Here is a 55,720-nt window from a genome sequence, read left to right as displayed (position 1 = left end):
CAGACCGGCCACCGAGCCGTCCGCCGCGAGGACCGGGAAGGTGGAGTGCCGGTAGTGGCCGAAGGGCCCCTCGGCCAGGAAGTCCGCGAGCGTCGCCGTGGCCGGCACGGTGACCGGGTCCCGTGTCATGACGCGGGCGACGGGCACACCGCCGAGGACGCCCCGGACCTCGGCCTGCCGGGCCTCCGCGGTGGCCGCGGCGATCAGGAACCAGCCGATCAGCGCCGCCCACAGGCCGGACAGGTCGCCCCGGAACAGGACGGCCGCGAAGCCGGTCACCACCATGAACCAGCCCAGCGCCCGGCCCGCCGCCGAGGCGCCCCGCGTGGCCCGCAGCCGGTCGCCGGTGCGGTGCCACAGGTACGCCCGCAACAGCCGGCCGCCGTCCAGGGGGGCCGCGGGGATCGCGTTGAAGACGGCCAGCAGCACGTTGATCGCGGCCAGCCAGGCGACGGCCTCCACCACCAGCCCCGACACGTGCAGCGCGTCCAGGCCCGCGGCCACGCCAGCCAGCACGCCGCCCGCGACCAGGCTGGTCAGCGGACCCACGCCCGCGATGCGCAGCTCGGCGGCCGGGGTCGGCGCCTCGCCCTGCAGGCGGGCCGCGCCCCCCAGCATCCACAGGGTGATGCCCTCCACCTGCACGCCGTTGCGGCGGGCGACCGCCGCATGTGCCAGCTCGTGCGCCAGCAGCGAGCCGAGGAAGACGACCGCCGTCAGCAGGGCCAGCGCCCAGTACACCGCCGGCGGGTGGCCGGGGTGGGCGGCGGGGAGGCGGCCGCGAGCCAGCGCGACGGTCACCAGGACGACGATGACCAGGACGCTCCAGTGCAGTCCGACCCGCACACCGGCGATCCGGCCGAGGGACACCGTCTCGTTCATCGACCTCGCCTCACCCGTTCCCTCTCAGCACCCCTCGCCACCTCACCTGGTGTCCCCGGCCTCGACCCCGTCCAGGGCGGCCCGGCCGGCCTCCAGACGGGCCACCGGCACCCGGAACGGCGAGCAGGAGACGTAGTCCAGGCCGGCGTCGTGGAAGAAGTGGATGGACTCCGGATCGCCGCCGTGCTCGCCGCAGACCCCGGTCTCCAGACCCGGCCGGGCGGCCCGGCCCTCCGCGACGGCGAGGCGGACCAGCCGGCCCACGCCCGCGCGGTCGAGCGTCTCGAACGGCGAGGCGGCGAAGACGCCCTTGTCGAGGTAGGCCGAGAAGAACGCCGCCTCGACGTCGTCCCGGGAGAAGCCCCAGGTGGTCTGGGTGAGGTCGTTGGTGCCGAAGGAGAAGAACTCCGCCTCCTCGGCGATCGGGCCCGCCGTCAGCGCGGCCCGCGGCAGCTCGATCATCGTGCCGATCGGGCAGCGCACGTCGACCCCGGACTCCTCGCCGACCTCGGCCAGCACCCGGCTCACCTCCGCGCGGGCGAGCCGCAGCTCCTCGACGGCGCCGACGAGCGGCACCATGATCTCCGCGCGCGGGGCGCCGCCCGCCCGGGTCCGCTCCACCACCGCCTCGGCGATCGCCCGGACCTGCATCGCGACCAGCCCCGGCACCACGAGCCCGAGCCGTACGCCGCGCAGGCCGAGCATCGGGTTCTCCTCGTGCATCCGGTTCACCGCGTCGAGCAGCTCCACGTCGTGCGCGTCCGGCCGGCCGCCCGTGGCCTCGGCGGTCGCGATCCGCACGGCCAGCGCCATGCGGTCGGGCAGGAACTCGTGCAGCGGGGGGTCCAGCAGCCGGATCGTGACCGGCAGGCCGTCCATCGCCTCGAGGATGCCCGTGAAGTCCCGCCGCTGCAGCGGCAGGAGCGCGGCCAGCGCCCGTTCCCGGTCGGCGTCCGTGCGCGCCAGGATCATCTCCTCGACGAGCTTGCGCCGCTCCCCGAGGAACATGTGCTCGGTGCGGCACAGCCCGATGCCCTGCGCCCCGAAGCGCCGCGCCCGCGCCGCGTCCTCGGGGTTGTCCGCGTTGGCGCGCACCTCCAGCCGCCGCACGTGGTCGGCGTGCTCCAGGGCGCGCGCCACCGCGGAGACCGCGCTGCCCGCCTGCTCACCGGTCTCCAGGTAGCGCACGGTCGCCGAGGGCACCGTCGCGACCGCGCCCGCGTAGACCTCACCGGTGGACCCGTCCACCGAGAGGACGGCGCCCTCCTCGACGACGGTGCCGTCCCGGGTGGTGAAGCGGCGCGCCTCCGGGTGGACGGTGATGTCCTGCGCCCCGCACACGCAGACCTTGCCCATGCCGCGGGCGACGACGGCCGCGTGGCTGGTCTTGCCGCCCCGCCCGGTCAGCACCGCCTGGGCGGCGACCATGCCGGGCAGGTCGTCGGGCGTGGTCTCCTCCCGCACGAGCACGACCCGCTCGCCGGCCGCGGCCCGCCGCACCGCCTCCGCGGAGTCGAAGACGGCCGCTCCCACCGCGGCGCCCGGCGAGGCCGGGATGCCGTGGGTGAGGGGCGCGCCGGTGGCGCCGGTGTCGAAGCGCGGGAACATCAGCCGCGCCAGCCCGTCGCCGCCGACCCGGGCCAGTGCCTCGTCGGCGCTGATCAGCCCCTCCTCGACCAGTTCGGCGGCGATGGCGAAGGCGGCCTCCGCGGTGCGCTTGCCCACGCGGGTCTGCAGCATCCACAGGGTGCCGCGCTCGATGGTGAACTCGATGTCGCACAGGTCCCGGTAGTGGCGCTCCAGGGTCTGCGCGTGATCGCGCAGCCGCCGGTACGAGCGCGGGTCGAGCCGCTCCAGCTCGGCGAGCGGTACGGCGTTCCGCACGCCCGCGACGACGTCCTCGCCCTGCGCGTTCGCCAGGTAGTCGCCGTACAGGCCGGGCCGCCCGGTGGCCGGGTCCCGGGTGAAGGCGACCCCGCTGCCGGAGTCCGCGCCGAGGTTGCCGAACACCATGCGCTGCACGGTGACCGCGGTGCCCAGGTCGTCCGGGATGTGCTCGCGCCGCCGGTACAGCCGGGCCCGCTCGGCGTTCCACGACCCGAACACCGCGAGGACCGCCTGCTGCAGCTGCTGGGCGGGGGACTGCGGGAAGTCGCGGCCCGTCTCGTCGCGGATCAGCCGCTTGTACGTCTCCACCAGCCAGGCCAGGTCGCCCGCGTCCAGATGCACGTCGTCGGGGGCCTCGCGGGCCTCCTTGAGCAGGGTCATGGCCTCCTCGAACAGGGCCGGGTCGACCCCCATGACCGTGCTGCCGTACATCTGGACGAGCCGGCGGTAGGAGTCCCAGGCGAACCGCTCGCTGCCGGACACCTTGGCCAGGCCGAGCACGGAGTCGTCGTTGAGGCCGATGTCGAGGACGGTCTCCATCATGCCGGGCATGGAGAACCGCGCCCCCGAACGGACGGAGACCAGCAGCGGATCGTCCGCCTGGCCGAGCAGCCGGCCGGCGCTCGCCTCCAGGGCCGACAGGTGCCGCGAGACCTCCGCCGACAGGCCCGCCGGCTCCTCGCCGGTGGCCAGGAAGGCACGGCAGGCCTCGGTGCTGACGATGAACCCCGGCGGCACCGGAAGGCCCATCCGGGTCATCTCGGCCAGGTTCGCACCCTTGCCGCCGAGCAGGCCGGCCAGGTCACGGCCGCCCTCATGGAAGTCGTACACGTAACGGCTCATCACGCCTCTTTTCGGCTCCGTGGTGCGGTACCGGTGACCTTCCAAGCGTCCGCCGGGGCGGGCCCGGCCGGGAGGTGCGCTCGGCCCCCGGCGGTGGGCCGACCGGCCCCCAAGGGGCGGGCGGGCGGACCGCCCGGGCCCGGGGACGGGCCACTCGGCCCATGGCAGCGGGCGCGGGCGCTGCCGCACGCTGAAGGAGTGCGGCACGGCATCCGAGCCCCTGAGCCTCCGGGAGGACGCCATGAACGGCACACCGACCGTGAACGACGTGATGACCCGCACCGTCGTCGCCCTGCGCACAGGCGCGGCGTTCAAGGACATCGTGCGGACCCTGCGGGACTGGCACGTCAGCGCCCTGCCCGTGCTGGACGGCGAGGGGCATGTCGTCGGCGTCGTCTCCGAGGCCGACCTGCTGCCCAAGGAGGAGTACCCCGAGGGCGACGTGGGCCACGGCGCGCAGGTGCGGCACCTCGCCGACGTCCGCAAGGCGGAGGCGGTGACCGCGGCGGGACTGATGACCGCCCCCGCCGTCACCGTGGCGCCCGAGGCCACCCTCGCCCACGCCGCGCGGCTCATGGCCCGCAGCGGGGTCAAGCGGCTGCCGGTCGTGGACCGGTCCGGTGCCCTGGAGGGCATCGTCAGCCGCTCCGACCTGCTGAAGGTCTTCCTGCGCGACGACGAGGACATCGCCGAGGAGGTACGGCGCGAGGTCGTCGTACGGCTCTTCGGCACCTGTTCGCCCCCGGTGGGCGTCGAGGTGCGCGACGGAGTCGTCACCCTCACCGGCCCCCTGGACGACCCGACGCTCGTCCCGCTCGCCACCCTGCTGGCACGCGCCGTGCCGGGCGTCGTGGACGTCCGCTGCGCCCTGACCGGGCACCGTCCGCACCCGCGGCGGACGGCGGTGGCGGGAGGAGGCGGCGAACGATGACACGCACACCTCTCACCCTCTCCGCGCCGACCCGGCTCTGGCGCTGGCGGCGCAACCCGCTCAGGCGTCGCAGCGACGTCGTGGAGGCCTGGATCGTGCTCGCGACCTGGATCCTCGTCCTGCTCGGCGGACTCCTCGCCGGTGCGGCGGCGGCCCAGGCCACGGACGCGTCTTTCGCCGCGCGGCGGGCCCAGGTGCACTCCGTCTCCGCCGTCCTCACCGACGACGCGGCGCAGACCCCGCCCGCCGCCTCCGGACTCGAGAACGGCCGGGTGTGGGCCGCCGTCCGCTGGACGGACCGGCACGGCGTGTCCCGCACGGGCCAGGCGAAGGTGTTCGCCGGCGCCCCGGCCGGAACCCGGGTCACCGTGTGGACGGACCGTACCGGCCGGCTGGTGTCCGCCCCGGTCCGGGGCGCCGAGGCGACCCTGCAGACGGTCCTGACCGGCGCCCTCGTCGCCCCGCCGGCCGCCGCGGCGGTATGGGCCGCGGGCTGGGCGGTGCGCACCCGGCTGATGCGGCGGCGCCTGGCCGAGTGGGACGAGGAGTGGAAGCAGGTCGGGCCCGAATGGCGGAACTACAGCGGGGGCAGGGGCTGAGCCCCCTCTGCGACACGTCACCGCGGGCGGTCGGCCGCGATGTGTCGCACTGAGCCCTCTCACCGCTGCCGGCCGGCCGAGCCGAGCCGCCCGTGCACGCCACCGAACCTTCGCCGGCCGCTGCGGCGGTGTGGGCCGCGGGCCGGCGGTGTGTCGCCTTCGGTTTCTGCGGCGGCGTCTGGCCGGTGGCGGTACTACAGCGGGGGCAGGGGCTGAGCCCCCTCACCGGCCGTCCGCCGTCACCGTGGGCGGTCGGCCGCAAGGCGTCAGCACCCCACGACCGCCAGGCCGCGACAGCGGGGGCTGCACCTCACCGCTGCCGGCCCAAGCCACCTGGCCTTCGCCGGTCGCTGCACGGCGCATTCGCTCCTGCGGCGGCGCCTGGCGGAAGGGGAGCGGGCGGAGCCACAGCGGAGGGCAGGGGGTGAGCCCCCCTCACCGCGGGCCGGCCGCCGGGACGAGTCGGCAGTCCACGGCCACCACGCCCTCGACGCCGCGCGTCATCCGGGTGGCCAGTGGGATCCGGTCGGCCTCGCGGACCGTTCCGGTCAGGGTCGCGACGCCGTCGGTGACGACGATGTGCACGGGCTCGACCGGTGCCGGGAAGAGGACGTCGACGACGTCGCGCCGGATCTCGTCGGCGAGGTCGTTGTCGGGGCGCAGGAACACCTTGAGCAGGTCACCCCGGCTGACCACTCCCTCGAGCACCCCTTCGGCGTCCACCACGGGCAGCCGCTTGACGTGCCGCACCGCCATGATCCGGGCCGCCTCGGCGACCGTGGCGTCGCCGTGCACGGTGACTGCCGGGGTGCTCATCAGCTCCTCCGCGGTCAGCGCCCCCGCCTTGGCCAGGTCGGGCAGTCTGCGCAGCTGGGTGAGCCGGTCCGGGTCGCTGTCCCGGAACTCCTCCTTGGGCAGCAGGTCGGCCTCGGAGACCAGCCCGATCACCCGCCCGTCGCCCTCCAGGACGGGTACGGCGCCGACCCGCGCCTGCTCCATGCGCTCGACGATGTCCTTGAACAGCGTGCCGCGGCCCACCCCGACGACGGCGCGCGTCATCACGTCGCTCACCCGCGTCATGTCAGGCCCCCGCTGCCGTAGGGCGCGTAGAGGTCGAGCAGCCGGATCCGGGAGGCGTGCAGCCGCTCGGCGACCACCTGCCCGACCCAGACCGCGATCGCCCGGCCGAACCCGGCGTCGGCTGCGCACAGCGCCAGCACCGGTTCGGCGTCGAACTCCCAGGCCCGCACCGGGCTCGTGGCCTCGGCGCCCAGGTGCCACACGTGCGGCGGGTAGTGCCAGGACCAGCCGACCAGCGCGCCCTGGCCGAGCGTCTCGATGACGGCGGGACGGCGGCCGGGCACGTGCAGGTCGAGGGAGACGGTCCCGGTGCGCACGACCCAGAAGCGGTCGGCGCGCCGGCCCTCCTCGAACAGGCGGGCCCCGGCGTCGTAGGAGACCTCGCGGGCGAAGCGCATCAGCTGCTCGCGGTGCGCGGGCGCGAGGGCCGTTGTCATGGTGATGGCGGAGGTCATCGCACCGCTTCCTTCCTGGGTCCCTGACCCCAGGGTGCGCGCGTCACCGCCTCCCGGCACCACGGGCCACGGCACACCACGCGAAGGACGGCACGCGAACGGCGGGAAGGCCCACCCGCTTCTCGCGGATCCGGATTGCGCGGTGCGCGGCTGCCGGCCGCTTCTCCGCGTCTCCAACGGGTCCTTCCCGCCACCACCAGGACACCACACCGGCCGCCGGGCCGCCAGGGCCGTTCGGCCCCGGCACGCCGCGCACGCCGCGCACGCCGCGCACGCCGCGCACGGCGGTCACGCGCGAACAGCGGTCACGGCGCGAGGGAGAAGTAGTTCTCCTCCTCCTGGGTGAAGTGCAGGCGCAGCACGGTGTTCAGCCCGTACAGGCAGGAGCGCAGGTCGTCGAGCTGTTCGGGGGACAGGCCGCCGCCGGCGTGGGCCAGTTCCAGGTGGGTGGTGATGCGGCGGGAGAGGCGCTCGATCTCGGTGTGGGCGCGGCTCATGGTGGCGGTGGCCTCCGGGCCGCCGAGCGTGGGGGCCAGCGCCGGGTACAGCTCGTGCTCCTCGGCGTGCTCGTGCGGCAGCAGCCGCTCGTCGAGCAGCCGGTGCGTCTCCTCCACCGCCGCCAGGGACTCGGGGCCGGGGGCGCCGGAGAGGCGGTCGGCGGCGTCGCGGACGGCTTCGAGGACGTCCTGGAGGTCGTCGTGCTCGGCGGCGAACCGGTGGATGAGCGCTTCGGCGGTGGGGGACAGGGCCGGTCGCGCCGTCCGGTCGACCCGCAGCGCGCGCAGGGCGTTGAGGATGACTGCGACGTCGATGCCCTCCTGGAGCAGGGCACCGACCGCGGGCGGCAGCAGCCCGGCGGCGGCCGCGGCCATGGCGGCCAGCGACATCAGCATGCCGCCGAGGGCGCTCTGGACGGCGATGCGCCGGGCGCGCTGGGCGATGGTGACCGCGTCGGCGAGGCGGTCGACCCGGTCGGTGGTCAGCACGATGTCGGCGGCCTCGGAGGAGGCGGTGGAGCCGCGGGCGCCCATGGCGACGCCGATGTCGGCGGCGGCCAGGGCCGGCGCGTCGTTCACGCCGTCGCCGACCATCACGGTGACCGCGCGCTCGCGTTCGGCGCGTACGGCGGCCACCTTGTCGGCGGGGGTGAGTTCGGCGCGCACGTCGTCCAGGCCGAGGACGGCGGCGACCTCGTGGGCGGGCGCGGACCGGTCGCCGGTGAGCATCAGCAGCCGTTCGATGCCCGCCGCCCGCAGGTGGCGCAGCGTGCGCGGGGCGTCGGACCGCAGCGGGTCGCGCAGCAGCAGCGCCCCGGCCAGCCGCCCGTCCACGGTGAGCCAGGCGACGGCCGCCCCGTCGAGGAGCGCCCGGTTCTCCACCGCCTTGGCCCAGCCCGGCCGGTCCTCGCCGAGGTCGACGCGGCCGATGTGGACGCGGTGCCCCTCCACGGTCCCGTAGGCACCCCGCCCGGGCTCCTCGACGACGTCCGAGGGGACCGACAGGGCGACCTTCCGTTCCCGGGCGATGTCGACGATGGCCCGGGCCAGGACGTGCGGCGAGTACTGGTCGAGCGAGGCCGCGAGCCGCACCACGTCCGTCGGGGTGAAACCCGGGCCGGCGGTGACGTCCAGGACGCGGGGCCGGCCGCGCGTGAGCGTCCCGGTCTTGTCCAGCAGGAGGGTGCGGGCGCGGCCGAGGTTCTCCAGCGCGCCGCCGTCGCGCACGACGACGCCGAGGCGCGAGGCGCGCGAGAGGCCGGAGACGATGGCGACCGGGGCGGCCAGCAGCAGCGGGCAGGGCGTGGCGACCACCAGCACGGCGACCGCCCGTACGGCCGAGCCGCTCAGCAGCCACGCCAGTGCGGCCACCGCGACGGACAGCGGCAGGAACCAGGCCGCGTACCGGTCGGCCAGCCGCACGACGGGCGCGGACTCGGCCCCGGCCTGCTGGGCGAGGCGCACGATCCCGGCGTAGGTGCTGTCGCGTTCGGTGGCGGTGGCGCGCAGTTCGAACGCGCCCGCGGCGTTGACGACACCGCTGCGCACCGTCTCGTCCCGGGTCCGTTCGACCTGGAGGGGCTCCCCGGTGAGCACGGACTCGTCGAGGACCGCCGCGGCGCTCTCCACCCGCCCGTCGACCGGCACCACCTCGCCGGGACCGACGACGAGCAGGTCGCCCACGGCGACCTCGGCCAGCGGCACCGTGGCGACCTCGGTGCCGGTGCGGCGGCGCGCCGAGCGGGGCGCGTGCTCCAGCAGGGCCCGCAGGTCGTGGGAGGCCCGCCGCTGGGCGGCCGCCTCCAGCGTGCGGCCGGTGGCCAGCATGAGCGCGATCAGCGCGCCCGCGAGGTACTCCTGGACGGCCAGGGTGCCGCCCAGCGCGAGGACGGCGATGAGGTCGACGCCCGCGTGCCCGTGCCGCAGGGCGCTCAGCACCCATCCGACGGCGGGGATCACGGCGGACAGCGTGCCCAGGGCCCAGAACAGATCGGCGAGTTCACGCGTGCCGGTCAGCCAGGCGACGCCGCCGGCGACCAGGGCCGCCGCGGTGACCGCCAGCAGGACGGGTTCGAGCCGTGGGGACACGACCGCCGTGGCCAGGCGGCGCAGCCGTGCGGGGCGGGTGGGGCGGTGGTCGTTCATGGCTTACCTCCCCGTCCATCACAGCGCACCCCCGGGTGCCGGCGGCAGGGTCGTCCGGCCCTGCTTGGGGGACCTCCTCCGCACGCCGTCCCCGGGCCGGGCTCGAAGGGCCACGACCGGTGACCGTCGGCCCGGGCGGGCGGCGGCCGGCGGGGGGACCATGACGGTGACGGCACCCGGAGCGCGCACCGAGGGAAGTGACGGCGATGTACTGGTACCACGGTCCCGGCGCATGGGGCTGGCTCGCCATGGCGATCGGCATGCTCGTCTTCTGGGCGGTGATCATCGTCGTGGGCGTGCTGCTCTTCCGGGCCCTGTCCCGGCCCGGCAGCTCCACCCCGACGGCGGCCCCCGGCCCGCCCCCCGCCGAGCAGCTGCTCGGCGAACGCTTCGCGCGCGGCGAGATCGACGAGGACGAGTACCGCCGCCGCCTGACCGTCCTGCGCGACCACACCGGCGGGGGGAAGACCTGACGGCGGTGTGGCCGCGCGCCGCCGCTCAGGGCGTGTGGACGCTGGGCCGGGGCGGTGCGGCCATGCCGTCGCCGAGGAAGAAGCTCGGCAAGAGGTGTCACGTGGTTGGGCATCCGGCCCGGGGGAACTCGGTGACGACTGTCGGAATCCAGTCCCCCGGAGGCGCATGTGGCGGTACGGCATCGCTTGATCAAGGCCGATCCCGCGTCGGTGTGGGAGGTCCTGGCGGACGGCAACCGGTACGCCGAGTGGGTGGTGGGAACCGGCGACTCCCGGCCGAAGCAGGGCCGGTGGCCGCAGGTCGGTTCCTCGATCGCCTACGAGATCCGGCTCGGACCGTTCCGGGTCGGCAACGAGACGGTCGTACGGCGCTGCCAGGAGGGGTCCGTGCTGGAACTGGAGATCCACGCGGGATTCCTCGGCACCGCCCGCTTCTTCATCGAGTTGCGGGAGTGGGGCGAGGACTGCCTGGTCATCGTCGACGAGCACCCGCTGGTCGGAGCCGGTGCCGTCCTGCACAACGTCGGTGTGGAGGCGCTCATCCAGGTGCGCCACCGCGCGATGCTCGCCCGGCTCGCCCGGTGCTGCGAGGACGGTGCGCGCGGGCGCCGGGAGCGGGCCGCGCGCCGGTCCCCGGCCGCCGGAGGAACCGCGCATGCCTGACGCCGTGGTGATCGGGGCCGGACCCAACGGGCTGGTGGCCGCGAACGTCCTGGCGGACGCCGGATGGAGCGTGCAGGTCCTCGAGGAGCAGCCCGAGCCGGGCGGCGCGGTCCGCCACGACCGCGGCGTGGACCCCGACTTCGTCAACGACCTCTTCAGCTCCTTCTTCCCGCTGGCCGCCGCGTCCCCCGTGATGTCCGCGCTCCGTCTGGAGGAGTACGGACTGCGCTGGAGCCACGCCCCGCACGTCCTGGCCCATCCGCTGACCGACGGCCGGTGCGCCGTGCTGGACCGGCGGATCGACGCCACCGCCGCCTCCCTGGAGGCGTTCGCACCCGGCGACGGGGCGGGCTGGCGGCGTCTGTACGACCTCTGGCAGACCCTGCACCCCGACGTGATGAACGCCCTGTTCACCCCGTTCCCGCCGGTACGGGCCTCGGCCCGGCTGCTGCGGACCGTGCGCGCGGCCGGCGGCCTGCGCACCGTGCGATCCCTGCTCCTGCCGGTGCGCCGGCTGGGGGAGGAGGAGTTCCGCGGCGAGGGCGGCCGGCTGCTCCTGGCCGGCAACGCCCTGCACGCCGACCTCGCCCCCGAGTCCGCGGGCAGCGGCGGCTTCGGCTGGCTGCTGTGCATGCTGGGACAGATGTACGGATTCCCGGTCCCGGTCGGCGGATCCGGTGCGCTGACCGCGTCGCTGGTCAGGCGGCTGCGCCTGCGCGGCGGAGAGCTCCGCTGCGGTGCGCCGGTCCGCTCCGTCATCGTCCGCGAGGGCCGCGCCGTAGGGGTGCGCACCGCCGACGGCGACACGGTGGCCGCCCGGAAGGCGGTACTCGCCGACGTGGCCGTGCCCGCCCTCTACCAGGAACTCGTCGGCCCCGAGCACCTGCCCGCACAGCTGCAGGAGGACCTGCGGCGCTTCCAGTGGGACTTCGCCACCTTCAAGGTGGACTGGGCGCTCGACGGCCCGGTGCCCTGGCGGACCGAGGGGGCGGCCCGGGCCGGGACCGTCCACCTCGCCGACGGCCTCGACGAACTCACGCGCTTCGGCGCCCAGATCGCCCTGCGCCAGGTGCCCGACCGGCCCTTCGCGCTGTTCGGCCAGATGACCACTTCGGACGCCTCCCGTTCCCCCGCCGGCACCGAGTCGGCCTGGGCGTACACCCACGTCCCGCACGACATCCGGGGGGACGCCGGCGACGAGGGCATCACCGGTGACTGGGGCCCGGCGGACCAGGAACGCATGGCGGACCGGCTGGAACGGCAGGTGGAGCGCTTCGCCCCGGGCTTCCGCTCCCGCATCCGGGCCCGCCGCGTCCTCGCGCCGCCGACCCTCGAGACCCTCGACGCCAACCTCCGCGACGGCGCCATCAACGGCGGCACCACCGCCCTCCACCAGCAGCTGGTCTTCCGCCCCGTGCCCGGTACCGGGCGGCCGGAGACCCCGGTCCGGGGCCTCTACCTCGCCTCCTCCGGAGCCCATCCCGGTGGCGCCGTGCACGGTGCCCCCGGTGCCAACGCGGCCCGGGCCGCCCTGCGCACGCACCGGGTGCCCGGCTTCGCCGCCGCCCAGCGCCTCCTCACCCGCCGGGACCGCACCGGCCGCGTCCGCTGATCGCCTGTCCGGCCGAACGTGCATCCGGTCGGCCCGTGTACGGGGAAGAGGTCGTAGACCGCCTCGGCATCAGCCCTCCGGACAGCAGCCCCGAGTCACCACCACCCAGGGAGCACCATGCACGACGACGAGGACGGGCCCGACCGCCGGCACCGGCGCCCCGAGGGCGTGACGGACAGGACCGTCGAGGCCCTGGGAGCCCTGTCGAAGGCACTGGAGACCACCGAGCGCGCCCGCGGCCACCTCTACAGCTTCCACCAGCTCACCGGCGGGGCGGACCTGGAACTGGACCGGGCGGTCCGGCTGCTGCGCGAGGCCGGGCATCCCGAGTGGGCCGACGAGGTGGAGGCGGAGATCCTGGGCCGCAACGTCATCCCCGGCCACTGGACGTTCCAGATCGTCGAGGCCTACAACGACACGTACTACCGGCCGTTCCAGCAGCTGGAGCGCAGCGCGGTGAGCGAACTCGCCGAGGGCCGGGACCACTTGTACGAGGCGGAGATGAAGGAGTCCCGCCGCACCGCCGGCCACCCCCACCACACGGCGCGGCCCCCGGCCCCGGAGGCCTGAGCCGCACCACCCACCCCCCACGAAAGGCGAAGCCCGTGCGAAACAGCCCCCTGAAGGGCCGGACCGTCGTGGTGACGGGGGCGGCACGCGGCCTGGGTGCCGCGCTCGCGGTCGAAGTCGCCCGCCGGGGCGCCCGGCCCGCGCTCGTCGGGCACGAGAAGCACCTGCTGGAGGAGCTGGCCGCACGCCTGCCGACGCCGGCCCTCGCCGTCGAGGCGGACGTGACCGACCTGGCGGCCCTGCAGCGGGCCGCGCTCACGGTACGGCACCGCCTCGGGCGGCCGTCCGTCGTGATCGCGAACGCCGGGATCGCGGAGGGCGGCCGGTTCACGGCCACGGACCCGGCCGACTGGCGCCGGGTGATCGACGTCAACCTCGTCGGCAGCGCCCACACCGCACGGGCGTTCCTCCCCGACCTCGAGGCCACCGCCGGCTACCACCTCCAGATCGCCTCCCTGGCGTCGCTCGGCGCCGCCCCCCTGATGAGCGCCTACTGCGCCTCCAAGGCGGGCGTCGAGGCCTTCGCCCACGCGCTGCGCGCGGAGGTGGCCGCCCGCGGCGTCGCCGTGGGGATCGCCTACCTGAACTGGACCGACACGGACATGATCCGCGACGCCGACCGGTACGCCGTGCTGCGCGAGCTGCGCGGTCACATGCCCCCGCCCGCCCGGAAGGTGTACGACGCCGAGAAGGTCGCCGCCCGCATCGTGGACGGCCTGGAGCGCCGCCGCACCGCCGTGTACGCGCCCGCCTGGCTGCGGCTCGTCCAGCCGGTGCGTGCCGTGCTGCCGCCGCTGGTGCTGCGCGTGGCACGCCGGCAGCTGCCCCGCCTGGAGGCCGAGGAGAACCTCGTACCGACCGGGCCGCTCGGCGCCGGCGGCGATGCCGACCGGGCGGCGAGGCGGCAGGCCCGCTGAGCCGCGCGGCCGATCAGCCGCGCCCGTCCCCCTCGTCGTCCCCGTTCACCAGGCGCATCCGCGCGTTGTGCCAGGCGATGGCCCGCCGGATCTCCGGCTCGTACAGGCCGGTCCGGCAGCCCAGCTCCTCCAGGGAGAGCACGGGCCGGCCCGCCGTGAGGGCGCAGGAGATCCTCGCGGCCCACAGCTCCTCCTGCAGGAACGGGCGGCGCCGGTAGGTCTCGCGGATGGTCTCGAAGTGGTCCTCGCAGCAGGTGGTGATCGGGCGCAGGCCGTCGAACCAGTGCCGCGTGGGGTGGGCGCACGAGGAGTCCGGGACGTACCCGGTCACCGCCTCGTCCTCGGGGAACGTCGCGGCACACAGATCGCACAGCGCCAGGCGCACGGGCTCGGCGGGCCGGCTCTTCTTCCTGCGCTTCCACATCCCGACTCCGAAGTGGTGGGAGGGTGTCACTGCGGGTTACCCCCGTTCCCCGGGCGCTACACCGCGGGCGCCGCCCGGGCCGGGGGGAGCGGTGGTCTCCCCGCCCGGCCGGTTCCGCTCCGGGAAGGGCTTTCCGTGGAACTCGACGGTGATCTTCTGGAAGCCCTTGAAGCTCTCGGCGACGGCGTACGACCAGTAGGCCCGGCGGTCGGCGTGGCTGAGGCGGACGTCGTCGGTGAACGGCGTGAGCAGGCTGCGTGGCCACAGCCGGCGGGCGCGCACGGAGGCCGTCTCCACCGTCAGGACGAAGACCAGAGCGCCCAGGTACAGCCAGGCCAGCAGTCCCAGCACGATGCCGAACATCCCGTACGTGGCCCCGGCGCCGTTGAGGAAGTGCCGGACGTAGTACGCGCCGCCCCACTGCAGCCCCTGCCACGCGCAGGCCCCGCCGACGGCCGGGCCCCACAGGCACCGCAAGCCGACGTCCGCGCGGGTGAGGAGGCGGACGGTCAGCACCAGCAGGGCGGCGTTCAGCAGGACGACCGCGAGGGCCGCGCCCACCCGGGGCCCGTCCCCGACCCGCAACCCCAGCGACTGGGCGGACGAGACGCCCACCGACAGTCCGGTCGTCGCGAGCAGGCCGAGGACCAGCAACCCGATGAAGACGAGCCCGCGCAGCCGGGAGAGCAGGGGGTTCGGCCGTGCGTGCCGTGGCACGGCCCAGATCTTGTTGAGCGCGTGCTGGACGGCCTGTGCCACGCCCAGACCGCCGTACAGGCTGCCGACCACACCGGCGGCCAGGGCGAGCCCGTTGCGATGGAAGGAGTGGATGTTCTCCCGCAACTGGTCGCCCAGCACGGGGAACTTCCCCAGCGCGGAGTTCAGCACCTGCTGCCGGAAGGCGGGGTCGTTCTGCAGCAGCCCCGCCAGCGTGGAGACCAGGAGCAGGAGCAGCGGGAAGAGGGACAGGAACCCGTAGTAGGCGATCAGGGCGGCGAGGTACATCCCCTGGTCGTCGGCGAACTTGTACACCACACCCAGCGGCATGCCGACCCAGTGGTGCCGTCGCTGGAAACCGTCGAGACGGTGCAGCACCTCCATGGCGCCTCCGAGGACCGTCCTGCGCCGGCGGCGTCCGCCGGGCATCAGGGCCGAGTACCCCGGACGACGCCGGTGAACCGGTCGAGGGCGGCGCGTCAGGCGAGGACGCGGGCGAGTTCTCCGACATCGTCCGCGGCGAGCGTGGGAGCGGTCAGGGAAGGCGGGTAGACGGCCGGGGCGGTGCCGCGCCGCGGCCAGGCGCCGCCCAGCCCCGCCCGGCGCGCTCCGTCGACGTCCCACGGATGGGTGGCGACCAGCATCGCCTCGGCGGGGCCGACCCCGGCCCGCTCGGCCGCGTACCGGTAGGCGTGCGGATGCGGCTTCCAGCGGCGCGGCCCGGTCACGTCCAGCAGCGCGGCGAAGCAGTCCCGCACGCCCGCCCGGGTCAGCAGCTCCTCGGTGTGCTCGGCACTGACGTTGTTCCTGCCGGCCCTCCTGGAGGGCTTCTGCGGCTACTCCCTGCCGGACGACCTGCTGTCCGGCACCGGCCTGCGCACCGCCCACTCGATCGTCCTGTCGATCCCCGTCGTCGGCACCTGTCTGAGCTTCTTCCTCTGGGGCGGCGCCTACCCCGGGACCGCGATCAACGGACGCCTGTACATCGTGCACGTGCTCTACGCCCCCGGCGCGCTCATCGCCCTGATCACCGTGCACCTGATCATGGTGATCTACCTGAAGCACACCCAGTGGGCCGCACCCGGGAAGACCAACCGCAACGTGGTCGGCCAGCCGATGTTCCCCTCGTTCGTCGCGAAGTCGGCCGGACTGTCGCTGGTGGTCGCCGGCGTCACCGCGATCACCCGGACCGGCGGCGCCGGGCTCGCCGTGCTCAGGCGTGCGGGCCGTTGACGCTCGCCGCGAGGGCCACCACGGAGATGATGAGCACGAGGACGGCGCAGACGACGGTCGCCGGCCAGCGCCCCTGCTCCTCCTCGCCGTCCGCCCGCTCGCCGGGCCCGGGATCGCCCGGCGGGCGCGGGGAGGCCACGTAGCGCCAGCCGCGGCACGCGGCGCACGGCCGGGCGGGGAACGGCACCCTGACGGTGCGGCTGCTCAGACCCGTGGTGGGGAAGACGGCCCGGATGCCCGGCGAGGTGGGGGTGAGGCCGTGGAGGTAGACGGCGTTGCGCCGCCGGTCCAGGATCGCCGAGCGGTCGTCCTCCGGGTTCGCCAGCGCCGTGACCACCTGGGCGGTGGCCAGGGCGACGAGCTGGATGTCGACCCGGGCGCCCCGGGCCGCCTGGCTGTCCGACCCGCCTTGCCGGAACGCCGCGGCGCACTCGTAGCAGGGGGTGCGCCGGCCGGGCAGCACCCAGAGGATCTCGCCCACCTCGGCGTCGCGGATCCGCGGGTCCACCCAGACCGCCGGGTACACCGCGGGCTTCCCCACCGCGAGCGCCACCCGGTTGACCTGCCGCTGGCACGCGACCGAGTCGGTGGCGGCCACCACCACGTCCACCCGGTCGGCCAGCGACCGCCGCGCGTTGGGGGACAGCGCCAGGAAGTCCGCGTGCAGGCCCTCGACGTCGCACGGAGGGAACTCGCGGCGGATCTTCTCGGCCAGCGCGGGAGCCTTGGGCCGTCCCAGGGCGGGAGCGCCGAGCGGGTGACGGACGAGGTTCTCCACCGCGAGCACGTCGGAGTCGACCAGGACGAGCGGGCTGAGCCCGACGCGCGCGAGTTCCTCGGCGAGGAAGCCGCCCACCGCTCCCGCTCCGACGATCAGGACCGCACCCGTGCGCCGGTGGTGGCGCGCCCAGACGCGGTCCTCGGGCTGCCGGTCCGGCCCGGCGTCCGGCTCGTTCAATCGAACGTCCAGCGAGCCACCCGTACCGGTCCCGGACGGCTCTCCGCGTCGCGGTCGACGTCCTCCGGCTTCAGCTCCCCGGTGTCACCGTCGAGGAACCACTCGCGCTCCGCCTCGCGCGTCTGCTCCTGTGTGAGTTCCGCGTCCTGCACGATCTCGGGTGCAACACCCATGAGACGCACTCCTCCCGGCCTCGGCCGACGGCGGGTCCCCGAGTGCTCGCGCACGTCGACCGCCTTCATCGGTCACGCAGGTGAGTAACCCCGTACGGAGCAAGGTATGCACCTTTTTGTCTATTTTTAGGGTTTTGTCCGGGTCGGCTCTTCCGGGCCGGACGAAGGTGCGCGGACTCGCCCGCTGAGCGCCCGCGCGGGCGTCCTCATCCGCCCCTCGCACCCGGCGTTCCGGCCTCCCCTCCGGCACCGGGTCGGCGTCCTCCTCCCGTTCGCGGCACCACTCAGCAGCGGCGAGCGGGACAGCACCATCACCGCGGCGGCGGCCGCCACCGCCACCAGGACGAACAGTCCGCCCCGCACGGTCTCCCCGAGGACCAGCGTCCCCCAGAGGACGGCGACCACCGGATCGGCCATGGTCAGACCCGGCTGGGTCACCAGCAACGGGCCGGCGTGCATCGTCGACTGCAACAGGAACATCGCGGAGGCGCCGGCGGCGACCATGGCCCACAGCTGCCAACGGGTGAACAGGGCGGCCAGACCGTGGGAGAAGACGGTCGTCATGCCTTTCATCAGGGCCGCGGTCAGCGCGAACGCGCACCCGGTCGTCACCCCCAGGACCGCTGCCCGGCGCGTGCCCGACACGCCCCGAGCCCACACCACGCCGGCCACGACCAACGCCACGTTGACGCCGCCGCCGATCAGCCAGTCCGTCCCCGGGACGGACGAGGCCCGCCCGCCGCTCGGCCCCAGTGCGGCGATCAGCCCGGCCACGCCCGCCGCCATGACCGCCGACGCCCCCCACTCCCGGCGGCCCAGCGGTTTGCCCAGCAGCCGGGCGGCGAGTACCAGCGCCGCCGGCAGCTCCAGGGTGAGCAGGGGCTGCACCACGGAGATCCGGCCGGTGCCCAGGGCGGTCGCCTGCAGCAGGAAGGCCGCGACGATCGACAGGAACCCGCCGAACCACACCGGCCGGTGCAGCAGGTGCCACACCAGCCGCAGACTCAGGTTGTCCCCGGCGGGCTCCTCCCGAGCGGCCTTGCGCTGCAACGCGGAAGCCAGGGCGTTGCACGCGGCCGCCGGCACGGCCAGGAACGCGCTAAGCATGACGCCGCCCGGCCGGGACAGCGGGGAACACCACCGGCCCGGGCGGGCCGGGAGACGGGGGAGAGGTCGAGAACGGCACCTTCCCTGAGTGGCCGATTCGCCGCCCGTCACACCGGCTGCGCGCACCCTGCCGGAAAATCACGGTCCGCGGCCGGCGCACAGGCATCGCCCGGCACGGGAGAGCCCCGTGCACCTGTGGTCGGAGCGGGCCGCGGGGCGCGGTAGAAATGAGGTATGGCGGAGATGGACATGCCGGTGGGGGACTCGGACGACGTGGACGCGGTCACACGAGCGGTGCTGACCGCATCCCGGTTGCTGGTGGCGGTTTCCGCCCGCTCGCTCGCCGGAGTCGAGGAGCGGGTCACCCTCCCGCAGTTCCGGATGCTGGTGGTGCTGGCGAGCCGTGGTGCCACCAAACTGGTCGACCTGGCCGAACTGCTGCGGGTCGCGCCCTCGACGGCCATGCGCATGGTCGACCGGCTCATCGCCGCCGGGCTCGCGGACCGGCAGTACAATCCCGAGAACCGCCGTGAGACCCTGCTGCAGCTCACCGAGGAAGGGCGGCGCACGGTCGAGACGGCGACGGCCCGGCGCCGCGCCGAGATCGCCGCGATAGTCCAGCGCATGCGGCCGACGCAGCGACTGGCGCTGGTCGAGGCGCTCGACGCGTTCAACGAGGCCGGCGGTGAGCCGCCCGCGGCCGAGGGGCACCCGCTCGGCTGGACACTGGACGCCGCGGCGGGACGGGAAGCGTGAGCAGGCCGGGGACGCCCGATCTTGCGGGGGCTGTTCGCCTTACGCAGACTATTCTCCGTTCCTGGCGTGCGGAGGTGGCAGGAACACGGACGTGACCAGGGGATACGTCCAGGGAAAAGGGCTGCTCGATGGCTCCCGCCGTCGACTCTGCCGTGGGGTTGACGGGCGCGCGGGAGGCGGGCGGATCGGATGGATGGGGACGGCGGAAGAGACGAGCGGCTGGTGGATGCGCCGGTCAAGGTCTCGGCTGCCTACGAGGGGAGCACGCTCGACATAGCGCGAGCGCGTGAGCTGGCGCGCGCCTTCCTGGAGCGGGTGCAGTCCCTGCACGGACTGCCGGTGTCCGAGCGGGCCATGGGCATGGTGCAGCTGGTGGTGAGCGAGCTGATGACCAACGCCTGCAAGTACGCGCCCGGGCCGTGCCTGCTCGACCTGGAACTGGTGGAGGGCCGCATAGAGGTCACCGTGTGGGACAGCGAGCCGGTGCTGCCGGTCGCCAGGGCCGCCGAGCCGGGCCGGGTCGGCCAGCACGGCCTGGAGATCGTCATGGCGGTGAGCCAGGGCTTCGAGGTGCATCGCGAGCCGGTCGGCAAACGCACGGTGGCCGCGGTGACCCTGGCCGACGACCCGGGAGGGGCTGTCGCCGGCCACCAGCCGTGACCAGGGCCCGGGCCGTGACCCGCCGCCCGGCTGTCCCAGAATGGCGGCGGGACACACCGTGGAAGGGGAGCCGAACGTGCGAGCACGCGACCTGGCAGTGGAGTACGAGACCGTGGGCCTCGACACGGGGGCGACGGAGGCGGCACGGCTGATGGCGGAACACCGGCTGCCCGCCCTGCTGGTCGTCGACGAGGCGGGCGCGCCCCGGGCGATCCTGCCGGCCTCGCAGATGATCAAGATCCTGGTGCCGTCGTACGTGATCGACGACCCCGCCCTCGCCGCCGTGATCGACGAGCGTCATGCCGACCGCCTGTGCCAGGCACTCGAGGGACGCACGGTCCGCGACTGCCTGTCCCCCTCCGTCCCCGCCCCGCCGGCCGCCGAACCGGACGCGACGGCGCTGGAGGTCGCGGCACTGATGGCCCAGTCCCGCAGCCCCCTGGTGGCGGTCGTGGCGGACGCCGGCGCAGAGAAGCGGCTGCTGGGCGTCGTCACCGCCTCCCACCTGCTGGAACGGCTGCTGACCGCCACCTCCTGAGGGGAGCGCGCGTCCCTCCGCACTGTCGCAGACACGCCAAGGCCGGGTAAGGTGCCGCCCGGTGTGCCGGGAAGTCTGGTCGGCGAGCAGGGGACAGCTCTCTCTTCCGATCGGGGTCGGCCATGCAGCTTCCAGCGGTCCTCGGCGCCAGGCGCCCCGTCCACGGCACGGCCCCGGCGGCGGGAGCCGGCGGATCGTGAGCGACTGGCACAGCTGGGCGGCGCTCGCCGTGTTCGTCGGCGCCTACGTCCTGATCATCAGCGAGAAGATCCACCGCGTCGCGGTCGCCCTGGGCGGCGCGGGCCTGATGCTGGCGATCGGGGCGACCGACGACGTCTCGGCGTTCTACTCCGAGGACTCCGGCATCGACTGGAACGTCATCTTCCTGCTCATGGGCATGATGATGATCGTCGGCGTGCTGAAGAGGACCGGCATGTTCGAGTACCTGGCGATCTGGTCGGTCAAGCGGGCGCGGGCCCAGCCGTTCCGGGTCATGGCCATGCTCGTGGTCATCACGGCGGTGGTCTCGTCACTGCTGGACAACGTCACCACGGTGCTGCTGATCGCGCCCGTCACCCTGCTGGTGTGCGAACGCCTCGGGCTGCCCTCGGCGCCCTACCTCGTCGCCGAGGTCATGGCCTCGAACATCGGCGGCACCGCGACCCTGGTCGGTGATCCGCCCAACATCATCATCGCCAGCCGCGCGGGCCTGAACTTCAACGACTTCGTCGTCCACCTCGCCCCGCTCGCCGCGCTCCTGGTGGCCGTCCTGCTCGTGCTCTGCCGGATCATGTTCCGCAGCACCTTCGTGTACGACGACGGCCGCGCCGCCGAGATCATGGCACTGGAGGAACGCGAGGCCATCAAGGACCCGCGGCTCATGGTGCAGGGGCTCGTCGTGCTGGCGCTGGTCATGGCCGGCTTCGTCCTGCACCCGGTGCTGCACTACGCGCCGAGCGTCGTCGCCCTCCTCGGCGCGGGGCTCCTCGTCGCGTCCACCAAGGTCGACACCGACGACGTCCTCGCCGAGGTGGAGTGGCCCACGCTCGCCTTCTTCGCCGGACTGTTCATCATGATCGGCGGCCTCATCGACACCGGTGTCGTCGGGCAGGTCTCCCACGGGCTGGCCGGTCTCATCGGCGGCAGCGAACTCGGCGGTGCCATGGCCCTGCTCGGCGGCTCCGCGGTGCTGTCGGGCATCGTCGACAACATCCCGTACGTCGCGACGATGGCCCCCATCACCTCCGACCTGGTGCACGACATGGGCGGAGGCGGCCACCACGTGCTGTGGTGGGCCCTCGCGCTCGGCGCCGACCTCGGCGGCAACGCCACCGCCATCGGCGCCTCCGCCAACGTCGTGGTCCTCGGCATCGCGGAACGCAACCGCCGTCCCATCTCCTTCTGGCAGTTCACCAAGTACGGCCTCGTCGTGACGGCCACGACCGTCGCCGTCTCCCTGGCCTACGTGTGGCTGCGCTACTTCGCGTGGGCCTGACGGCGCCGGGCCGGGCGGCACCGGAGCGGGTTCGCTCAGGACGCCGTGCCGGTCACCGAGGATCCGGACCTCGTCACGTGGTACGTCACGGTGGCTCCGCTCCAGAAGTGGAAGGTGAGCGTCGCCGGCGCGCCGTCGTGCAGTGCGCCGAGGAAGTCCGGGGTGAGGAGAAGGGCGTTGCCCGGATAGTCGGGGGAGAAGGCCGCGTTGAACTCCTGGTAAGGGGTCCAGCCGGTCTGGCCGGCGTTGCTGCCGTCGGCGTACGTCGCCTCCATGGTCGCCAGCAGGTCACCGCGGAACCGAGCGGGAATACTGAGACCGCCGGTGGTGCCCGTCGCGTTCGAGAGGACCGGGGTCTCGTACGTGGTCACGTAGATCTTCCAGGGCAGGCCTCGGGAGAACCGGGCCTCGACCGTCGCGTTCGTCCCGTAGGCGCGGTCGCCGGCCAGCCGGGTGAGGGCGGCGGCCGTGAGCGTGAGCTCGTTGCCGGAGACGGTGTAGTCCCGGCCGGCGGCGAGCCTGGTGCCGCCCTGCCACAGCCCCTTGAAGGAGGTGCCGTTCGGGTTCAGCGTCAGTGTCTTCGCCGTGATCGCACTCGACGCGGGCACGAAGACCCGGTCCGAGGAGGCGGTGCCCGAGCGGGTGGTCCAGCTCGACTTGATCTGCGCGATCAGGCCGGGGTCCCGCCACCGCAGCGTGTCGCGGTTCAGGAACGAGAAGGGATCCCACAGGGCCGTGGTCACTCCGGCGGTGCGGGCCTCGTGGCCGAGCTGCTCGAAGTACTTGAGCGCCTCGCCCCGTTCGACGCGGGAGGGGTGGGTGTGGTCGGGGTACTGCAGCAGGCCGTACTCGCCGAGGTAGACGGGGACGCCCTGGGTGACGAGGGTGTCGCGTATCCCGGTGAAGGTGTCGCTCATGTCCTTCTGCGCGGTGGCGTCGAATCGCGTGCCGCCCGCGACGTTCACGCTGAACGGGTACCAGCCGTAATAGTGCACGGTGGCCACGAGGTTGGGGTCGTCCAGCGACTTCATCCCGCCGACGAGGGCGTCCATGTACGTCTGGCCGGCGTTGCAGTGCAGCGTGGGCAGCATCAGCAGACGGGTCGCGTTGTTGCCGCCGGAGCCGCGCACGATGCCGTGGAACGCGGTGTCGAGCTCGTCGAGGTACCGGATGCCCTGCGCGTCGCCCGCGTCGTCGAACTGCGGTTCGTTGATGCTCTCGAAGAGCAGCGTCTGCGGGGAGTCCCTGAACTCCGCGGCGACCTGCTTCCAGATGGCGTCGAAGCGGGCCAGGACGTTGTCGTGGTCGGTGGGCATGGTCGAGATCCACTGCCACGAGTCGTGGTGGACGTTCACCACGACGTAGAGACCGTCGGACAGGGCCCAGTCCACCACCTGCTTGACGCGGTTCATGAACGTCGCGTCGATCGCGTACGGGGCGGTGGGGGACTGGTGGCCGGTCCAGGTGACGGGGATCCGGACGCTGTGGAAGCCCTGGGCCCTGATGGTGTCGAACAGGGCCTTGGTGACCGGCGGGTTGCCCCAGGAGGTCTCGTCGGGGATGGCGTCCAGGGTGTTGCCCAGGTTCCAGCTGGGCTGCATCGCCGCCACCGCGCTCGCGGGGCTGAGCGCCCGGGGCTTCGGCCCCGTGGACGTCGCGCCGTGGTTCGGTACGGCCAGGGCGGCGGTGCTGGTCAGCCCGATCGCGGCGACCATCGCCGGCAGCAGGCCGAGCACCCGGCCGGCACCGCGACCGCGGTGGCCGCCGGGGCGTTGCGTTCCCTTCATCTCTGACCTTTCTCTGGGGCCGGGCGGGAGTTCCGCCCGTGGGGGGTCGGTGAAGGCAGGTGGCCGAGGGAGACGGGGCCGGCTGCGGGCGGCGGCGTGGTGCCGGGCGGGTGGCGCCGGTTCAGGGAGCGAGCGGCTCGTAGTCGAACCAGTCGAAGTGGACCGTGCCGGACGCGGCGTACATGCCGATGACCCGGCCGGTGAACCCCCCGGCCACCTCGGTCGACAGGTAGCGGCCGTCGAGGGCGCCGAGCGCGGTGAACGTGCCGTCCGCCTCCTCGACGCCGAACGTGAGGGTGTCGGGGCCCGTGCGGGCGTCCCGCACCGGGGTGCCGGAGACGCGGACACCGAGGACCACGGGCCCGGCCGGCACGGGCCGGGACCCCACGACGGTGCGCAGCGGCCCGACGCGCCCGAGCACGCGCACCTCCCCCTGGGACACCTCGATCTCGTAGTGGTGCTCCTCGTCCAGCCGGACGGCGAGACCGCCGCGCCCTTCCGCCGGATCGATCCGGGTCCGCACCCGGCAGGCCAGGTGCTGCTGGCGGCGGCCGACGAACACGACGTTTGGTTCGTCCAGCCCGTCGCCCCGGGCACGGAGCGTCAGGCAGCCGGCCCGCTCCTCGGTGGTGCACAGCTCCTCGGGACGGTCGCGCACGGAGATCCAGTACGGTCGCAGTTCGCCGAGATCGAAGTCGTCCCGGCCGGCCTCGACGGGCCCCGGGACCAGCGGCCAGGGCGGCGCTGCCGGGTCCGGGGAGACCTCGCCGACGACGGGCCAGCCGTCCACCCAGGTCACCGGGGCGAGGAACGTCTCGCGGCCGAGGACGTGCCAGCCCGGCGTACCCCCGCGCGGCCGGACGCCCAGCAGCACCATCCACCACGAACCGTCGGGGCCCTGGACCAGGTCCGCGTGGCCGGTGTTCTGCACCGGGCGATCCGAACTGCGGTGCGTCAGCACCGGGTTGGCCGGGCACGGCTCGAACGGACCGTACGGCGCGGGCCCGCGGGCGATCGAGACGCCGTGACCGCGCTCGGTGCCGCCCTCGGCGATGAGCAGGTACCAGTGGTCGCCGATGCGGTACAGGTGGGGCGCCTCCGGGGCCAGGGCGCCGGGGGTGCCGGACCAGAGCTTCCGCGGCGGGCCGAACGTCTCCCCGGTGTACGGGTCGATGCGGACCTGCGAGATCCCGGCGACCGTGACCCAGCAGGTGCCGTCCTCGTCCCAGGCGAGGTCCGGGTCGATGCCCTCGACCCCGGGCAGATACACCGGGTCGGACCAGGGCCCCGCCGGATCGGTGGCGGTGAACAGCATGTTGCCCTCGCCGTCGGCCACGTTGGTGACGATCAGCCAGAAGCGGCCGTCGTGGTGGCGCAGCGTGGGCGCGTAGATGCCCCCGGACGACGGCGAGCCGGTGAGGCGGAGCTGCCCCGGCCGGTCGAGGGCGTTGCCGATCCGCGTCCAGTGCACCAGGTCGCGGCTGTGGAAGACGGGGATGCCGGGGAAGTACTCGAAGCTGGAGCAGACGAGGTAGTAGTCGTCGCCCACGCGGCAGACGCTGGGATCGGGGTGGAAGCCGGGAATCACGGGGTTGGTCACGGTGGCGTCCGCCGGCCGCTTGTCGGGCATGCCGTCGAGTCCTTTCGGTGCGGGACACAGCAGGGGACGAAGCGGGTGTCGAAGCGCTTCACCTGGCGGCGAACGTTAATGCCATGCGCAGGGTGGAACAAGGGGTGTGACGCCACGAAACTTTTCATCGCGCAAGGTCATTGGCGGCATCGTGAGCCGGATGGCTGAGTCGATGCGCTTCAACACCTGTTCGCCGCACCCCTGCTCAGGGGGCGCCGGAGGACGGCCTACTTCGTACCGACGGCCCGCAGCACGGAGAGCACGAGTGTGCGGGTCACCGCGACGATGTCGGAGACGGACACCTGCTCCCGGGCGCTGTGCGCCAGGCGTACGTCGCCGGGCCCGAACTGCAGCGTCGGTATCCCCGCGGCGGCGTACAGGCGCAGGTCGCTTCCATAGGGTGCGCCGTGCTCGCGCAGCGGCGCGCCGCCGATCGCGTCGGCGTGCGCGCGGCGGACCAGGGCGCCGAGGGGATGGCCGGCGGGCAGCCGCCCGCTCGCGAAGCGGCCGCCGGGCCAGCTCACCCTCGCCGGATGGTCGCGCAGCCACGCATCCTCCGCGCATGCCTCGGCCACGCACCTCTCGAAGTCGGCGACGGCGTCGGCCGGATCCTCACCGAGCCGGACGCCGAGCCTTCCCTCGGCGACGAGGTGGTCCGGCACGCTGCTCGCCCAGTCACCCGAGCGGAGAGTGCCGACGGAGAGCGCGTACGGGATCTCGTGGTCCGCCATCAACGGGTCGATCGCCTCGTTGCGCCGGGCTTCCAGCCGGGCCAGCGCCCGGTGGATCGGCAGGTACGCGTCGATGGCGCTGACCCCGGCGGTGCGCGTGCTGGCGTGGGTGGCCTGACCGGGGACCTCGACACGGAAGGTCAGCGCACCGGCGTTCGCGGTCACGAGCGAGCCGCCGGTCGGCTCGGTGATGACGCACGCGTCCCCGGTGTGACCGCGGTGCAGGGTCGCGAAGGCGCCGAGTCCGCCGTCCTCCTCGCTGACCACGAAGTGGGCGGCCACCCGCCCGCGCAGCCTGACTCCGCTCGCCCGGATCGCCGCCAGAGCGGTGAGGTTGGCGACCAGCCCTGCCTTCATGTCGCAGGCACCACGGCCGTGGACGAGGTCACCTGCCGTCCTCGGGGCGAAGGGGTCGCCCTCCCACTGACGGAGGTCGCCCGGCGGTACGACGTCGACGTGCCCCTGCAGGATCATGGTCGGTCCGTCACCGGTGTCCGGTGTCGTCGCGACCAGCCCCCACGCCTCGTCGCGCGGCGCCTCGGTCCCGGGAAAGCCGGGCAGCGCACGCAGCGCGGGCAGGTCGACGGACCACAGGTCGACGTCGAGACCGAGTCGCTCCGCATGCCGTGCCAGGTGGTGCTGCAGGTCGGACTCGGCGGCGCTGCCGGTCACGCTGGGTATGGCCAGCAGTTCCAGCAGCGTCCGGGCGACGGCGCCCTCGTCGACGGCCGCGAGGGCGGCTGCTTCTTCGGAACCGAGTGTCGCGGCCATGCGGTCGCTCCCGTCATCGCGGCCAAGGGGGATGGGTCGGGATGCTAGGGCCGGCCGTCGGCGCGGGCAATCATGCGGGCCGGCCTGCTCGGCAGACCGCGCGCACGCGCGGGGTTCCTCCGGGTCGGTTTCATACGCGGCTCCATCGCTGCCCGGCCCGGCCGTCGCAGGTCTGCAGGACCAGCGGGGTGCCGTCGGCGGTGCCTGCCCCGTCGGCGTCGAGGCACAGTCCGGCGTGGACGTTGCGGATCGTCCCGTCGGAGCCGGTGGTCCACTTCTGGTTGTCCTGGCCGTTGCAGGGCCAGGTGATGACACGGGTGCCGTTGGTGGTGCCCTGGTCGGAGGCGTCCAGGCACTTGTCGCCGTAGACGCGGATCTCGCCGCCGGCCCAGGTGGTCCACAGCTGGTTGGCGGCCGTGTGGCAGTCCCAGAGCAGTACGGTGGCCCCGGCGGCGGTGGAGGCGTTGTCCACGTCCGCGCAGCGGCCGGACGCGCCGCCCCGCAGACGCGAGGTGGTGGCGGTCAGCGGGGTGCCACCGGTCACCCGGAAGACGGCCACGCCGTGGGCGGGAACGCTCGCGGCGATCTGCCCGGACGTGCTCGACGTGCCGCCGGTCCACAGGTCCGTGAGGGTGAACGGCCCGCCGGACAGGCCGACTTGCGCGGCCGTCGTGGTGACCGTGGCGGCGGCGCCACCCCGGTTGAACAGGCCCACCGCGACCGAACCGTCCGCCAGGGTCTTGGCGAACACCTCGGTGGCGCCGTCATCGCGCACCCGGCGCCCCCCCGCGCCCAGCGCGTCCTGGTCGACCGCCAGCAGGCGGGGGTTGCGCAGGATCGCGCTCACGTCGGAGGACATGGTGCGGATGTCGTTGCCGGCCATGAGCGGGGCGCCCAGCAGGGCCCACAGGGCGAAGTGCGAGCGGGACTCGGTCAGTGTCAGGCCGGGACGGCCGACGACCAGCATGTCGGGGTCGTTCCAGTGTCCCGGGCCGTTCTGCGCGGCCAGGGGCGCGGTGACGTCCAGGACGTTGCCGACGCCCATGGGGTAGCTGTTGGTGTTGCCGTTCTGCCAGATGTCGAGCAGGTCCTCGGTCGTCCGCCACAGGTCGGCGACCTCGCCCCAGTTGTAGGTGGAGCCCGTGATGGCGTGCAGGCTGTTGGGGTTGATGCTGTAGACGATCGGCCGTCCGGTGGCGCGCAGGGCGTCGCGCATGAGCGTGAACCGGGCGACCTGCTCGTCACGGGTTCCGCTGGAGGAACACCAGTCGTACTTCAGGTAGTCGACACCCCAAGAGGCGAACGTGGCGGCGTCCTGGGTCTCGTGGCCCCTGCTGCCGGTGGACCCCGGGTAGCCTCCCGTGGCCTGGGCGCAGGTGCGCTCGCCCGGCACCTCGTAGATGCCGAACTTCAGGCCCTTGCCGTGGATGTAGTCCCCGAGTGCCTTCATCCCGCTCGGGAACTTGGCCGGATCGGCCCGCAGGTTGCCCGCCGCGTCCCGCTGCGGGTCGAACCAGCAGTCGTCGACCACGACGTACCGGTAACCGGCGTCCCGCATGCCCGAGGACACCATCGCGTCGGCGGCCTGCCGGACCTGGGCTTCGGTGACTCCGCACCCGAAACTGTTCCAGCTGTTCCAGCCCAGCGGCGGGGTGAGCGCCGGACTGCCGGGTGCGGCCGTGGCGGGGGAGGGGGAGGAAACCGCCACGGAGGCGGTGACCGTCAGCACGGAGGCCGCGAGGATGCGGAGCAGTCGTCTGCCTGACCGTCTGGGCACGTGGGCTCCTTCGATTCGGGACACGGGCGGAAGAGTGAGCGGAAGCGTGCTGCTGCGACCACGGACGGCGGACGCAGCCGCTGGGACGGCCCTCACCGTCCGAGTTCCCGCCACGTCAGCGCGCCCAGGGTGTCACTTGCCGTAGCCGGCCGAGGTGATGTTGGCCTGTACGGCGTTCTCGGTCGCGTCGGAGGGGTAGCCCGAGACGACGGCGCCCTCGTAGAACGTGCCCGCGCTGAGGTTGGTGTTGCCGTTGCAGCAGTCCCCGCCGCTGCCGAGGATGATCGCCCCCTGCTTCTTCATGGGGTCGTAACCGCCCGGCAGGGAGCCGTTGTACAGCGTGGCCAGGCTGCCGGACTGGGCGTCGGCGCCCTTCATCGCGAACCGCGTGGTCCCGTTGTTCTTCAGCGTCGCGGTGACGAACTTGCTGGTGAAGGCCCGCTGGTCGGGGTTCCAGGAACTGCTGCCACCGGGGAACAGCCCCCACTCCAGGTCCGCCTGGACCCAGGGACCGGAGCCCGCACAGCCGCCGAACCAGCACGACTTGCTGAAGTTGATCGCGTCCATGGCCCCCGGGCCGTCGGCCTTGCGGGTGGTCTCGCTGTTGCCGTAGTCGAAGCAGCAGCCGCTGTTGACGTGCGTCCCGCTGGTCACCATGTACATCCCCTCGGGTGCGCTGCCGGTGGGCACACCCGTCAGATGGCCGTCGCGCCAGTAGCTGTTGCCGGGGTCGATGTACAGGGAGTACGCCTTGCTGCCCGCGACGGTGAGCGACTCGCTCGTGGCCCTGGCCGCCGTGTCGGACCCGCCGACCCCGCCCGGGCCCTGGTAGCCGAGCTTGTTGCCGTGCCCGGACTGGTCGTAGACCCAGGTGACGACGCACGTGGTGCCGGCGCAGAACGCGTCCTGGGCCGCGGCGTTGGCCGCCCCGCCCGGGGCCACGACACCGATGTCCCTGGCCGCGTTGTCCGAGGACCGCCTGACCTGGTACAGCGCGCCGCTGTACGACGAGTAGAGGGCGCGCACCGTGCTGTGCGCCGCGACGCAGGGCGTGCCGCCCGAGGCGTACAGATCGCAGGGGCCGGCCCCGGCAGCCGACGCCGGCACCGGCCACGTCAGCGCGGCCAGCATCAGCATCAGCACCGCCGCCACGCCCGCGGCGGCGGCCCCCGCGGGGCGCAGCGGGGCGGACGGGTGGCGCGGTAAGAGGACGGACGAGAGTGTCATGGGTTCGCTCTCTTCGGTGAGTGGGGGGTGATCCGCTGCACTTCGGGCGAGGCGTGCACAGGTGCGGCACCGGTGGCACGGAGAACAGAGGGGAGTCTTGACTTCGACTCTTCGTTCGTTATTACGAACAATGCCCGGTGCTTCGGACGATTGGATACTAGGGACTTGCCGGCAGTCGTCAATACTTGCCGCGCGATTCAGGATCTCGAACGGCGAGCGGCCCCTGATGCGGCAGGCGAAGGGGTGACTCTGCGCGAAGTATTGACACGCCTGTGTGCCCCCACAACCATCAACGTCTGTCCGGTGAGCCGCTCATTGGTCGAAATGCCGAACGCAGTGAAGCTGTTGACATCTCCCTACTCATTCCACGAGGAGAGACCATGTCGTTGATCTCGAGCCGCTTACGGCGGGGGAGAACGCTCGCCGTACTCGCGTCGGGACTCGCCCTGACCGCAGCCCTGTTCGGGGGGCAGGCATCCGCCACCGGGGCAGGCGCGGTGTCCGCGGGACAGCACGCGGCGGCCGGGACGGCTGCCGCGGCGGCGTCCTCCCAGCCGTGTGACATCTACGCCGGCGGGGGAACGCCCTGCGTGGCGGCCCACAGCACCACCCGCGCGCTGTACGCCTCCTACGACGGCCCCCTCTACCAGGTGCGCCGTGCCTCGGACAACGCCACCCGGGACATCGGCGTGCTCAGCCCCGGGGGGTACGCCAACGCCGCGGCGCAGGACTCCTTCTGCGCCGGGACGACCTGCCTCATCACGGTGATCTACGACCAGTCCGGCCGGGGCAACCACCTCACCCAGGCACCGCCGGGAGGATTCTCCGGGCCGGCGGCGGGCGGCTACGACAACCTGGCCGACGCCACCGCCGCGCCGATCACCGTCGGCGGCCACAAGGCGTACGGCGTCTTCGTGGCGCCGGGCACCGGCTACCGCAACAACCACACCAACGGCATCGCGACGGGGGACCAGCCCGAAGGGATGTACGCGGTCCTCGACGGCACGCACTACAACGGCGGTTGCTGCTTCGACTACGGCAACGCCGAGACCAACAGCCGGGACAACGGCAACGGCACCATGGAGGCCATCTACTTCGGCAACATCAAGGTCTGGGGCTACGGCACCGGCAACGGCCCCTGGGTGATGGCGGATCTGGAGAACGGGCTGTTCTCCGGGGTCAACGCGGGCTACAACGCCAACGACCCCAGCGTCAGCCACCGGTTCCTCACGGCCATCGTCAAGGGCGAACCGAACCACTGGTCGATCCGGGCCGGTGACGCGCAGTCCGGCGGCCTGTCCACCTTCTACAACGGGCCGCGCCCGAACGTCGCGGGCTACAACCCGATGAAGAAGGAAGGCGCCATCATCCTCGGCATCGGCGGCGACAACAGCCACGGTTCCGCCGGCACCTTCTACGAGGGCGTCATGACATCCGGCTACCCGTCGGACGCCACCGAGAACGCCGTACAGGCCAACATCGACGCGGCCGGCTACACGACGTCGTCGTCGGGCCCCGGCGGACTCACCCCGGGCTCGAGGATCGCGCTGCGGGCGACCACCCCGTGCTGCACCGGCGACTACATCGTGCACGACGACGCCGACACCAACGTCGTCATCGCGCCGGTCACCACCTCCAGCAGCTCCACCACCAAGGGCGACGCCACCTGGACCGTGCGAGCGGGCCTGGCCGACTCCTCGTGCGTCTCCTTCGAATCCGCGAACAAGTCCGGTCAGTACCTGCGGCACTCGAACTTCCAGCTGCACCTGGGAGCCAACGACGGCACCTCGCAGTTCGCCCAGGACGCCACCTTCTGCCCGGAAGCCGGCCACAACGGCCAGGGCTACTCCTTCCGCTCGGTCAACTACCCGAGCGACTACCTGCGCCACTACAGCTACACGGTCTACATCGCCAGCCAGGGCGGATCCCACACGTGGGACAGCGCCACCTCCTGGAGCGACGACACCAGTTGGGCCGTGGGCCAGCCCTGGGCGTGAAGCCCCGCACCACCACACGCCGCACAGCGACGCCGCGCCGGCGGACCAGCCGGCGCGGCCGATCGCGCAGGCCCGCGGCGCCTCGTCGAGCCTGGCGCCCGGCAGGGGTGTGCGACGGCCGGCCGGTCCTCGGGGCGCGGGACGCGCGGCCGGTCGCGTCGGGTATGGGGTGCGGCAGGCGACAGCGGTCGTGCCCTGCGGTCAGAACCCCTCCGAAGGCCTGCTGCGCCGGGGGACGGCCCCGACCCTGTACCGCAGGGTCGCGGCCGAGAGCAGGACGAGTGCGCCGGTGGACATGGCCAGGAGCGCCCAGGTGAGGACCGGGCAGGCCGGGGCCCTGGTCGCGGCGATCAGGCGGATCGCGAAATTCGTGCTCGCGGCTACGGGGAAGCTGTAGACCCAGAGTCCGGGATGGAAGGACGGTTGGCGCAGTTCGGGCAGGAGGAAGGCGACGAGGAGGATCGTGAAGAGCAGGATGCCCGCGAAGCCGTAGCCGACCGGGCCGAAGACGCCCTTGTGGGCCGCGGTCCACGCGATGCCGCCGGTCGCCGGTGGAATGGTCAGGACCGTGAGCGCGGGCCGCGCGGGCCGGGGGAGGGGCCCCGCGGTGATGAGGCTGCCCAGGATGACGGTGCCGACCGTCAGCCAGTAGAGCAGCCCGATCGCGAACGCCGCGTCGGCCACGCCGGGCAGCCCGAGCGTCGATGCGGTGGCGCTCGCGATGAACGGGGCCCAGAAGGTCGCAGTCGTCACCGGTGCCTCGCAGGGCCTGGGCGCCGCCGTCGTCGACGCCTACCGCAAGGCCGGCTACGCGGTCGTCGCCACCTCGCGCACCATCGCCCCCTCCGACGACGCCGGCATCCTCACCGTCCAGGGCGACATCGCCGACCCCGCCACCGCCGAACGCGTCATCGCCGCCGCCCGGGAGCGGTTCGGCCGCGTCGACACCCTGGTCAACAACGCCGGAATCTTCGTCGCCAAGCCGTTCACCGAGTACACCCTCGACGACTACGCGGCTGTCGTCGGTGTGAACCTCAACGGCTTCTTCCGCATCACCCAGCTGGCCGTCGAGCAGATGCTCACCCAGGGCGCGGGGCACATCGTCAACATCACCACGAGCCTCGTCGACAACGCCGACGCCCGGGTCCCGTCCGTGCTGGCCTCGCTGACCAAGGGCGGCCTGCAGTCCGCCACCAAGTCCCTCGCCATCGAGTACGCCACCCGCGGCATCCGCGTCAACGCCGTCGCGCCGGGCACCATCAGGACGCCCATGCACCCGGAGGACACCCACGAGGCCCTCGCCGCCCTGCATCCGGTCGGCCGGCTGGGCGAGGCGAGCGACATCGCGGACGCGGTGATCTACCTCGAGAACGCTCCGTTCGTCACCGGCGAGATCCACCACGTCGACGGTGGCATGAGTGCGGGCCACTGAGACCTCCGCGCCGCGTCACGGGCGCAGACGGGTCCAGGTGCCGTGCGGCGCCGCCCGCAGCAGTGACGACAGGCCCGCTTCGTGGAAGGCCAGTTCCAGGTCGGCCAGCCCTTCCGAGAAGTGGGCCCAGTGGTCGTAGTGGGCCGGAACCACGATCTCCGCGCCCAGGACGGCCGCGGCGGCCGCGGCTCGTCGGCTGTCCAGGGACAGGGGGCGGCCCCCGAACTTCACCGGTACGCGTGCCGCCCCGGCGTGCAGCACGGCCGCCTCGATGTCCGGGACGCGACGGGAGATCTCGGCCACGGTCCGGATGGAGGCGTTGTCGCCGCTGACGTAGATCGTCGGAAGCCCTCGACCCGACAGCACGAATCCGGTGACCTCGCAGTTGACGTTGCCGTCCGCGTCGCGGTCGCCGTCCTCCGGGCCGTGGACGGCGGGGACCGCGAGGACGGTGAGGTCGCCCCCGCCGTCGCCGCGCGGCACGCGGTGGCCGGTCCAGGGGGCGAGGCCGATCGCGGGGGAGCCGAGCCGGGCCGCGGACAGCGGGCCGGTGACGATGGCCGGAGCGGCCTTGGCGAACGCGCTGCCGCGCTCGTCGAGGTTGTCCGGGTGTCCGTCGTGGCTCACCAGGACGAGGTCGACGGGGCCGAGAGCCCCTTCGGGGACCGCGGGGCCCGCAGTTTTCGTCAGGTATCCGTGGGGCCCGGCGTCGTCGAAGGTCGGGTCGCTGACGATACGCAGGCCGCCGACGTCGATGACGGCCGTGGGGCCGCCGAGGACGGTGATCGCGCATTCCTGCCGCGCAAGCTCGATGGTCGTCAAGGCTGCCTCCTCGACCGGTGGGAACCGTGTCCGTGTCCCGCCGGCTTCACCCGTGGGTATCCACTGACCGTGCCGTTTGCCGCGTTTTTCGTCACCTGCCAAAATGGTGACATGATGCATTCCTTCAAGTGTGGTGCCCCGGTGCTGGATTTCGTCGGCACCCTGCGCGCGCGGCGCAACGCGGTGCCCACCGAGATGCTCATCTCCCCGGAGAGCCTCGAGGCCTGGTTCCGCGAGTCGGGCCTCGTCGACGCGGACACGCCGTGCGGACCGTCGCACCTGCGGCAGGCGATCGCCCTTCGCGAGGCGGTCTACCGGCTCGTCGTGGCCACGCTGGCCGGTGACCACTACGACGCCGACGCCCTGGCGGTGGTCAACGACACGGCGCGGACGCCGTCCGCCGTACCGCAGCTCGTTCAGCGGGGGAACCGCCGGGTCGAGGCGACGCCGGAGCAGGCGTTGTCGTCGATCGCCCGGCAGGCCGTGCAGTTGCTCGGCGGCCCGGAGGCGGCCCTGCTGAAGGAATGCAGTCGGGGCGAGTGCACGCAGGTCTACCTCGACCGGTCGCACGGGAGCCGCCGGGAGTGGTGCGCCATGGACCCGTGCGGCAACAGGATCAAAGCGGCCGCCTACCGCGCGCGCAAGCGGACCGAGGCGCGGGCGGCGTCGCCGACGCGGCCGAGCCGGTAGCGGCGGGCCCTCGGCGCACCGCCTCAGACTCGAGCCGGCACCGTGGCACCGAGCAACGCCAGGCAATTGCCCCACAGGGTGCCCAGCGGCGAGGTGTTGTTGTAGAGCTTGGCGAACAGCACCTGGCCCTCGAGCTGGGCGACGACCGACTGGGCAGCCGCACGCGTGTCCGGCACGTTCACCTCGCCGCGCTCCTGGGCCTCGGCGATGACCTTGGCGACCATCTCGGCCTGGGCTTCGAAGATCTCCTGGAGCCGTTCGCGTATGGCCTCGGTCTGGTTGCTCATCTCCAGGGAGAGATTGCCGAACAGGCAGCCCGAAATCGCTCCGCAGCTCTCCTGACCGGCCCGCTGGCTGGCCTCCGTGGCCTCGAACAGCCGGCGCAGCCGCTCCAGCGGCTCGGCATCGCTGCCCAGGATCCGGTTCCACCCGCGCTGCTCCGCGGCCCAGTGCTCGTCGATCACCGCGAGGGCAAGGGCCTCCTTCGACTCGAAGAAGTAGTAGAAGCTGCCCTTCGGGACCCCCGCCGTCTTGCAGATCTCGGCCACGCCCAAAGCCGAGTAGCCGCGCTGTTCGATCAGAGAGTGCGCAGCGGTGAGGATCTTTTCCTTCGCATCACTTGTCCGGCCCATGGGGGGAGTATACGACCGATCGACTATATGTGGTAGGGGGGTCCGCCATCCGTCCCCTCGGCGACCGCGTCCCGTGCGAGGCCGAGCCTCCCAGCAGGAAGAAAGCCGGTCGTGGACGTCCAGGGGGCCCGGACGCACCCTGGGCACATGGTGAACAGGACCCCCGCGACGCCCCGGGGCCACGCCGGGACACCGGCTTCGAGGACCGTCGAGGAACATCGCATGACCGCAGCACCACTGCCGCAAGGCCACCCGCACGCCGCGAGCGGGCCGTCGCGTTCGCCGTGGGCGCACGTGGCCCAGGCGGCTGCCGCGCTGGCGGCCGGCATGGGTGTCGGCCGCTTCGTCTACACCCCGATCCTGCCGTTGATGCACACCCGGGCCGGCCTGTCGGCCGGGGCGGGGGCGAACCTCGCGACCGCCAACTACGTGGGGTACCTGATCGGGGCTCTGGCCGGGACACTGCTCCCGGCCCTGGTGCGTTCGACGGCCGTGCTGCGCGGCTCCATGGTGGCGCTCGTCGCCTCGCTCGCGGCCATGCCCCTGACCCACAGCACCACCGGGTGGCTCCTCCTGCGGCTGGGCGCGGGAGTGTTCAGCGCGCTCATCTTCGTGATCGCCGTCAGTTCACTGCTCAGTCATCTGCGCGACCACCCCGCCCACCTGCCGGGCTGGGCCTTCGGCGGGGTCGGCGCCGGCATCGCCCTGTCGGGCGTGCTGGTCCTGATACTGCGTACGGTCGGGGACTGGCAGACCGCCTGGTGGGCCTCCGCGGGCCTGGCCGTCGCGCTGAGCGCCGCTGCCTGGGGTCTGCGGCCCGAGCCGACCGCACGGCCGACCGCCTCCGAGCCCCAGACGCGGCCACAGGCGGCCGGTCCGCGCACCCATCGCTGGTTCAGTGCCCTGTTCGCCTCCTACACGCTGGAGGGCGTCGGCTACATCATCGCCGGCACCTTCCTGGTCGCGGCCATCGAACAAACCTCACCGGGCTGGATCGGCAGCGGTGCATGGGTGCTGGTGGGCCTGGCGGCCGTTCCTTCCTCCGCGCTCTGGGCCGCACTGGGACGCCGGTGGTCCCGCCCGGACCTGCTGCTGGCCGCGCTGGCCGTGCAGGCCGTGGGCATCGCGCTGCCCGCGCTGGTCGGCGGGGTCGCCGCCGCACTGATCTCCGCGGCGCTCTTCGGCGCCACCTTCATCGGCGTCAGCACGCTGGCCCTCGGAGCGGGCGCGCACCTGAGGTTCCCCCGCTCCGTGGCGTTGCTGACCGCCGGATACTCGGTCGGCCAGATCCTCGGCCCCCTCGCCGTCGCCCCTCTGCTGCACCACGGCTACCACCAGGCGCTGGTCCTGGCCGCTTTCGTCGTCCTGGCGGCGGCGCTTGCCGCCTTCGTCCTGCGCATCGGATTCCCCCACCACCTGCCCGCCCCGGGGCACCAGGGGACGCGCCGGGAGCCCGCCTCCTGACGCCGGCTCGGCTCTCCGGACCACCTCGCGCCTGCCGCCCCGCACGTACCCGCGGGGGCGCCCGTGCGGTCCGGCCGCCCGAGTCAGGGTGGGGTGATGGGCATGTTCATCGACACCGTCTTGCCCAGGCCGTTGGGGGAGCTGCTCCACATCTCGGCCAGCGCCTCGACGATGAGCATGCCGCGGCCGTGTTCCGCTTCCGCGTTCTCCTCCTCGGCCAGTGACAGGGGGGAGGGAACCGGTGGGTTGGTGTCCGAGTCGCGCACCTCGAGCCGGAGGTGGTCCGCGAACGCCCGAAGACGCACGTCCACGTCGCTGCCCGCGTGGACGAGCGCGTTGGTCACTGTCTCCGAGACGACCAGCTCCAGCGCGTCCGACATGTCCTGCAGCCCCCACGAACGCAGGCGGTCGTGCACGAACGTGCGGGCCGTCCTCACCCCGCGCAGAACGTGGCGCTGAATGTGCAGACTGCCCACCCGGGGCTCGTCCTGACCTCCCGCCCCCTCGTACCGGGCGAGGAGCAGGACGGCGTCGTCGCGCCGCTGCCACGGGGCGGAAAGCTCTGCGACGACCTGGTCCGCCAGCTGTTCGAGGTCGGGGACGGATCCCTGGTCCGCCGAGCCGAGCAGCGCACGGCCGTGGGCGTCGGCGTCGGCCGTGTCCCAGTCGACGAGACCGTTGGTGTACAGCATCAGCAGCGCACCGGCTCCAGGGTGTGCTCACGTCCCTGGTAGACGCCGGCCGGGCAGACGCCCAGGGGAAGGTTCGCCGGGGCGTCCAGGACGCCGATCGTTCCGTCGGGGCGGCGCACCCGTGGCGGAGGATGGCCGGCCAGGGCCACCTCCGCGGTGCCGTCCAGGGTGTCCAGTGACACGACGCAGCACGTCACCGTCAGATCCGTGCGCAGTCTCGCGAGGAGTCTGCCGGTCCGCTCGATCACCGCGGCAGGCCGGTGCCCCTCGGTGGCGTAGGAAGCCGTCGCGGTGCGGTCCTGCCCCATCAACGCGGCGCTCTCCATGGCGTGACCTTCGACGTCACCGACGACCAGCACCGCCCGGTCGTCCGACAGCCTGATCACGTCGTACCAGTCGCCCCCGACCTTGGACGTGACCGTGGCGGGCCGGTAGCGGGCCGTGGTGACCAGGCGCGGCAGATCGGGCAGCACGGGCGGCAGGAGGGTCCTCTGGAGGCATTCGGCGACCGCACGCTGCCGCGCGCTCAGTTCGACGCGGTCCACCGCCGCCCCCAGCAGTCCCGCCATCATGCCGAGCAGGGCCCTTTCCTCCGGCGGGAAGTCGCGTGGAGCGTCGAAGGCCAGGCAGCAGACGCCGACGACCTGCCGTCCGCCGTCGACGGGCAGGTCGATGAGCTGCCTGTCGCGCGCGATCACGCGGGCGAAGGCACGGAAGGCGCCGGGATCCACCGGGACGCGGTTCGGCACGAACAGGTTCACCCCGAAGCCGGCACCCGCCGGGCGAACGCGGGCGATCTGGTCGCCCAGCATCCGCGCGGTCTTGTACCCGCCGGCGAGGAACCCCAGGCTGCCGGCGCAGGCCGCCGCTACGACCAGTTCGGGCGTGGTCGGGCTGCCTGCCATCGGTGCCGCCAGGGCCGGTGTCTCCACCGAGTTCCGTGAGCGGCGAAGCCATCAGGGATCTCCTTCCCGGGAACATCGACACGGCCCCCGGCACTCTCACCATGCGCCACTCGCAGGGGTCTTTCCATGACGTGCTCTCTCCCATCTGCGAGGTAGGGGCTCCCACCGCACCGGACCCCTCGTCACCGGCTTGACTGGTGACGAATTCGGGTGCAGCCTTGTGGTCGCCGGGCCGGGTCGAGCGGCTCGGCGCGACGAGAGGGAGGCTGCGATGGAGAACGAGTCCGCGGCAGGAGCCGAGGCGGCGGCGGCACGGCACGCGCGGTTCGGCAAGCTGCCGGAGCGCGTCCACTTCCACGAGATGGTCGAGGAGAAGAAGGCGGGGCCGAGTGGAGCGGAGGCCGTCTCCTACGATCCGGAAGGCTCCTGGAACCACTTCTCCTGCCTCGCGTGGGATCTGGGGCTGTGAGGATGACCGCCGCGGGCCTTGCCTCCGGGCTTTTCGAAGTCCTTGAGACGGGGGATCCCGCCCTGGCCGCTCGAGTGGTGCACGAGGAGTTCCGCAACCGCGAAGCGGCGGTGGCGCCTCCGGCGTGCCGCATCGCCGGCCCCGCAGGCGTGCTGGCGTCGAGCGCGTGGATGCGCTCCGCGTTCGACGGCCTGCGGCTGCCCTTCCTGGAAACGATCGACAGGGACGACCAGGTGTGGGTCCGGCTCCGGATGCGGGGCCGCCACACCGGCGCCTTCGTCATGTTCAAGGACGGTGCCGTGGACCAGGTCCTGCCGCCCACGGGCCGCGAGATCGACTTCGAGCAGATACACGTGCTCGACCTGCGCGGCGGCAAGGTCATCAGGCACGAGGCGGTTCGCGACGACATCACGATGCTCGGACAGTTGGGGGTCTTTCCCCCCGCGCCGGCGACGGCCATGCGCATGCTCGCCTGGAAGGCCACCGGGCGGAGCGCCCGGGCTGCCGCCGAGGTGGCGGCCAACGCGGCCCGGGCGGCCGCGGGTTCGGCACCGCCGGCCGCGTGAGTCTCCGCGCCTCGCAGGACGACCGGCTGAGTATGATATGTCCGGTCGTCTTGTCTCCCGGGACCGTGTGACTCCTGGGTACAAGGGCCTACGCGGCGGAAGGTGAGAACGATGGGACGAGCGTCCAAGCGCGAGGAGATCGCGCAGGCGGCTCTCCGCCAGTTTCACGCGCAGGGGTTCAACGCCACCGGAATCAACGACATCACCACGGCCGCGGGCGTCCCGAAGGGCTCGTTCTACAACCACTTCTCCAGCAAGGAGGAGAGTGCCCTCGAGGCACTGAGCCGGTACGCCGCCACCCTCCGCTTCGACATGCTCGCGAACCCGGCTCAGCCCCCGCTGGAGCGGCTTCGGGCGCACTTCGAGTTCCTCGGCCGCGACACGGTGGAGAACGGATTCGTCCACGGTTGCCTGGCGGGCAACTTCGGCGCCGAGGTGGCGGACCACAACGAGGAGATCCGGGCCGCGGTCAAGAACGGATTCGACCAATGGGCGCAGCGGATCCGCCAGGTGCTCGTCGAGGCCCAGGACCGGGGCGACGTCAGCGGTGGTCTCGACACCGCGGCCACCGCGCTGTTCCTCCTCAGCGCCTGGGAAGGGACGCTGATCACGGCGCGGGCCGACAAGTCGACGGCACCCGTGGACGCGTTCTTCCGCACCGTCTTCGACGTGGTGCTGCGCTAGTACCGCAGCGGTGCAGCCGGCACTTCGCCGCGTCAGACGCCGCTCGGCCCGTCGGCCGCGGCATCCTCGTGCTCGTTCGGCAGCCACCGGGAGTGGTGCCGTGCGGCCCAGGACCTGCTCACATGACCCGTACGCATCCCGAGCCGGGCCTCGGGGTCCTGAAACGCCCTGCGCATGTGCCCGGCCACGACGACGGCGATCGCCCAGGCGAGGCAGTCGTGCACGAAGATGGCGCTGGTGCGGGAGATGAACGGCAGGAGCCCGATGAACCACATGAGCAGACCGGTGAACATCATCACCAGCACCGCGCCCGCGATCCACCCTGCGTAGAGTTTCTGCCCCGCGTTGAACTTGCCGGCAGGCCGTGCCTTCGGTCCCGTCCGCCGCCTGCGGACGTCCCTCAGCCACTGCCGGTCGTGGACCGCGAAGCGGTTCAGCCTGCGCAGGTCCGCACGGAAATCCGGGGAGAGCAGCCCCAGCAGGGACGGTACCGGCAGCAGGATGCCCGACCACTCGTGGACGGCGGCCAGGGAGTCGCGGCGGCCGATGAGCGCGGCCAGCGGGCCGAGATACAGGCAAGCGGCGGTGGCCAGGCACAGCAGCATGAGCCAGCCGGTTGCCCGGTGCACCATTCGTTCCGCCCGAGTGAACCGGCGAACCCGGCCCGAACAGTCAGGCCGCCCCATCGCGCCGGTCGGCACCGTCGAGCCAGCCGTCGACCGCATAACCACGCTCCTCCCAGAAACCGGGGATGACCTTGTCGGTCACGGTGATGCCGGACAGCCACTTGGCGGACTTGTAGAAGTACATGGGGGCCACGAAGAGGCGCACCGGCCCCCCGTGCTCGTGGGTGATGGGTTTGTCCTGCATGGTGAGCGCCACCAGGACGTCCGAGCGGCGCGCCTGCCCGAGTGTCAGGCTCTCGGTGTAGGCGCCGTCGAAGCAGGTGAACCGGATGGCCGCGCCCTCGGAGCGCACGCCGGCGGCATCGAGGAGGTCCGCCAGCCGCACGCCTTCGAAGGGCGTGTCGTCCACCCGCCACCCGTCCGTGCAGAGCACGTCGTGGACGATCCGCGTCTGGGGCAGGGCGCGCAGGTCGGACAGCGTGTAGGTCCGCGGGCGGTCGACCAGGCCGTCGACGGTCGGCTCGTAGTCCGTGCCGCTCTTCCGCGGCACCGAGCCGACGACGCTGTAGTAGCGGAACCCGCCGGGGTTGGGGAGCAGCCCGCTCAGCCCCGTCGGGTCCACCTGGGAGGCGGCGCCGCGGAAGCCTTCCCAGCCGCGCTGCAGGTACGGAGCGGCGGCGAGGCCCGCGGCCCCCGCACCGAGCATGCCCAGCAGCGCGCGCCGCCCCACTGGTGCGCCGTCGGCTTTCCGCCTCGGCTGTTCTGCCATGTTCGGTCCTTCGTCAGAAGTGGTCCACGTCGACGACGGCCTGGGCGAAGGCGGTGGGTGCCTCCTGCGGCACGTCGTGGCCGATCCCGGCCAGCGTGCGGTGGGCGTACGGGCCCGTGAACCGGTCGCGGTACGAGGCGCCGTTGCCGGGGGCGATGAACGGGTCGCGGTCGGCGTCGATGGTGATCGTGGGCACCTCGATGACCGGACGGGTGGCGAGCAGCTTCTCGTAGCGGTCGTAGCGGCGTTCCCCGTCGGCGAGGCCCAGCCGCCAGCGGTAGTTGTGGATCACGATCGCCGCGTAGTCGGGGTTCTCGAACGCGGCGGCCGTGCGCTCGAAGGTGGCGTCGTCGAAGTGCCAGGTCGGGGAGACGGTGTCCCACACGAGCCGGCACAGATCGTGCCGGTCGGTCTTGTCCTCCATGGCCAGGCGGCCCCGTTCGGTGGCGAAGTAGTACTGGTACCACCAGGCGTACTCGGCCTTGGGCGGCAGGGGCTTCTTCTGCGCCTCGACGTTGGTGACGAGGTATCCGCTGACGGACACCAGTCCCTTGACGCGTTCGGGCCAAAGGGCCGCGATGATGTCCGCGGTGCGCGAGCCCCAGTCGAAGCCGGCGAGCAGGGCCTTGTCGATCTTCAGAGCGTCCATGAGGGCGATGATGTCCAGGGCGATCGCCGACTGCTGGGCGTTGCGGAACGTCCGGGAGGACAGGAAGCGCGTGGTGCCGTGGCCGCGGAGGAAGGGCACGATGACCCGGTAGCCCTGCGCCGCGAGCAGCGGAGCGACGTCGACGTAGCTGTGGATGTCGTAGGGCCAGCCGTGCAGGCAGATGACGACGGGCCCGTGCCGGGGGCCGTCCTCGGCGTAGCCGACGTCCAGTACACCGGCCCTGACCTGCTTCAGCCGCGCGAAGGACGTGTGCGTGCCCGGGGTCACCGCCGGCACGGTCGGTGTCGGGGTGGCGCCTGCCTCGTTCCGGGCGGTTGCCGCCTTCGCGCCCGTCTGGAGACCGCCGGCCAGTGCGAGGGCGGCCGCGCCGGTGCCGAGGCCTGCGGCCCTGTTGAAGGTACGCCTGTTGATCATGAGGAATTCTCCGCCGTACGGAAGTGGATGGATGTGCCTGTCGCGGGCGTTCCAGGCCTTCGTTCTCCGGGGTTCACCGCGGTGCCGGGGTGCCGGGGTGCGCTCACTGTTCCACCGGAAGCGTCACCTGTCAAACAGGTGACGCCCCTCGGTCGTGGTGAAATCGTCCGCTCACGCGCCCCGGGTGTCGCGGAACTCGCCGAGATCATCGCTGGTTCGACGGTCATGACTACCTCGCGCCGAGCGTGCCGCGCCGCGTGCTGCCGCGCATCTCGGACGTCGGCGTCGTGATGGGGGCCCCCGTGAAGCCACCGGAGGGTGACCGTGCCCCCGCGCGCCCGCGCGGGGTCTCAGCCGCGTCCGGTGGACACTGCCGTCGTCAGCGGCCGGGTAGGCGGGTCGTGATCTCCTGCAGCACCCATTCGTTGCCGTCCGGATCGCTGAAGGCGGCGAACGAGCCGTAGCTGGCGCGCTGCGGGTCCGGGCCGCTGACCCGTCCCTCCCGGGTGCCGCGGTGGAAGACGCCGCCGGCGTCGTGGAAGATCTCGCCCATGTCGACGCCGCGGCCGACGAGTTCGGCGTGGGCGGCCTCGATGTCCGAGACGACCAGGTGCAGGCCGCGGACCGAACCCGGTGCGGCGGTGGTCACCCCGGTGCCGAAGAGGATCGAGCACGGGGAGCCGGGAGGGGTCAGGTGCACCACGCGGTAGCTGTCGTCGGCGACGTGGTCGACGTCCAGCCGGAATCCCGCGCGCTCGTAGAAGGCCTTGGCGCGGTCCACGTCGGAGACGGGGAGCACCACTGCCTCTAGCTTCAGATCCATGTGTGCCTTCGCTTTCACGGACGGGGCCTGCGGCCGTGCCGTCACCATCGGGGAGTCGGAGGGCGTGTCCGTCGGCTGAAGTCGGGACCGCCGGTGCGCGTGCGCTTGATCTCGAAGAAGTTCGGTGCGGAGGCCACGGTGAGCACGCCGTCCCAGAGCCGAGCGGCGTCCTCGCCCTTGGGGGCGGGGTTCACGACGGGACCGAAGAAGGCGACCGGATCACTACTCGCGTCGGCGCCCGGCACGGCGATGATCGGACTGCCGACCTCCTGGCCGACCAGGGTGATGCCCCGGGCGTGCGACGCGCGCAGCTCCTCGTCGTAGCGGTCCGTGTCGCCTGCGGCGGCCAGCTCCACCGGCAGTCCCGTGTCCCGCAGGGCCGCTTCCAGCGTCGCCCGGTTCTTGGGCTGCTCCCGCAGGTGGTAGCGGGCTCCCAGGGCGGTGTACAGCGGCTCGAGCACCTCGGGTCCGTGAGCGAGGCGGGCGGCGGTCAGGACGCGTACCGGCGCCCAGGCCTCGCCCATCAGTGTGCGGATGCGCTCGGGCAGTTCGTCCAGCCGGTTCTCGTTCAGGACGGACAGGCTCATGACGTGCCAGGACACCTCCAGCGGACGCCGGCCGGCGACGTCGAGGATCCAGCGCGACGTCAGCCAGGTCCACGGGCAGACGGGGTCGAACCAGAAGTCCACGGGGGTCGGTGACTCGGGGGAGGCGGATGTGGCCATGGGAATTCCTTTTGCCGTCGGCGGGGTTGTCGGTGCGGGTCCGGGCGGGTCCGGGAAGGTCAGTCGCCGGTGCGGAAATCGGTGGAGACCGACAGCTCGGACCACGCGGCCAGGTCGTCCGCCAGTTGCCGCTGTCCCTGTTCCACCAGGCGGACGGCGTCGCGGCCCAGCACGAGGTGGACGGGCGGTTTGTCGCTGTCGAGGACACGGAGGACCGCCTGGGCGGCGCGCGCCGGGTCGCCCGCCTGGTTGCCGTCCTTCGTCTGCCGGGCGGTGCGGAGGGGGCCGAACACGTCGTCGTAGTCCGGTACGGTGCGCGGAACCCGGACCATGGAGCGGCCGGCCCAGTCCGTCCGGAACGAGCCGAGCGCCAGCGAGGTCACGTGGATGCCGAACCCGGCGACTTCCTGGGCCAGTGAGCCGGCGATGCCCTCGACGGCGAACTTGCTCGCGCCGTAGAACGCCACCCCCGGCAGAGCCGTCAGCCCCGCCATGGAGGACACGGTGAAGATGTGGCCGCGGCGGCGTCGCCGCATGTGCGGGAGGACCGCCTTGACGACCGCGACGCTGCCGAACACGTTGACCTCGAACTGCCGGCGCGCGTCCTCCATCGCGGTCTCCTCGACGGTGCCCTCCAGGCCGTACCCGGCGTTGCTGATCAGCACGTCGATCGGGCCGACGGACCGCTCGACGTCGTCGACCACCGTCGAGACGGCGTGGTCGTCGGTCACGTCCAGCAGCCGGGCGGTGGCGCGCCCGGGGGCCAGAGCCTCGAAGGCGCCGGTCTGCCGGGGGTCGCGGACGGTGCCGACGGCGAGGTGCCCGGCATCCAGCGCGGCCGCGGCGAAGGCCCGCCCCAGGCCGCTGCTGACGCCGGTGATGAGGAAGGTCCTGCGCATTGAAGTCCTCGCTGAATAGGCGACCAGTCGTCTATAACGTAGTCGGCCACCTCGTCAGTGTCAAAGGGGACGCCCCGTCGCGGGCGCAGGGGTACCGAGTTGCCCCCCGGTGGTCCCGGACGTCCAATGAGGAGGAAGTTCCCCCTGTGCCCGCTCAGGCGGGTGTGCGAGCCGAACTCCGTCGGAGGTCAGGTCCCATGGCGAAAGTCCTCTTCATGGTGAGCGGTGCGACGTACTGGGTGCTCAAGGACGGCACCAGATACGCGACGGGCTATTGGGCGGAGGAGTTCGCGCTGCCGTACAAGAAGATCACGGAGGCCGGACACGACGTGGTGGTCGCGACACCCGACGGTGTGGTGCCGACCGTCGACATGATGAGTCTGCGCCCTTCGATGGCGGGTGGTGAGGACGGGGCCCTGGAGCTGGAAGCCATCATCCGTTCCGCCGAGGTGATGCGGCGGCCCCTGAAGCTGTCGGACGTCCGCCTCGAGGACTACGACGCGGTCTACCTGCCCGGCGGCCATGGCCCGATGTCCGACCTGGCGTTCGACGCCGACGCGGGCAGGTTGCTGACGGCCCAGTTGGCCTCGGGCAAGCCGCTCGCCATCGTGTGCCACGCCCCCTCCGCCATCCTGGCCACCAGGATCCACGGCGAGTCCCCGTTCAAGGGCTACCGGGTCACGTGCTTCACCGACGAGGAGGAAGAGGCCGTCGGGCTGGCCTCCAGGGCGCCGTGGCTGCTGGAGACCGAGCTGAAGGAGAAGGTCGGCGTCGACTTCACCCGCGGCCCGAAGTGGGAGCCGTACATGGTCGAGGACCGCAACCTCATCACCGGTCAGAATCCGCACTCGGCCGCGATTCTCGCGGACCGGCTCCTCGAGATCCTCAAGTGACCGCTCGGTGACCCTGCGGACGCGGACCGCGGGGTCCTTCGGCGCGCCGGCCCTAGTCCGGTTCTCCCGCGACCTCGACCCGAGCGGCCGGCCCCGCCGAACCCGCGGTCCGCGCGAGGTGGATGGGGCCGCCGCTGCCCGGATCACGCACGGCCGGCGGTGAGGGCGCCGGCCTCGCGGGGACGGCTGACGGGTTCACGGCGTTCCCGACCGGCAGGCCGGACCCGGGTTCGCGTTGGACGGGGACCGCCGAGGAGGCGTCAGAAGACCGTCTGGACGACATACTTGACCGTGCGGGAACGTCTCGCGGTGATCCTGAGGGGGACCGGCAAGGTGAGCGGTGCGGGCGACGGGCTGGGCAAGGTCGAGGTACGGCTCAAGTGGGACCCGAGCCCTTTCGGGGAGACACCCCGGCATCTCGACATCATCGCCGCGACCTATCCGGCGGACGATCCCCACGGGCGGCCGGCGTACGTCGTGCACTACGACAGCCGGTCGCCGGACGGCACCATCAACATGCCCCGGCACAGTCAGACGGGCATGGGTTTCGGGTTCGTCGAGGTGATGGTCCTGGAGTTCGACCGGCTGGCGCCTGTGTACGGGCGCGTGGTGGTCGGTGTGGCCATCCATCAAAACGCTACGCCCCGCACGTTCGGGGACATCTCCAACGCCGGGGTGGTCGTCGTCGAGGGATACCGGCAGTTGCTGGCGGACGACTTCTCACGGGTCGCCGATGCCACAGCCGCGACGGTCGCCGAGTTCACCCGGAGCCCGTCCGGGGTGTGGGGTATGCGCGAGATGATCCGGGGCTTCGAGAGCGACCCCGTGCTCTTCACCGCGGAGATGGGCGGTTCGCGGCGCTGACCGCCCTGCGCGGCATCTGCGTGGCATCTGCGCGGCGGACACCAGCTCGCGCGGCAGGCTCATGACAGCGGCCGGTTGTGCGAGGGGACCTCGCTGATCGAACAGGGACCCGGCCTCACGCTCCCCGGAAGGGCACGGCACGTGGCCCAGGGCGTCCTTCGGACGGTCATGTCAGCCGATGGGCGTCGAAATCTGTAGATTTGTCGAGTAGGTCCTACGGCTGTCAGGTATGCGACGGCCGCGCCCGTGCTCGTTAACCTCGCAGGCGAGGCACCATGTCCGACTTGAGTGCGCCGATCGTGGCCACGTTCCTCGTGTACGTGGCCGTCATGATCGGAACAGGTGTCTGGGCCTACAGCCGCACTCACACCTTCGCCGACTTCGCCCTGGGCGGTCGCAGGCTCCCCTCCGTCGTCGCCGCCCTGTCCGCCGGAGCCAGCGACATGTCCGGCTGGCTGTTCCTGGCCTTTCCCGGGGCCGTGTACGCGGCCGGTGTAGGGGCCAGCTGGATCGCGGTCGGTCTGGTGGCCGGCACCTACCTCAACTGGCTGTTCGTCGCGCCGAGGCTGCGCACCTACACCGAGCGCGCCGGGAACGCCGTGAGCCTGTCGGCCTATCTGGAGGAGAGGTTCGAGGACGGCACCCGGATGCTGCGCATGGTCTCGGCGGCCGTGACGCTCGTCTTCTTCACCGTCTACGTCGCCAGCGGGCTGGTGGCCGGCGGACTGCTGTTCGGGCACATCTTCGGCGCCGGCTTCCGGCTCGGAATGGCCATGACCGCCCTCGTGATCGTCGTCTACTCATGCCTCGGCGGCTTCCTCGCCGTGAGCCTGACCCATGTCATGCAGGCCACGCTGATGTTCCTCGCCCTGCTCGTGCTCCCCGTCGTCGGAATCACGGCGCTCGGCGGGTTCGGGACGCTGCGTGACTCCCTCGACCGCAAGACGCCCGGCCTCCTGGACATGGGTGCCAAGGTCGACCTCACGGACGGCCGGTGGTCCACGGGCGGCGGATCGCTCGGCGCCGTCGCGATCATCTCGCTTCTCTCCTGGGGCCTCGGCTACTTCGGCCAGCCGCACATCCTCGCTCGCTTCATGGGCATCCGCAGCACCAGGGCCGTTCCGGCAGCCCGTCGTATCCAGACCGGATGGGTCACCGTCGTCCTCGCCGGTGCCACACTCGTCGGTCTGCTGGGTGTCGCGCAGCCCGGCAGGCCGCTCCACGACCCCCAGACGGTGTACATCAACCTGAGCCGCGTCCTGTTCAGCCCCTGGGGCGCCGGCGTGATGCTGATCGCCGTCCTCGCCGCGATCGTCTCGACCGCCGACAGCCAGCTCCTGGTCTCGTCCGTCGCCCTCACCGAGGACTTCTACCACGCGTTCCTCAACCGGCGCGCCTCGGACAGGGCACTGGTGTGGGTGGGACGCGCGGCCGTCGTCGTCGTGACACTGGTGGCCTCCCTGATCGCCCTCAGAGGTGGCGGGCTGCTCAGCATCGTGGGCTACGCCTGGGCGGGCTTCGGAGCGGCCTTCGGCCCGGTCGTCCTGCTCTCGCTCTACTGGCCGCGCATGACCTGGGCCGGCGCCGTGGCCGGGATCGTCTCCGGCGCGGCCACGGTGCTCCTGTGGAAACAGCTCAGTCCGCTGCTCGGTCCTCCCTGGGCAGGGATCTACGAGATGCTTCCGGGCGTCCTGGTCGCCACGGCCGCCGCACTGGTCTTCGGCAGATTCGTCGGCCGCCCCCCGAAACGGGCCTTCTGGCGGATGCCGGGCGGGGGAGTGAGCCAGCTGATGCTCACCCCCTTCCTCGCCCATGCGCCGGTCGGCATCGCCGTCCTCGACATGGATCTGCGCTACGTCTGGGTGAACGAGCCGCTGGCCCGCCAGATCCCGCTCGAGCGACGGCTGGGGCGGCGAATGGCGGAGGTCCTGCCGCAGGCCGAGGCCGACGCGTTCGAGGGGAAGATGCGCGAGGTTCTTCGCACCGGTGCCCCGGTGATGGACTACGAGTACCGTGGTGCCGGCTACACGGTCCACGACCGCAGCCGCGCGATCTCCGCCTCCTTCTTCGCGATGAAGGACCGGCACGGCCGCAACGTGGGCGTCTGGTACATGATCATCGATGTGACCGAGCGTTGGCGGGCTCAGGAACGCCTGGCCCTGCTCAATGAGGCCGCCGCCCGCATCGGCAGCACCCTGGACGTGACGCGGACCGCACAGGAACTGGCCGACGACGCCGTGCCGGCCGTCGCGGACTTCGTCGCCGTCGATCTGCTGGACTCGGTCATGAGGGGTGAGGAACCGGCACCCGGGCCGGTCGGCATGGCGCCCGTCATCCGCCGCGCGGCCCAGCAGTCGGTCCACGAGGGCTGTCCCGAGGCGTCCCTGGCCGTGGGGGAGACGGTCCGGCGAGCTCCGTCGTCGCCGGTGACCCGCTGTCTGATGGAGAGCAAGACCCTGGTCGAACGGATCCTGGACCGCACCAACAGTCCGTGGGTGACCGTGGACGAGACGCTCGGCGCCTCGCTCCTCGACTACGGCTTCCGCTCGGTCATGGTGGTCCCCGTGCGCGCACGCGGCGTCACCCTGGGCGTGGCGACGTTCGCCCGCTCCCGGCGGCTGGGGCCCTTCGAAGAGGACGACGTACGGCTGGCCGAGGAACTCGTCTCCCGTGCGGCGGTGTGCATCGACAACGCACGCCGTTTCACCCGCGAACGCACCGCGGCCCGCTCCATGCAGCGCTACCTGCTCCCCCAGGACCTGACGGGAGGATCCGCTCTGGAGGCGGCCTCCTGGTACCTGCCGGCGGATGCGCCCAGCGGCGTGGGCGGCGACTGGTTCGACGTGATCCCGCTGTCCGGCGCGCGCGTAGCACTGGTCGTCGGCGATGTGGCCGGGCACGGCATCAACGCGGCGGCGACCATGGGCCGCCTGCGCATCGCCGTACGCACGCTCGCCAACCTCGACCTCTCCCCGGACGAACTGCTGGCCCATCTGGACGACCTGGTCATCGGCCTCATGGGAGCGGACACCGACGCTCCGGCGGCGGACGAAGGCGAGGCGACGGGCACCGCGTTCCTGGGAGCCACCTGCCTGTACGCCGTCTACGACCCGGTCAGCGGACGGTGCGCCATGGCCCGAGCCGGTCACCTCCCCCCGGTGATCGTCGGGCCCGGCGGAGGCGCCGAGATCCTGGACATACCCGCCGGACCGCCACTCGGCCTCGGCTACCTCCCCTTCCAGGCCATCGAGATCGAGCTGGGCGAAGGCAGCCTCATCGCCCTCTACACCGACGGCCTCATCGAGTCCGTCGATCGGGACATCGACATCGGGCTCTCCCGGCTGGGCGAGGCCCTGGCGGCGCCCCGGCCGACCCTGGAGGAGACCGGACGCAAGGTGATCGACACTCTCCTGACCGGTCCACCGCCCGACGACGCGGCCCTGCTCCTCGCCCGGACCCGTGTCCTGGCCCCGGACCAGGTCGCCTCCTGGAGCCTGCCCAGTGATCCGGCTGCCGTCGGGCACGCCCGCACCCTCGCCGCCCGGCAGCTGACCGAGTGGGGCATCCCCGATCTGACGTTCACCACGGAACTCATCGTCAGCGAACTGGTCACCAACGCCATCCGCCATGCGACCGGACCGGTCGGTCTGCGTCTGATCCGGGACCGCGGCCTGATCTGCGAGGTCTCCGACGCCAGCAGCACTTCGCCACGCCTGCGCCATGCACGGACCACCGACGAGGGCGGGCGGGGCCTGCTGATCGTCGCCCAGCTCGCCCACCGGTGGGGCACCCGTTACATCACCACGGGCAAGATCATCTGGACGGAGCAGGCCACCCAGGCCGACTCGATCGCCTAGGGCCGCGGGTCCCCGCGGCCAGCGTGGAGTGCAGCGCGCGGCCTCGCCTCTCGGTGCGTGCCCAGCTTGATCGGACACCCCAGGCGCCGGCCCCCTGCCCGCCGGCGCAGTGCGTGCTGCGGCCGTTTCGTCGGCACGGTAGGCAAGCGCACTCGGTTGTGTCATCGTGAAGGCGCTTCCGGCCCGCCGCTCTCCCCCGTAGCGGCGGGCCGGAGTCGTCTCCAGTGGCCGACGTCGTTCTCTGAGAACCGGTGGCCTGGACAGCCGAAGCCGAGTGCTGGGCCGGGGAGTCGGAGTCGGCGTACGTGCGGGTGGCGCGGCGTCCTAACCGAGCCCTGGTCGATCCTGAGCTGCACGTGCGATGCCGCCCGGGGAGCGTTGTCGGACTCAGCGCTGTCCCGCCTGCCGGGCGCGTCCCGGCACGCTGCCGCCCACGCAGCGCCCGCGTGCCCACGGCGAAGCGGCCCGCTGTATGGCCGGCGTCGGTCTGGTCGTGAACACCCGCCGCCGCGTCTGAATGAATACGGCCTGACGGTTGAGGCCGGCATCGCACTGCTCGACGCGATACCGGCCTCGGGGGGGGAGGGCCCGTCAAGGCCGGTGACCGCTCTCCGTGCCTCGTCGCCGAGGGTTGCAGCGCACCGACGGCGACTGCGATCCCGGCGCCGATCAGGCTGTCAGCGCATGTCTGTGAGGAGGGTGTTGAGTTCGGCTTCCTGGTGCGCCGGCGACATCGGCGGGTTCGGGTGGTCGATGCCGAAGGTCTTCAGGACCTGGTCCATCTGGGCGTCGATGAACGTCCAGCCGGTGTTGTCCAGCGGCTGCAACGAGGCTTGGTCGGCATCCCAGAGGTCTCGCAGCGACTGGGCAGCTGCGTGGGCCCCGCTCGCGTTCCCCGACCGTGCGTCCTTGAGCGAGGTCGTCGCGAGTGCCTTCAGTGCGGCGACCTTCGCGGGCGGGAACTTCTTCACGGCCTGGCCGGGGGCGAGGTGAACGGTGGAGGTGGCGTCGGTCTCCGGCGCCGGGCCGACGTGCGGCTGGCTGTGCGCCCAGACCAGCAGGCCCCCGGTGGCGACGGCGAGGAGGCCGAAGCCCGCCAGGGCGATGCGCTCCCTGTGCGGGTTGGCGGTGATCTGCGGGGTGTGCGTGGCCTCGTAGGTCTCGGTCACGTCGGAGCGCGTCACGGTCAGGTAGATGACAGTCGCCAGGATCAGGCCGAGGAAGATCAGGCTGGTGGTGAAGGTGCCCAGCGCGAGGCCGGTCGGCTCGCCCGGCTGAGCGACCTTCGGGGAGGCGAGCCAGTCGCCGATGTTGGCACCGAGCGGGCGGGTCAGGATGTAGGCGAGCCAGAAGGACAGCACGGGGTTCGCGCCGAACTTCCACAGCAGCGTGATCGCCGCGATGAGGCCGAGTGGCAGCAGGACCGAGAGCCCCGGGCTCCAGCCGGTGAGCTCGAGGGTCCAGTCGCCGGTGGCGGTGCCGAGCGCGAAGGTGACGAGAACGGCCAGCCAGTAGAACGACTCACGCGGCAGCGTCGTGACCGAGTGGATCGAGAGGGTGCGCTCGCGCAGCCACCACACGCCGAAGACCACGGCAAGCAGGACCGAGAACACGGCGGAGCTGATCCACAGCGGCACGTTGAGCTGGTCGGTCAGGATGTCGGTGTACAGCGTGCCCGTGACGCTGACAACGACCACGGTCAGCCAGTACGGGAAGGGGACGTACCGCTTCAGCCGCAGCTGGACACCCAGAACCACCACGAACACCGCGGTGAAGATCCAGGCGGTGTTCACCAGGCCGACGCCCAGCTTCATGTTGATCCAGTCGGCGAAACTCTCACCGACGGTCGTGCAAAGGATCTTGATCACCCAGAACCAGATGGTGACCTCGGGAACCTTGTTCAGCATCAGCCGCCCGCTGCGGCGCGTGTGGGCCTCGCTTGTCGTTGTCATGCAGGGAGGTTTGCTCGGCCAACCTGCACACAACCTGACTACGCGATCGCTTCTGGCGTGGGAAAGGTCACCTCGACGCGACCGTGACCATCCGCGATCGCACGGACTGCCACTCCCGCGGACGCGGCGAGACGCCTTACCACGGCCAGCCCCAGCCCGTGCCCGTTGCCGCTGGTCACGCCGGCTTCGAAGACCCGATCAACCTCCGCCGGATCGAACCCCGGGCCGTCGTCGAGGACATCGGTCACGACGCCCTGGGGCTGGATGCGCGCCGTGATCCACACCCGCGAGCTCGCATGCCGCAGGCCGTTCTCCAGCAAGGGTGACAACACGGCCACCACGAGTTCGCTTGCCACGGCGACATCGACGTTGGTCGGGATGGCGAGTTCGATGGAGCGACCGGCGATCGCCTGTCGCGCCGCCGCCCTGAGATCGCAGCGGGTACCGGCGTCGATCCGTGTCCGGGCGGCACTCAGAATCGTCGTGATCGCCGTGTTCAGACGGTCGACCTCGGTCAGAACATACTCCGGTGACACATGGTGACCGGAGAGTTGCGCCAACTGTGCCTCGCCCCGCAGCGCCGTCAAGGGCGTCCGCAACTCGTGGGCTATCTCATCGGTGAGCCGACGCTCGTCCGCGAGCGCGTTGTCTATGCGGTCGAGCAGGCGATCGAGGGTTCGCCCGAGCTCCCCGAATTCATCGCGAGGAACGCCGAGGTTGAATCGGCGCCCGGGTTCGTGATCGCCCCAGTCGTCGGCAAGAGCGGCCATTTCGTGAACCACCCGCAACGCACGACCCACCACGAGGTACGCGACGACGCCCGCGAGCAGGATCGTGATGCCACCCAAGACGAGTGACATCCCCAGGCTGCGCTGCTCCGACGTCTCGTACGGCGTCAGATCCACCCTCACGACCGCCACGACGTGGTGGCCTTCGAGCCGGATCGGCTGGGCATACAGCAGGTATCTGCCGATCGTGGTGGTCTGGGACTGTCCGGAGTCGGCAAGCGCCTCGACGCGGCCACGAAGGCCGCCCGGGACGATCCCGTCGATGAGGTGCCCATCGGCATACACCCACGAGACCGTGTCCAGCGCTTCGTTGCCGCTCTCGACCAGCACGACGTGGCCACCGCGTACGGTTACGTTCGCTGCCACCGCCTCCGCACGCGTATGCGCCAGAGCGCTCGCGTCGGCGTCGGTCACCCGGCTCAGCAAGACGTGTGAGACCACCACCAGCACTGCGGCCACCGCTGTTGCGATCAGAACCGCGAGCGCGACGACTCTCCCGCGGAAGCCCGTCACTCCCATCGATAGCCCACCCCACGGACCGTCGCCAGGCGATCGGCCACGCCCAGCGCGCCGAGTTTGGTCCGCAGCCGGCGAACGAAGGAGTCGAGGGTGTTGTCGCTGACCTGGGCGCCATGCGGCCAGCCGGCAGCGATGAGGGCGTGGCGGCGCACAGCGTCGCCCTGCGAGGCGATAAGCCTCCCCAACAACCGAAACTCGGTCGGCGTCAGGCTCTCGCTTGCCGAACCGTGGATCACGACATGTTTCGCCGGGTCGAGCACGACGCCCCTTGGAGGGGTCGTCGCGGTTGTTCTGCGCAGCAGGGCGCGGACCCTCACCAGCAACTCCGGAATGTCGAACGGTTTCGTCATGCAGTCGTCGGCTCCCGCCTCGAAGCCGCCCACCTTGTGATGCATGCCATCCAGAGCGGTGAGCATCAGCACCGGGGCATCAACGCCACGCGCCCGCAGCGCCAAGCAGACATCGCGACCGTCAGCGTCCGGGAGCCCTAGATCCAGGACGACCAGGTGAGGGACCGGATCAAGGTTCCGCAGCAGGCTGTCCGCCGTAGAAGCGACCGCGACCCTGTGGCCGTCGTGCTCGAGTGCGCGCTTGAGTACGTCGCGGACCGCCGCGTCATCCTCGCACACCACGATAAAAGCCACAGGCTGACCCTAGGTACTCCTGCGAGAGTTCTCCATTCTCCCTGGTCAGGCGGGCGTCAGCGGCGACCGCACGGTCGGTGTCCGGCAGGCCTCCCGCACTCGCGTCCCGCGCGATCCTCCGCCGTGGCATGTGGGGCGGGGGCGGTTGCCGGCGTATCGCGAGTCCTGCCTACTCTTACAACTTGTAGGAGTTGCCGGGAGTGTCAATCTGCCCCGCGTCATGCCCCCGGGGGGTACCACGGCGGGGTGGCCTCGCGGCGATGGCGTGTGCCTGGCCGAGGAGTAACGAGTATGAGTCAACACCGGCGCCGACCGTCGGGAAGGACGGGTCCGGCCGGCTCGACCGGTACGCCGGACGGTGGCCGCGCGGCTGCGCGCAGGGCTGCCCGGGCCGGAGTCGGGCGGGGCCGTCGCGCGGCGGACGCGCGACGTGCGGACGCTGGAGGCTCCGGCCGGGCGGACAGGGGTCGTGTGCAGGCCGGGCGTTCCGGTAGGCGCCCGCTCATCGACTACCCGCGGGCGGGCAAGCGCGGCCTTCGGCGGTGGCTGCCTTCGTGGAAGCTGGTGCTCAGCGCCTTCCTGCTCTTCTCGGGCGGCCTGGTGGGCATGTTCGGGTACGCCTACGCCACGACCACGATCCCGAGTGCGAACCCCAGCACGCAGCAGCAGAGCAACACTTACTACTGGTCGGACGGCTCGGTCATGACCACGCAGGGGTCGACCAACCGGCAGAACGTCGACCTCGCCCAGGTCCCGGCGCTGGTGCAGTGGGACTTCCTCGCCGCGGAGAACGCCACTTTCTACACCGACCCTGGCGTGGACACTCAGGGCATGCTCCGCGCCCTCTACCACATGGCGACGGGCGGTGAGGTGCAGTCCGGTTCGACCATCACCCAGCAGTTCGTGAAGAACACCTATCTGAGCCAGGACCAGTCCTTCACCCGCAAGTTCAGGGAGATCATGATCTCCCTGAAGATCGGTGGGCAGCTGTCCAAACAGCAGATTCTGCAGGGCTATCTCAACAGCTGCTACTACGGCCGTGACGCGTACGGCATCGAGGCCGCGGCGCGCACCTACTACCACGAGCACGCCTCCCAGCTGACCGTCAGCCAGGGTGCGTTTATCGCCGCCACGGTCAATGAGCCGAGCCTGCTGATGCACGCCGACACCGACCCACAGGCCAGGGCGCAGGCCGTGGCGCGCTGGAAGTACGTCTTGGACCGCATGGCCAGGATCAACAAGATCACCACCGCGCAGGAGCGGGAGTATCTCGCCGCCGGCTTCCCCACGCCCAAGCCCTACACGCCGTCGGCCGGCATGTCCGGGCAGACCGGTTACCTGGTACAGAGCGCCCAGAAGTACGTTGAGGCCCACACGTCACTTACC

52 protein-coding genes and 1 pseudogene (1 of these 53 running past the window's edge) are annotated in these 55,720 nt (G+C 72.3%); 23 read left to right on the top strand and 30 right to left on the bottom strand.

The window, feature by feature from the left end; all coding sequences use genetic code 11:
- Nucleotides 1-882 carry the 5' portion of a site-2 protease family protein gene (locus tag AQJ66_RS21830; protein ID WP_208611415.1) on the bottom strand. 249 nt of this gene lie to the left of the window's left edge, so the window shows 882 of its 1,131 coding nt (coding positions 1-882); the start codon lies at nucleotides 880-882; its stop codon lies beyond the left edge, outside the window.
- 42 nt (nucleotides 883-924) lie between these two features.
- Complete coding sequence (gene ppdK, locus AQJ66_RS21825) at nucleotides 925-3,612, bottom strand: pyruvate, phosphate dikinase (protein ID WP_061924896.1); 2,688 nt, start codon at nucleotides 3,610-3,612, stop codon at nucleotides 925-927.
- Nucleotides 3,613-3,853: 241 nt separating this feature from the next.
- Between ppdK and AQJ66_RS21820 the strand changes: the two genes are divergently transcribed.
- Together AQJ66_RS21820 and AQJ66_RS21815 are read left to right on the top strand one after the other, a co-directional pair.
- The gene (locus AQJ66_RS21820) at nucleotides 3,854-4,543 is read left to right on the top strand and encodes a CBS domain-containing protein (protein WP_061924893.1); all 690 of its coding nucleotides are present in this window, start codon (nucleotides 3,854-3,856) and stop codon (nucleotides 4,541-4,543) included.
- The gene (locus AQJ66_RS21815) at nucleotides 4,540-5,142 is read left to right on the top strand and encodes an Rv1733c family protein (protein WP_061924892.1); all 603 of its coding nucleotides are present in this window, start codon (nucleotides 4,540-4,542) and stop codon (nucleotides 5,140-5,142) included. Before AQJ66_RS21820 ends, AQJ66_RS21815 begins: the two co-directional genes overlap by 4 nt.
- Nucleotides 5,143-5,577: 435 nt before the next feature.
- Here AQJ66_RS21815 and AQJ66_RS21810 read toward each other — a convergent pair whose 3' ends face one another.
- The 3 genes from AQJ66_RS21810 to AQJ66_RS21800 all read right to left on the bottom strand — a co-directional run bounded on the left by AQJ66_RS21810 (nucleotide 5,578) and on the right by AQJ66_RS21800 (nucleotide 9,319).
- Nucleotides 5,578-6,222, bottom strand: a complete 645-nt coding sequence (locus tag AQJ66_RS21810) for a CBS domain-containing protein (RefSeq protein WP_061924889.1) — start codon at nucleotides 6,220-6,222, stop codon at nucleotides 5,578-5,580.
- On the bottom strand, nucleotides 6,219-6,677 hold the full coding sequence (locus tag AQJ66_RS21805; RefSeq protein ID WP_061924884.1) for a cyclic nucleotide-binding domain-containing protein: 459 nt from the start codon (nucleotides 6,675-6,677) through the stop codon (nucleotides 6,219-6,221). Before AQJ66_RS21805 ends, AQJ66_RS21810 begins: the two co-directional genes overlap by 4 nt.
- 305 nt (nucleotides 6,678-6,982) lie before the next feature.
- Nucleotides 6,983-9,319 carry a heavy metal translocating P-type ATPase gene (locus AQJ66_RS21800; RefSeq protein WP_107119002.1) on the bottom strand — a complete coding sequence of 779 codons (2,337 nt, stop codon included), beginning with the start codon at nucleotides 9,317-9,319 and terminating at the stop codon, nucleotides 6,983-6,985.
- A 206-nt stretch (nucleotides 9,320-9,525) separates the two neighbouring features.
- Between AQJ66_RS21800 and AQJ66_RS21795 the strand changes: the two genes are divergently transcribed.
- From AQJ66_RS21795 to AQJ66_RS21775, 5 genes are all read left to right on the top strand, one after another.
- Nucleotides 9,526-9,792, top strand: a complete 267-nt coding sequence (locus AQJ66_RS21795; RefSeq protein ID WP_061924882.1) for an SHOCT domain-containing protein — start codon at nucleotides 9,526-9,528, stop codon at nucleotides 9,790-9,792.
- Between the two features lie 168 nt (nucleotides 9,793-9,960).
- A complete protein-coding gene (locus AQJ66_RS21790; RefSeq protein ID WP_061924879.1) occupies nucleotides 9,961-10,455 on the top strand; it encodes an SRPBCC family protein in 495 nt (164 codons plus the stop codon).
- Nucleotides 10,448-12,067 carry a phytoene desaturase family protein gene (locus AQJ66_RS21785; protein WP_061925291.1) on the top strand — a complete coding sequence of 540 codons (1,620 nt, stop codon included), beginning with the start codon at nucleotides 10,448-10,450 and terminating at the stop codon, nucleotides 12,065-12,067. Before AQJ66_RS21790 ends, AQJ66_RS21785 begins: the two co-directional genes overlap by 8 nt.
- Before the next feature lie 117 nt (nucleotides 12,068-12,184).
- Nucleotides 12,185-12,637, top strand: a complete 453-nt coding sequence (locus AQJ66_RS21780; protein ID WP_061924877.1) for a hypothetical protein — start codon at nucleotides 12,185-12,187, stop codon at nucleotides 12,635-12,637.
- Between the two features lie 35 nt (nucleotides 12,638-12,672).
- Nucleotides 12,673-13,554, top strand: a complete 882-nt coding sequence (locus AQJ66_RS21775) for an SDR family oxidoreductase (protein ID WP_061924874.1) — start codon at nucleotides 12,673-12,675, stop codon at nucleotides 13,552-13,554.
- A 13-nt stretch (nucleotides 13,555-13,567) separates the two neighbouring features.
- Here the strand turns inward: AQJ66_RS21775 and AQJ66_RS21770 are convergent, their stop codons facing one another.
- Genes AQJ66_RS21770 through AQJ66_RS21760 form a run of 3 tightly spaced genes read right to left on the bottom strand, consistent with a single transcriptional unit; the run spans nucleotide 13,568 to nucleotide 15,453 of the window.
- Entirely contained in the window at nucleotides 13,568-13,978 is a 411-nt protein-coding gene (locus tag AQJ66_RS21770) for a hypothetical protein (protein ID WP_061924871.1), read from the bottom strand.
- A 36-nt stretch (nucleotides 13,979-14,014) separates the two neighbouring features.
- Nucleotides 14,015-15,124, bottom strand: a complete 1,110-nt coding sequence (locus AQJ66_RS21765) for a YihY/virulence factor BrkB family protein (RefSeq protein ID WP_244162882.1) — start codon at nucleotides 15,122-15,124, stop codon at nucleotides 14,015-14,017.
- Between the two features lie 50 nt (nucleotides 15,125-15,174).
- Complete coding sequence (locus tag AQJ66_RS21760; RefSeq protein ID WP_061924866.1) at nucleotides 15,175-15,453, bottom strand: HAD family hydrolase; 279 nt, start codon at nucleotides 15,451-15,453, stop codon at nucleotides 15,175-15,177.
- Between the two features lie 37 nt (nucleotides 15,454-15,490).
- On the opposite strand from AQJ66_RS21760, the pseudogene AQJ66_RS21755 reads away from it, so the two are divergent.
- Nucleotides 15,491-15,877: pseudogene (locus tag AQJ66_RS21755) on the top strand (cytochrome b N-terminal domain-containing protein); the annotation flags it as partial.
- 31 nt (nucleotides 15,878-15,908) lie between these two features.
- Here the strand turns inward: AQJ66_RS21755 and AQJ66_RS21750 are convergent.
- From AQJ66_RS21750 to AQJ66_RS21745, 3 genes are all read right to left on the bottom strand, one after another.
- On the bottom strand, nucleotides 15,909-16,886 hold the full coding sequence (locus tag AQJ66_RS21750) for a HesA/MoeB/ThiF family protein (RefSeq protein ID WP_061924860.1): 978 nt from the start codon (nucleotides 16,884-16,886) through the stop codon (nucleotides 15,909-15,911).
- Entirely contained in the window at nucleotides 16,883-17,059 is a 177-nt protein-coding gene (locus AQJ66_RS38910) for a hypothetical protein (protein WP_159052596.1), read from the bottom strand. Before AQJ66_RS38910 ends, AQJ66_RS21750 begins: the two co-directional genes overlap by 4 nt.
- Before the next feature lie 126 nt (nucleotides 17,060-17,185).
- Nucleotides 17,186-18,166, bottom strand: a complete 981-nt coding sequence (locus AQJ66_RS21745) for a DMT family transporter (RefSeq protein WP_061924858.1) — start codon at nucleotides 18,164-18,166, stop codon at nucleotides 17,186-17,188.
- Between the two features lie 234 nt (nucleotides 18,167-18,400).
- On the opposite strand from AQJ66_RS21745, the gene AQJ66_RS21740 reads away from it, so the two are divergent.
- From AQJ66_RS21740 to AQJ66_RS21725, 4 genes are all read left to right on the top strand, one after another.
- Entirely contained in the window at nucleotides 18,401-18,922 is a 522-nt protein-coding gene (locus tag AQJ66_RS21740; protein ID WP_061924855.1) for a MarR family winged helix-turn-helix transcriptional regulator, read from the top strand.
- A 189-nt stretch (nucleotides 18,923-19,111) separates the two neighbouring features.
- Entirely contained in the window at nucleotides 19,112-19,582 is a 471-nt protein-coding gene (locus AQJ66_RS21735; protein ID WP_061924852.1) for an ATP-binding protein, read from the top strand.
- 76 nt (nucleotides 19,583-19,658) lie between these two features.
- On the top strand, nucleotides 19,659-20,120 hold the full coding sequence (locus AQJ66_RS21730) for a CBS domain-containing protein (protein ID WP_061924848.1): 462 nt from the start codon (nucleotides 19,659-19,661) through the stop codon (nucleotides 20,118-20,120).
- Nucleotides 20,121-20,316: 196 nt separating this feature from the next.
- A complete protein-coding gene (locus tag AQJ66_RS21725) occupies nucleotides 20,317-21,615 on the top strand; it encodes an ArsB/NhaD family transporter (RefSeq protein ID WP_061924845.1) in 1,299 nt (432 codons plus the stop codon).
- A 35-nt stretch (nucleotides 21,616-21,650) separates the two neighbouring features.
- On the opposite strand, the gene AQJ66_RS21720 is transcribed toward AQJ66_RS21725, so the two are convergent.
- The 5 genes from AQJ66_RS21720 to AQJ66_RS21700 form a co-directional block, all read right to left on the bottom strand.
- A complete protein-coding gene (locus AQJ66_RS21720; protein WP_061924841.1) occupies nucleotides 21,651-23,402 on the bottom strand; it encodes a cellulase family glycosylhydrolase in 1,752 nt (583 codons plus the stop codon).
- Between the two features lie 121 nt (nucleotides 23,403-23,523).
- Entirely contained in the window at nucleotides 23,524-25,032 is a 1,509-nt protein-coding gene (locus AQJ66_RS21715) for a glycoside hydrolase family 43 protein (protein WP_061924838.1), read from the bottom strand.
- Between the two features lie 227 nt (nucleotides 25,033-25,259).
- A complete protein-coding gene (locus AQJ66_RS21710) occupies nucleotides 25,260-26,534 on the bottom strand; it encodes an ArgE/DapE family deacylase (protein WP_061924836.1) in 1,275 nt (424 codons plus the stop codon).
- A gap of 130 nt (nucleotides 26,535-26,664) precedes the next feature.
- Nucleotides 26,665-28,311, bottom strand: a complete 1,647-nt coding sequence (locus AQJ66_RS21705; RefSeq protein WP_061924831.1) for a glycoside hydrolase family 27 protein — start codon at nucleotides 28,309-28,311, stop codon at nucleotides 26,665-26,667.
- 132 nt (nucleotides 28,312-28,443) lie between these two features.
- The gene (locus tag AQJ66_RS21700) at nucleotides 28,444-29,538 is read right to left on the bottom strand and encodes an arabinofuranosidase catalytic domain-containing protein (RefSeq protein WP_079060339.1); all 1,095 of its coding nucleotides are present in this window, start codon (nucleotides 29,536-29,538) and stop codon (nucleotides 28,444-28,446) included.
- Nucleotides 29,539-29,918: 380 nt separating this feature from the next.
- On the opposite strand from AQJ66_RS21700, the gene AQJ66_RS21695 reads away from it, so the two are divergent.
- A complete protein-coding gene (locus AQJ66_RS21695; protein WP_079060338.1) occupies nucleotides 29,919-31,535 on the top strand; it encodes an alpha-L-arabinofuranosidase B in 1,617 nt (538 codons plus the stop codon).
- Between the two features lie 201 nt (nucleotides 31,536-31,736).
- Here the strand turns inward: AQJ66_RS21695 and AQJ66_RS21690 are convergent, their stop codons facing one another.
- A complete protein-coding gene (locus AQJ66_RS21690; protein ID WP_061924829.1) occupies nucleotides 31,737-32,288 on the bottom strand; it encodes an SLAC1 family transporter in 552 nt (183 codons plus the stop codon).
- Here AQJ66_RS21690 and AQJ66_RS21685 point away from each other — a divergent pair.
- Nucleotides 32,257-32,967: an SDR family NAD(P)-dependent oxidoreductase gene (locus AQJ66_RS21685; RefSeq protein WP_061924825.1), complete on the top strand. Its 711-nt coding sequence runs from the start codon at nucleotides 32,257-32,259 to the stop codon at nucleotides 32,965-32,967. The two genes, AQJ66_RS21690 and AQJ66_RS21685, sit on opposite strands and share 32 nt — an antisense overlap.
- Nucleotides 32,968-32,982: 15 nt before the next feature.
- Here AQJ66_RS21685 and AQJ66_RS21680 read toward each other — a convergent pair whose 3' ends face one another.
- Nucleotides 32,983-33,780: an MBL fold metallo-hydrolase gene (locus AQJ66_RS21680; protein ID WP_061925285.1), complete on the bottom strand. Its 798-nt coding sequence runs from the start codon at nucleotides 33,778-33,780 to the stop codon at nucleotides 32,983-32,985.
- A gap of 123 nt (nucleotides 33,781-33,903) precedes the next feature.
- On the opposite strand from AQJ66_RS21680, the gene AQJ66_RS21675 reads away from it, so the two are divergent.
- Nucleotides 33,904-34,479 carry a CGNR zinc finger domain-containing protein gene (locus AQJ66_RS21675; RefSeq protein ID WP_079060337.1) on the top strand — a complete coding sequence of 192 codons (576 nt, stop codon included), beginning with the start codon at nucleotides 33,904-33,906 and terminating at the stop codon, nucleotides 34,477-34,479.
- Between the two features lie 23 nt (nucleotides 34,480-34,502).
- Here AQJ66_RS21675 and AQJ66_RS21670 read toward each other — a convergent pair whose 3' ends face one another.
- A complete protein-coding gene (locus AQJ66_RS21670; protein WP_061924819.1) occupies nucleotides 34,503-35,111 on the bottom strand; it encodes a TetR/AcrR family transcriptional regulator in 609 nt (202 codons plus the stop codon).
- A gap of 327 nt (nucleotides 35,112-35,438) precedes the next feature.
- Between AQJ66_RS21670 and AQJ66_RS21665 the strand changes: the two genes are divergently transcribed.
- Nucleotides 35,439-36,575, top strand: coding sequence for a YbfB/YjiJ family MFS transporter (locus AQJ66_RS21665; protein ID WP_061925283.1), 1,137 nt, complete (start codon nucleotides 35,439-35,441; stop codon nucleotides 36,573-36,575).
- A gap of 83 nt (nucleotides 36,576-36,658) precedes the next feature.
- On the opposite strand, the gene AQJ66_RS40865 is transcribed toward AQJ66_RS21665, so the two are convergent.
- Nucleotides 36,659-37,267 carry an ATP-binding protein gene (locus AQJ66_RS40865; protein WP_061924816.1) on the bottom strand — a complete coding sequence of 203 codons (609 nt, stop codon included), beginning with the start codon at nucleotides 37,265-37,267 and terminating at the stop codon, nucleotides 36,659-36,661.
- Nucleotides 37,267-38,172 (bottom strand): PP2C family protein-serine/threonine phosphatase, encoded by a 906-nt coding sequence (locus AQJ66_RS37460; protein ID WP_425264297.1) that lies wholly within the window; start codon nucleotides 38,170-38,172, stop codon nucleotides 37,267-37,269. Before AQJ66_RS37460 ends, AQJ66_RS40865 begins: the two co-directional genes overlap by 1 nt.
- A gap of 271 nt (nucleotides 38,173-38,443) precedes the next feature.
- Between AQJ66_RS37460 and AQJ66_RS21650 the strand changes: the two genes are divergently transcribed.
- The 3 genes from AQJ66_RS21650 to AQJ66_RS21640 all read left to right on the top strand — a co-directional run bounded on the left by AQJ66_RS21650 (nucleotide 38,444) and on the right by AQJ66_RS21640 (nucleotide 39,891).
- The gene (locus AQJ66_RS21650; protein ID WP_061924811.1) at nucleotides 38,444-38,641 is read left to right on the top strand and encodes a hypothetical protein; all 198 of its coding nucleotides are present in this window, start codon (nucleotides 38,444-38,446) and stop codon (nucleotides 38,639-38,641) included.
- Between the two features lie 2 nt (nucleotides 38,642-38,643).
- Nucleotides 38,644-39,207, top strand: coding sequence for an ester cyclase (locus AQJ66_RS21645; protein ID WP_061925280.1), 564 nt, complete (start codon nucleotides 38,644-38,646; stop codon nucleotides 39,205-39,207).
- A gap of 111 nt (nucleotides 39,208-39,318) precedes the next feature.
- A complete protein-coding gene (locus tag AQJ66_RS21640) occupies nucleotides 39,319-39,891 on the top strand; it encodes a TetR/AcrR family transcriptional regulator (protein WP_061924808.1) in 573 nt (190 codons plus the stop codon).
- 32 nt (nucleotides 39,892-39,923) lie between these two features.
- On the opposite strand, the gene AQJ66_RS21635 is transcribed toward AQJ66_RS21640, so the two are convergent.
- From AQJ66_RS21635 to AQJ66_RS21610, 6 genes are all read right to left on the bottom strand, one after another.
- Nucleotides 39,924-40,616: a cytochrome b/b6 domain-containing protein gene (locus tag AQJ66_RS21635; RefSeq protein ID WP_079060336.1), complete on the bottom strand. Its 693-nt coding sequence runs from the start codon at nucleotides 40,614-40,616 to the stop codon at nucleotides 39,924-39,926.
- Nucleotides 40,564-41,286 carry a molybdopterin-dependent oxidoreductase gene (locus AQJ66_RS21630; RefSeq protein WP_061924802.1) on the bottom strand — a complete coding sequence of 241 codons (723 nt, stop codon included), beginning with the start codon at nucleotides 41,284-41,286 and terminating at the stop codon, nucleotides 40,564-40,566. The genes AQJ66_RS21635 and AQJ66_RS21630 overlap by 53 nt, the downstream gene beginning before the upstream one ends.
- Nucleotides 41,287-41,299: 13 nt before the next feature.
- The gene (locus AQJ66_RS21625) at nucleotides 41,300-42,370 is read right to left on the bottom strand and encodes an alpha/beta fold hydrolase (RefSeq protein ID WP_061924799.1); all 1,071 of its coding nucleotides are present in this window, start codon (nucleotides 42,368-42,370) and stop codon (nucleotides 41,300-41,302) included.
- 379 nt (nucleotides 42,371-42,749) lie between these two features.
- Complete coding sequence (locus AQJ66_RS21620; RefSeq protein WP_061924796.1) at nucleotides 42,750-43,193, bottom strand: VOC family protein; 444 nt, start codon at nucleotides 43,191-43,193, stop codon at nucleotides 42,750-42,752.
- 41 nt (nucleotides 43,194-43,234) lie between these two features.
- Nucleotides 43,235-43,918: a mycothiol-dependent nitroreductase Rv2466c family protein gene (locus AQJ66_RS21615; RefSeq protein WP_061924792.1), complete on the bottom strand. Its 684-nt coding sequence runs from the start codon at nucleotides 43,916-43,918 to the stop codon at nucleotides 43,235-43,237.
- Between the two features lie 59 nt (nucleotides 43,919-43,977).
- Nucleotides 43,978-44,817: an oxidoreductase gene (locus AQJ66_RS21610; RefSeq protein WP_061924790.1), complete on the bottom strand. Its 840-nt coding sequence runs from the start codon at nucleotides 44,815-44,817 to the stop codon at nucleotides 43,978-43,980.
- 197 nt (nucleotides 44,818-45,014) lie between these two features.
- Between AQJ66_RS21610 and AQJ66_RS21605 the strand changes: the two genes are divergently transcribed.
- The 3 genes from AQJ66_RS21605 to putP all read left to right on the top strand — a co-directional run bounded on the left by AQJ66_RS21605 (nucleotide 45,015) and on the right by putP (nucleotide 50,431).
- Nucleotides 45,015-45,710, top strand: a complete 696-nt coding sequence (locus AQJ66_RS21605) for a type 1 glutamine amidotransferase domain-containing protein (RefSeq protein WP_061924787.1) — start codon at nucleotides 45,015-45,017, stop codon at nucleotides 45,708-45,710.
- Between the two features lie 333 nt (nucleotides 45,711-46,043).
- Entirely contained in the window at nucleotides 46,044-46,574 is a 531-nt protein-coding gene (locus AQJ66_RS21600; protein ID WP_061925277.1) for a TerD family protein, read from the top strand.
- A gap of 275 nt (nucleotides 46,575-46,849) precedes the next feature.
- A complete protein-coding gene (gene putP, locus AQJ66_RS21595) occupies nucleotides 46,850-50,431 on the top strand; it encodes a sodium/proline symporter PutP (RefSeq protein WP_061924784.1) in 3,582 nt (1,193 codons plus the stop codon).
- Between the two features lie 677 nt (nucleotides 50,432-51,108).
- On the opposite strand, the gene AQJ66_RS21590 is transcribed toward putP, so the two are convergent.
- The 3 genes from AQJ66_RS21590 to AQJ66_RS21580 are packed head-to-tail and all read right to left on the bottom strand — an operon-like array spanning nucleotide 51,109 to nucleotide 54,334.
- Nucleotides 51,109-52,383, bottom strand: coding sequence for a COG4705 family protein (locus AQJ66_RS21590; RefSeq protein WP_061924781.1), 1,275 nt, complete (start codon nucleotides 52,381-52,383; stop codon nucleotides 51,109-51,111).
- A 38-nt stretch (nucleotides 52,384-52,421) separates the two neighbouring features.
- On the bottom strand, nucleotides 52,422-53,690 hold the full coding sequence (locus AQJ66_RS21585; RefSeq protein ID WP_061924778.1) for a sensor histidine kinase: 1,269 nt from the start codon (nucleotides 53,688-53,690) through the stop codon (nucleotides 52,422-52,424).
- Nucleotides 53,681-54,334, bottom strand: a complete 654-nt coding sequence (locus AQJ66_RS21580; RefSeq protein ID WP_061924775.1) for a response regulator transcription factor — start codon at nucleotides 54,332-54,334, stop codon at nucleotides 53,681-53,683. The genes AQJ66_RS21585 and AQJ66_RS21580 overlap by 10 nt, the downstream gene beginning before the upstream one ends.
- Nucleotides 54,335-54,898: 564 nt before the next feature.
- On the opposite strand from AQJ66_RS21580, the gene AQJ66_RS21575 reads away from it, so the two are divergent.
- Nucleotides 54,899-55,720 (top strand): transglycosylase domain-containing protein (locus AQJ66_RS21575; protein WP_167359177.1); only part of this gene is annotated, 822 nt, incomplete at its 3' end.

The organism is Streptomyces bungoensis (genome assembly GCF_001514215.1).
In the GTDB taxonomy this organism is placed as follows: Bacteria; Actinomycetota; Actinomycetes; order Streptomycetales; family Streptomycetaceae; genus Streptomyces; species Streptomyces bungoensis.
Note: the sequence above shows the minus strand (reverse complement) of the source record. Positions and strands in the feature narration are given on the sequence as shown.

Coding starts and splice junctions, on each gene's coding strand:
- ppdK (WP_061924896.1), bottom strand. CDS start 3,612: ATGAGCCGTTACGTGTACGACTTCCATGAGGGCGGCCGTGACCTGGCC.
- AQJ66_RS21820 (WP_061924893.1), top strand. CDS start 3,854: ATGAACGGCACACCGACCGTGAACGACGTGATGACCCGCACCGTCGTC.
- AQJ66_RS21815 (WP_061924892.1), top strand. CDS start 4,540: ATGACACGCACACCTCTCACCCTCTCCGCGCCGACCCGGCTCTGGCGC.
- AQJ66_RS21810 (WP_061924889.1), bottom strand. CDS start 6,222: ATGACGCGGGTGAGCGACGTGATGACGCGCGCCGTCGTCGGGGTGGGC.
- AQJ66_RS21805 (WP_061924884.1), bottom strand. CDS start 6,677: ATGACCTCCGCCATCACCATGACAACGGCCCTCGCGCCCGCGCACCGC.
- AQJ66_RS21800 (WP_107119002.1), bottom strand. CDS start 9,319: ATGAACGACCACCGCCCCACCCGCCCCGCACGGCTGCGCCGCCTGGCC.
- AQJ66_RS21795 (WP_061924882.1), top strand. CDS start 9,526: ATGTACTGGTACCACGGTCCCGGCGCATGGGGCTGGCTCGCCATGGCG.
- AQJ66_RS21785 (WP_061925291.1), top strand. CDS start 10,448: ATGCCTGACGCCGTGGTGATCGGGGCCGGACCCAACGGGCTGGTGGCC.
- AQJ66_RS21780 (WP_061924877.1), top strand. CDS start 12,185: ATGCACGACGACGAGGACGGGCCCGACCGCCGGCACCGGCGCCCCGAG.
- AQJ66_RS21770 (WP_061924871.1), bottom strand. CDS start 13,978: ATGTGGAAGCGCAGGAAGAAGAGCCGGCCCGCCGAGCCCGTGCGCCTG.
- AQJ66_RS21765 (WP_244162882.1), bottom strand. CDS start 15,124: ATGCCCGGCGGACGCCGCCGGCGCAGGACGGTCCTCGGAGGCGCCATG.
- AQJ66_RS38910 (WP_159052596.1), bottom strand. CDS start 17,059: ATGGGTGTTGCACCCGAGATCGTGCAGGACGCGGAACTCACACAGGAG.
- AQJ66_RS21745 (WP_061924858.1), bottom strand. CDS start 18,166: ATGCTTAGCGCGTTCCTGGCCGTGCCGGCGGCCGCGTGCAACGCCCTG.
- AQJ66_RS21740 (WP_061924855.1), top strand. CDS start 18,401: ATGGCGGAGATGGACATGCCGGTGGGGGACTCGGACGACGTGGACGCG.
- AQJ66_RS21735 (WP_061924852.1), top strand. CDS start 19,112: ATGGATGGGGACGGCGGAAGAGACGAGCGGCTGGTGGATGCGCCGGTC.
- AQJ66_RS21720 (WP_061924841.1), bottom strand. CDS start 23,402: ATGAAGGGAACGCAACGCCCCGGCGGCCACCGCGGTCGCGGTGCCGGC.
- AQJ66_RS21715 (WP_061924838.1), bottom strand. CDS start 25,032: ATGCCCGACAAGCGGCCGGCGGACGCCACCGTGACCAACCCCGTGATT.
- AQJ66_RS21710 (WP_061924836.1), bottom strand. CDS start 26,534: ATGGCCGCGACACTCGGTTCCGAAGAAGCAGCCGCCCTCGCGGCCGTC.
- AQJ66_RS21700 (WP_079060339.1), bottom strand. CDS start 29,538: ATGACACTCTCGTCCGTCCTCTTACCGCGCCACCCGTCCGCCCCGCTG.
- AQJ66_RS21695 (WP_079060338.1), top strand. CDS start 29,919: ATGTCGTTGATCTCGAGCCGCTTACGGCGGGGGAGAACGCTCGCCGTA.
- AQJ66_RS21685 (WP_061924825.1), top strand. CDS start 32,257: ATGAACGGGGCCCAGAAGGTCGCAGTCGTCACCGGTGCCTCGCAGGGC.
- AQJ66_RS21675 (WP_079060337.1), top strand. CDS start 33,904: ATGCATTCCTTCAAGTGTGGTGCCCCGGTGCTGGATTTCGTCGGCACC.
- AQJ66_RS21670 (WP_061924819.1), bottom strand. CDS start 35,111: ATGGGCCGGACAAGTGATGCGAAGGAAAAGATCCTCACCGCTGCGCAC.
- AQJ66_RS21665 (WP_061925283.1), top strand. CDS start 35,439: ATGGGTGTCGGCCGCTTCGTCTACACCCCGATCCTGCCGTTGATGCAC.
- AQJ66_RS40865 (WP_061924816.1), bottom strand. CDS start 37,267: ATGCTGTACACCAACGGTCTCGTCGACTGGGACACGGCCGACGCCGAC.
- AQJ66_RS37460 (WP_425264297.1), bottom strand. CDS start 38,172: ATGGCAGGCAGCCCGACCACGCCCGAACTGGTCGTAGCGGCGGCCTGC.
- AQJ66_RS21650 (WP_061924811.1), top strand. CDS start 38,444: ATGGAGAACGAGTCCGCGGCAGGAGCCGAGGCGGCGGCGGCACGGCAC.
- AQJ66_RS21645 (WP_061925280.1), top strand. CDS start 38,644: ATGACCGCCGCGGGCCTTGCCTCCGGGCTTTTCGAAGTCCTTGAGACG.
- AQJ66_RS21640 (WP_061924808.1), top strand. CDS start 39,319: ATGGGACGAGCGTCCAAGCGCGAGGAGATCGCGCAGGCGGCTCTCCGC.
- AQJ66_RS21635 (WP_079060336.1), bottom strand. CDS start 40,616: ATGCGGTCGACGGCTGGCTCGACGGTGCCGACCGGCGCGATGGGGCGG.
- AQJ66_RS21630 (WP_061924802.1), bottom strand. CDS start 41,286: ATGGCAGAACAGCCGAGGCGGAAAGCCGACGGCGCACCAGTGGGGCGG.
- AQJ66_RS21625 (WP_061924799.1), bottom strand. CDS start 42,370: ATGATCAACAGGCGTACCTTCAACAGGGCCGCAGGCCTCGGCACCGGC.
- AQJ66_RS21620 (WP_061924796.1), bottom strand. CDS start 43,193: ATGGATCTGAAGCTAGAGGCAGTGGTGCTCCCCGTCTCCGACGTGGAC.
- AQJ66_RS21615 (WP_061924792.1), bottom strand. CDS start 43,918: ATGGCCACATCCGCCTCCCCCGAGTCACCGACCCCCGTGGACTTCTGG.
- AQJ66_RS21610 (WP_061924790.1), bottom strand. CDS start 44,817: ATGCGCAGGACCTTCCTCATCACCGGCGTCAGCAGCGGCCTGGGGCGG.
- AQJ66_RS21605 (WP_061924787.1), top strand. CDS start 45,015: ATGGCGAAAGTCCTCTTCATGGTGAGCGGTGCGACGTACTGGGTGCTC.
- putP (WP_061924784.1), top strand. CDS start 46,850: ATGTCCGACTTGAGTGCGCCGATCGTGGCCACGTTCCTCGTGTACGTG.
- AQJ66_RS21590 (WP_061924781.1), bottom strand. CDS start 52,383: ATGACAACGACAAGCGAGGCCCACACGCGCCGCAGCGGGCGGCTGATG.
- AQJ66_RS21585 (WP_061924778.1), bottom strand. CDS start 53,690: ATGGGAGTGACGGGCTTCCGCGGGAGAGTCGTCGCGCTCGCGGTTCTG.